At 50.1% G+C, this 57,671-nt stretch carries 44 protein-coding genes, 4 tRNA genes and 4 pseudogenes (2 of these 52 cut by a window edge); 19 read left to right on the top strand and 33 right to left on the bottom strand.

Annotation, left to right across the window (positions count from 1 at the left end; genetic code table 11):
* Positions 1 to 1,680: pseudogene (locus C2M36_RS10665) on the bottom strand (efflux RND transporter permease subunit) (it extends 1,449 nt beyond the left edge of the window).
* 11 nt (positions 1,681 to 1,691) lie between these two features.
* Positions 1,692 to 2,879, bottom strand: a complete 1,188-nt coding sequence (locus C2M36_RS10660; protein ID WP_105254887.1) for an efflux RND transporter periplasmic adaptor subunit — start codon at positions 2,877 to 2,879, stop codon at positions 1,692 to 1,694.
* A gap of 260 nt (positions 2,880 to 3,139) precedes the next feature.
* Here C2M36_RS10660 and C2M36_RS10655 point away from each other — a divergent pair, with 260 nt between their 5' ends.
* The 4 genes from C2M36_RS10655 (at position 3,140) to C2M36_RS10640 (ending at position 6,544) form a co-directional block, all read left to right on the top strand.
* On the top strand, positions 3,140 to 3,931 hold the full coding sequence (locus C2M36_RS10655) for a crotonase/enoyl-CoA hydratase family protein (RefSeq protein WP_105254886.1): 792 nt from the start codon (positions 3,140 to 3,142) through the stop codon (positions 3,929 to 3,931).
* A complete protein-coding gene (locus C2M36_RS10650) occupies positions 3,903 to 4,292 on the top strand; it encodes a CidA/LrgA family protein (RefSeq protein WP_158678925.1) in 390 nt (129 codons plus the stop codon). The genes C2M36_RS10655 and C2M36_RS10650 overlap by 29 nt, the downstream gene beginning before the upstream one ends.
* On the top strand, positions 4,289 to 4,975 hold the full coding sequence (locus tag C2M36_RS10645) for an LrgB family protein (RefSeq protein WP_105254884.1): 687 nt from the start codon (positions 4,289 to 4,291) through the stop codon (positions 4,973 to 4,975). Before C2M36_RS10650 ends, C2M36_RS10645 begins: the two co-directional genes overlap by 4 nt.
* Positions 4,976 to 5,191: 216 nt before the next feature.
* A complete protein-coding gene (locus C2M36_RS10640) occupies positions 5,192 to 6,544 on the top strand; it encodes a M28 family metallopeptidase (RefSeq protein WP_158678924.1) in 1,353 nt (450 codons plus the stop codon).
* A 557-nt stretch (positions 6,545 to 7,101) separates the two neighbouring features.
* On the opposite strand, the gene C2M36_RS10635 is transcribed toward C2M36_RS10640, so the two are convergent.
* From C2M36_RS10635 to mutY, 6 genes are all read right to left on the bottom strand, one after another.
* A tRNA-Phe gene (locus tag C2M36_RS10635) sits at positions 7,102 to 7,177 on the bottom strand.
* 158 nt (positions 7,178 to 7,335) lie between these two features.
* Positions 7,336 to 7,411: transfer RNA gene (locus tag C2M36_RS10630), tRNA-Phe, on the bottom strand.
* 133 nt (positions 7,412 to 7,544) lie between these two features.
* Positions 7,545 to 7,620 (bottom strand) — tRNA-Thr (locus C2M36_RS10625).
* Between the two features lie 45 nt (positions 7,621 to 7,665).
* Positions 7,666 to 7,741 (bottom strand) — tRNA-Phe (locus C2M36_RS10620).
* Positions 7,742 to 7,858: 117 nt separating this feature from the next.
* Positions 7,859 to 8,131 carry an oxidative damage protection protein gene (locus C2M36_RS10615; RefSeq protein ID WP_105190593.1) on the bottom strand — a complete coding sequence of 91 codons (273 nt, stop codon included), beginning with the start codon at positions 8,129 to 8,131 and terminating at the stop codon, positions 7,859 to 7,861.
* Between the two features lie 41 nt (positions 8,132 to 8,172).
* Entirely contained in the window at positions 8,173 to 9,240 is a 1,068-nt protein-coding gene (mutY, locus tag C2M36_RS10610; RefSeq protein WP_105255188.1) for an A/G-specific adenine glycosylase, read from the bottom strand.
* A gap of 150 nt (positions 9,241 to 9,390) precedes the next feature.
* Between mutY and trmB the strand changes: the two genes are divergently transcribed.
* Positions 9,391 to 10,116 carry a tRNA (guanosine(46)-N7)-methyltransferase TrmB gene (gene trmB, locus C2M36_RS10605; RefSeq protein WP_105254882.1) on the top strand — a complete coding sequence of 242 codons (726 nt, stop codon included), beginning with the start codon at positions 9,391 to 9,393 and terminating at the stop codon, positions 10,114 to 10,116.
* A 1-nt stretch (position 10,117) separates the two neighbouring features.
* Positions 10,118 to 11,164, top strand: coding sequence for a methyltransferase (locus tag C2M36_RS10600; RefSeq protein WP_105254881.1), 1,047 nt, complete (start codon positions 10,118 to 10,120; stop codon positions 11,162 to 11,164).
* On the opposite strand, the gene C2M36_RS10595 is transcribed toward C2M36_RS10600, so the two are convergent.
* On the bottom strand, positions 11,161 to 11,622 hold the full coding sequence (locus C2M36_RS10595) for a DUF3293 domain-containing protein (protein ID WP_105254880.1): 462 nt from the start codon (positions 11,620 to 11,622) through the stop codon (positions 11,161 to 11,163). The two genes, C2M36_RS10600 and C2M36_RS10595, sit on opposite strands and share 4 nt — an antisense overlap.
* 538 nt (positions 11,623 to 12,160) lie before the next feature.
* Here C2M36_RS10595 and arcA point away from each other — a divergent pair.
* Positions 12,161 to 12,883: a two-component system response regulator ArcA gene (gene arcA, locus C2M36_RS10590; protein ID WP_105190597.1), complete on the top strand. Its 723-nt coding sequence runs from the start codon at positions 12,161 to 12,163 to the stop codon at positions 12,881 to 12,883.
* Here the strand turns inward: arcA and arcB are convergent.
* Both arcB and C2M36_RS10580 read right to left on the bottom strand, forming a co-directional pair.
* Complete coding sequence (gene arcB / locus C2M36_RS10585; RefSeq protein ID WP_105254879.1) at positions 12,880 to 15,216, bottom strand: aerobic respiration two-component sensor histidine kinase ArcB; 2,337 nt, start codon at positions 15,214 to 15,216, stop codon at positions 12,880 to 12,882. The two genes, arcA and arcB, sit on opposite strands and share 4 nt — an antisense overlap.
* Before the next feature lie 43 nt (positions 15,217 to 15,259).
* On the bottom strand, positions 15,260 to 17,053 hold the full coding sequence (locus C2M36_RS10580; RefSeq protein ID WP_158678923.1) for a hypothetical protein: 1,794 nt from the start codon (positions 17,051 to 17,053) through the stop codon (positions 15,260 to 15,262).
* 220 nt (positions 17,054 to 17,273) lie between these two features.
* Between C2M36_RS10580 and folE2 the strand changes: the two genes are divergently transcribed.
* The 4 genes from folE2 to C2M36_RS10560 all read left to right on the top strand — a co-directional run bounded on the left by folE2 (position 17,274) and on the right by C2M36_RS10560 (position 20,601).
* Entirely contained in the window at positions 17,274 to 18,197 is a 924-nt protein-coding gene (gene folE2, locus C2M36_RS10575) for a GTP cyclohydrolase FolE2 (RefSeq protein ID WP_105254877.1), read from the top strand.
* Positions 18,198 to 18,283: 86 nt separating this feature from the next.
* Positions 18,284 to 18,889 carry a DUF2726 domain-containing protein gene (locus C2M36_RS10570; RefSeq protein ID WP_105254876.1) on the top strand — a complete coding sequence of 202 codons (606 nt, stop codon included), beginning with the start codon at positions 18,284 to 18,286 and terminating at the stop codon, positions 18,887 to 18,889.
* Between the two features lie 62 nt (positions 18,890 to 18,951).
* The gene (mtnN, locus tag C2M36_RS10565; RefSeq protein ID WP_105254875.1) at positions 18,952 to 19,659 is read left to right on the top strand and encodes a 5'-methylthioadenosine/S-adenosylhomocysteine nucleosidase; all 708 of its coding nucleotides are present in this window, start codon (positions 18,952 to 18,954) and stop codon (positions 19,657 to 19,659) included.
* A 15-nt stretch (positions 19,660 to 19,674) separates the two neighbouring features.
* Positions 19,675 to 20,601 (top strand): cobalamin biosynthesis protein CobD/CbiB, encoded by a 927-nt coding sequence (locus C2M36_RS10560; protein WP_158678922.1) that lies wholly within the window; start codon positions 19,675 to 19,677, stop codon positions 20,599 to 20,601.
* 63 nt (positions 20,602 to 20,664) lie between these two features.
* On the opposite strand, the gene tyrS is transcribed toward C2M36_RS10560, so the two are convergent.
* The gene (tyrS, locus tag C2M36_RS10555) at positions 20,665 to 21,867 is read right to left on the bottom strand and encodes a tyrosine--tRNA ligase (protein WP_105254873.1); all 1,203 of its coding nucleotides are present in this window, start codon (positions 21,865 to 21,867) and stop codon (positions 20,665 to 20,667) included.
* A 151-nt stretch (positions 21,868 to 22,018) separates the two neighbouring features.
* On the opposite strand from tyrS, the gene C2M36_RS10550 reads away from it, so the two are divergent.
* Positions 22,019 to 23,338 (top strand): peptidoglycan DD-metalloendopeptidase family protein, encoded by a 1,320-nt coding sequence (locus C2M36_RS10550; protein ID WP_105254872.1) that lies wholly within the window; start codon positions 22,019 to 22,021, stop codon positions 23,336 to 23,338.
* A gap of 54 nt (positions 23,339 to 23,392) precedes the next feature.
* Here C2M36_RS10550 and C2M36_RS10545 read toward each other — a convergent pair whose 3' ends face one another.
* The 4 genes from C2M36_RS10545 to C2M36_RS10530 form a co-directional block, all read right to left on the bottom strand.
* Entirely contained in the window at positions 23,393 to 23,572 is a 180-nt protein-coding gene (locus C2M36_RS10545) for a hypothetical protein (protein ID WP_105254871.1), read from the bottom strand.
* A 145-nt stretch (positions 23,573 to 23,717) separates the two neighbouring features.
* The gene (locus C2M36_RS10540; protein WP_105254870.1) at positions 23,718 to 24,848 is read right to left on the bottom strand and encodes a sodium ion-translocating decarboxylase subunit beta; all 1,131 of its coding nucleotides are present in this window, start codon (positions 24,846 to 24,848) and stop codon (positions 23,718 to 23,720) included.
* Between the two features lie 8 nt (positions 24,849 to 24,856).
* Positions 24,857 to 26,653 carry a sodium-extruding oxaloacetate decarboxylase subunit alpha gene (gene oadA / locus C2M36_RS10535; RefSeq protein WP_105254869.1) on the bottom strand — a complete coding sequence of 599 codons (1,797 nt, stop codon included), beginning with the start codon at positions 26,651 to 26,653 and terminating at the stop codon, positions 24,857 to 24,859.
* A gap of 15 nt (positions 26,654 to 26,668) precedes the next feature.
* A complete protein-coding gene (locus C2M36_RS10530; RefSeq protein ID WP_105254868.1) occupies positions 26,669 to 26,905 on the bottom strand; it encodes an OadG family transporter subunit in 237 nt (78 codons plus the stop codon).
* Positions 26,906 to 27,341: 436 nt separating this feature from the next.
* On the opposite strand from C2M36_RS10530, the gene C2M36_RS10525 reads away from it, so the two are divergent.
* Positions 27,342 to 30,305, top strand: a complete 2,964-nt coding sequence (locus C2M36_RS10525) for a TonB-dependent receptor domain-containing protein (RefSeq protein WP_105254867.1) — start codon at positions 27,342 to 27,344, stop codon at positions 30,303 to 30,305.
* Between the two features lie 48 nt (positions 30,306 to 30,353).
* On the opposite strand, the gene C2M36_RS10520 is transcribed toward C2M36_RS10525, so the two are convergent.
* A complete protein-coding gene (locus C2M36_RS10520; RefSeq protein ID WP_234399157.1) occupies positions 30,354 to 31,289 on the bottom strand; it encodes a hypothetical protein in 936 nt (311 codons plus the stop codon).
* 38 nt (positions 31,290 to 31,327) lie between these two features.
* Between C2M36_RS10520 and C2M36_RS10515 the strand changes: the two genes are divergently transcribed.
* Positions 31,328 to 31,807 (top strand): YcxB family protein, encoded by a 480-nt coding sequence (locus tag C2M36_RS10515; protein WP_105254865.1) that lies wholly within the window; start codon positions 31,328 to 31,330, stop codon positions 31,805 to 31,807.
* Between the two features lie 23 nt (positions 31,808 to 31,830).
* Here C2M36_RS10515 and csrA read toward each other — a convergent pair whose 3' ends face one another.
* The 6 genes from csrA to C2M36_RS10485 all read right to left on the bottom strand — a co-directional run bounded on the left by csrA (position 31,831) and on the right by C2M36_RS10485 (position 37,904).
* Positions 31,831 to 32,025, bottom strand: coding sequence for a carbon storage regulator CsrA (csrA, locus tag C2M36_RS10510; RefSeq protein ID WP_105190613.1), 195 nt, complete (start codon positions 32,023 to 32,025; stop codon positions 31,831 to 31,833).
* A 92-nt stretch (positions 32,026 to 32,117) separates the two neighbouring features.
* A complete protein-coding gene (locus C2M36_RS10505) occupies positions 32,118 to 33,335 on the bottom strand; it encodes an aspartate kinase (protein WP_105254864.1) in 1,218 nt (405 codons plus the stop codon).
* Between the two features lie 21 nt (positions 33,336 to 33,356).
* Positions 33,357 to 35,957 carry an alanine--tRNA ligase gene (alaS, locus tag C2M36_RS10500; protein ID WP_105254863.1) on the bottom strand — a complete coding sequence of 867 codons (2,601 nt, stop codon included), beginning with the start codon at positions 35,955 to 35,957 and terminating at the stop codon, positions 33,357 to 33,359.
* 10 nt (positions 35,958 to 35,967) lie between these two features.
* The gene (locus tag C2M36_RS10495; RefSeq protein ID WP_105254862.1) at positions 35,968 to 36,432 is read right to left on the bottom strand and encodes a regulatory protein RecX; all 465 of its coding nucleotides are present in this window, start codon (positions 36,430 to 36,432) and stop codon (positions 35,968 to 35,970) included.
* Entirely contained in the window at positions 36,432 to 37,253 is an 822-nt protein-coding gene (locus C2M36_RS10490) for a BPSS1780 family membrane protein (RefSeq protein ID WP_105254861.1), read from the bottom strand. Before C2M36_RS10490 ends, C2M36_RS10495 begins: the two co-directional genes overlap by 1 nt.
* 30 nt (positions 37,254 to 37,283) lie before the next feature.
* Positions 37,284 to 37,904, bottom strand: coding sequence for a GTP cyclohydrolase II (locus tag C2M36_RS10485; protein ID WP_105190618.1), 621 nt, complete (start codon positions 37,902 to 37,904; stop codon positions 37,284 to 37,286).
* A gap of 270 nt (positions 37,905 to 38,174) precedes the next feature.
* On the opposite strand from C2M36_RS10485, the gene C2M36_RS10480 reads away from it, so the two are divergent.
* On the top strand, positions 38,175 to 38,570 hold the full coding sequence (locus tag C2M36_RS10480; protein ID WP_105254860.1) for a rhodanese-like domain-containing protein: 396 nt from the start codon (positions 38,175 to 38,177) through the stop codon (positions 38,568 to 38,570).
* Here C2M36_RS10480 and C2M36_RS10475 read toward each other — a convergent pair.
* From C2M36_RS10475 to C2M36_RS10460, 4 genes are all read right to left on the bottom strand, one after another.
* Positions 38,557 to 39,201, bottom strand: a complete 645-nt coding sequence (locus C2M36_RS10475) for a 3'-5' exonuclease (RefSeq protein ID WP_105254859.1) — start codon at positions 39,199 to 39,201, stop codon at positions 38,557 to 38,559. The two genes, C2M36_RS10480 and C2M36_RS10475, sit on opposite strands and share 14 nt — an antisense overlap.
* Before the next feature lie 2 nt (positions 39,202 to 39,203).
* Positions 39,204 to 41,054, bottom strand: coding sequence for a DUF294 nucleotidyltransferase-like domain-containing protein (locus C2M36_RS10470; RefSeq protein WP_105254858.1), 1,851 nt, complete (start codon positions 41,052 to 41,054; stop codon positions 39,204 to 39,206).
* A 116-nt stretch (positions 41,055 to 41,170) separates the two neighbouring features.
* The gene (locus tag C2M36_RS10465) at positions 41,171 to 42,895 is read right to left on the bottom strand and encodes a sodium:solute symporter family protein (RefSeq protein ID WP_105254857.1); all 1,725 of its coding nucleotides are present in this window, start codon (positions 42,893 to 42,895) and stop codon (positions 41,171 to 41,173) included.
* An 11-nt stretch (positions 42,896 to 42,906) separates the two neighbouring features.
* On the bottom strand, positions 42,907 to 43,170 hold the full coding sequence (locus C2M36_RS10460) for a DUF4212 domain-containing protein (protein WP_105190622.1): 264 nt from the start codon (positions 43,168 to 43,170) through the stop codon (positions 42,907 to 42,909).
* A 331-nt stretch (positions 43,171 to 43,501) separates the two neighbouring features.
* Between C2M36_RS10460 and C2M36_RS10455 the strand changes: the two are divergent.
* A pseudogene (locus tag C2M36_RS10455) lies at positions 43,502 to 46,933 on the top strand (PAS domain-containing hybrid sensor histidine kinase/response regulator).
* 73 nt (positions 46,934 to 47,006) lie between these two features.
* Positions 47,007 to 47,840 carry a formyltetrahydrofolate deformylase gene (gene purU, locus C2M36_RS10450; protein WP_105254856.1) on the top strand — a complete coding sequence of 278 codons (834 nt, stop codon included), beginning with the start codon at positions 47,007 to 47,009 and terminating at the stop codon, positions 47,838 to 47,840.
* A 72-nt stretch (positions 47,841 to 47,912) separates the two neighbouring features.
* On the opposite strand, the gene C2M36_RS10445 is transcribed toward purU, so the two are convergent.
* Together C2M36_RS10445 and acs are read right to left on the bottom strand one after the other, a co-directional pair.
* The gene (locus tag C2M36_RS10445) at positions 47,913 to 48,563 is read right to left on the bottom strand and encodes a response regulator transcription factor (protein WP_105190625.1); all 651 of its coding nucleotides are present in this window, start codon (positions 48,561 to 48,563) and stop codon (positions 47,913 to 47,915) included.
* A 91-nt stretch (positions 48,564 to 48,654) separates the two neighbouring features.
* Positions 48,655 to 50,594: pseudogene (gene acs / locus C2M36_RS10440) on the bottom strand (acetate--CoA ligase).
* A gap of 285 nt (positions 50,595 to 50,879) precedes the next feature.
* On the opposite strand from acs, the gene C2M36_RS10435 reads away from it, so the two are divergent.
* Positions 50,880 to 52,037, top strand: a complete 1,158-nt coding sequence (locus C2M36_RS10435; RefSeq protein ID WP_105254855.1) for a DcaP family trimeric outer membrane transporter — start codon at positions 50,880 to 50,882, stop codon at positions 52,035 to 52,037.
* Positions 52,038 to 52,345: 308 nt separating this feature from the next.
* Here C2M36_RS10435 and recA read toward each other — a convergent pair whose 3' ends face one another.
* Positions 52,346 to 53,395, bottom strand: coding sequence for a recombinase RecA (recA, locus tag C2M36_RS10430; protein ID WP_105254854.1), 1,050 nt, complete (start codon positions 53,393 to 53,395; stop codon positions 52,346 to 52,348).
* Between the two features lie 83 nt (positions 53,396 to 53,478).
* Positions 53,479 to 53,985 (bottom strand): CinA family protein, encoded by a 507-nt coding sequence (locus tag C2M36_RS10425; protein ID WP_105254853.1) that lies wholly within the window; start codon positions 53,983 to 53,985, stop codon positions 53,479 to 53,481.
* Positions 53,986 to 54,009: 24 nt separating this feature from the next.
* Here C2M36_RS10425 and mutS point away from each other — a divergent pair, with 24 nt between their 5' ends.
* Positions 54,010 to 56,592, top strand: a complete 2,583-nt coding sequence (gene mutS, locus C2M36_RS10420; RefSeq protein WP_234399156.1) for a DNA mismatch repair protein MutS — start codon at positions 54,010 to 54,012, stop codon at positions 56,590 to 56,592.
* Here mutS and rpoS read toward each other — a convergent pair.
* A pseudogene (gene rpoS, locus C2M36_RS10415) lies at positions 56,517 to 57,419 on the bottom strand (RNA polymerase sigma factor RpoS); the annotation flags it as partial. The gene mutS and the pseudogene rpoS sit on opposite strands and share 76 nt — an antisense overlap.
* A gap of 64 nt (positions 57,420 to 57,483) precedes the next feature.
* Positions 57,484 to 57,671, bottom strand: partial view of a peptidoglycan DD-metalloendopeptidase family protein gene (locus C2M36_RS10410; RefSeq protein ID WP_105254852.1) — the end only. 634 nt of this gene lie beyond the right edge of the window; only the last 188 of its 822 coding nucleotides appear in the window; the start codon falls outside the window, past its right edge — the gene reads right to left on this strand; its stop codon occupies positions 57,484 to 57,486.

Below are 57,671 nucleotides of genomic sequence, written 5' to 3'. Positions count from 1 at the left end.
AAAACCCGTGGGCACATTTTTAGCCAACCAGCCGGTGGCCACAAACAGCACTACAACGATAATGCCGATACGACCGGCACGCTTAAGTAGGAAGCCGACGATACCCGTATAGCCCTTGGTGGAGCTGGTGATCACATTTTCAAACGGGCGTAGCCATTTTATCGGTTTCATCTTTTCGGCACTGAGCAACAAGGTACACAGGGCCGGGCTCAGGGTCAGCGCGTTTACCGATGAAATCAAAACCGCAAAGGAGATGGTTACCGAAAACTGCTTGTACAACTCACCGGTGATCCCCGGCATAAAGCCAACGGGCACAAATACCGCCAGCAGCACCAAGGTGGTAGCGATAATTGGCCCGCCCACCTGAGACATAGCCTTATAAACGGCGTCCTTAATCGGCAGCTTCTCTTCGCGCAATATACGTTCAACGTTTTCGATCACGATAATGGCGTCATCCACCACGATACCTATGGCCAGCACCAGGCCAAACAGGGTGATCAGGTTGATGGAAAAGCCCATGGCCAGCATGGCGGCAAAGGTGCCGATCAATGACACCGGAATGGCCACGGTCGGAACCAGGGTTGCTCGCCAGTTCTGCAAGAACAAGAAAACCACTAAGATTACCAGGCCCACCGCTTGATACAGGGTGATCTTTACTTCTTCAATGGAACGGTTGATAAACTTGGTGGTGTCATAGGGAATCTTATATTCGAGCCCCTCTGGAAACTGCTTTGACAGGTCCTTCATCAGCGCCTTCACCTTTTCTGCCACTTCCGTCGCATTGGCTTCATTCAGCTGATAAATAACGATAAAGCCGGTGTCTTTTTGGTTCAGCTTGGCGCTGCCGGCATAGCTTTGTGCACCGCGCTCTATGCGGGCGATATCATTTAAACGGACAAAATCACCATCCAGGTTGGAGCGAATAATGGTTTCGCCGAACTCCTTCGGCGTCACAAATCGCCCCTGTGCTTGAATGGCATATTCAAACTGTTGATTAGGCAGTGACGGCGAGGCGCCTAACTTACCGGCGGCAACCAGGGTGTTTTGTTCCTGAAGGGCGTTTTGCACCTCCACTACGGTCACCCCTAACGAGGCCATTTTATCTGGCTTTAACCAGATACGCATGGAGTAAGTCATATCCCCCATTACATCGGCCGAGGCTACGCCGGGAATACGGCTCAGAGGCTCGGTCAAATAGTTGGTGGCATAATTACTTAAAAAACTCGAGTCCATATCCGGGTTTTCTGAGTATAAACTCACACCCATCAACATGTTGCTCGACATTTTTTTCACCGATACGCCCTGGCGACGCACTTCCTGCGGCAAGAAGGGCTCGGCTAACGAGACCCGGTTTTGCACATTCACCTGGGCCATGTCGGTATCCGTGCCCACGTTGAAGTACACTGTAATGGTGGCCGAGCCATTGTTACTGGAGGTGGACTCGATATACATCATACCTTCGACGCCATTGATTTTTTCTTCAATGGGGCGAATAACGGTTTCTTCTATGGTTTGAGCACTGGCCCCCGGATAAATGGCGGTAACCTGAACCTGAGGCGGAGTAATTTGCGGGTACATGTTGACCGGCAACTGAGTCATCGCAATTAGCCCCGCGAGGGTGATCACAATGGAGATCACCAAGGCCAATTTCGGTCTATAAATAAACGTCTTACTGATCATTGGAGACTCTCTTATTGTTTGTCGCTAAGGGAGCCGGTTTTTTTATCGATCTGCTTTTCTACCGGCTGCACGGTAATACCTGAACGCACTTTTTGTAAGCCTTCGACTATCACTCGCTCTCCTTGCTCAAGCCCCGAGTCAACAACCCACATGGCATCAATGCGACGGCCTAATTTCACCAAGCGCTGCGCCACCGTGTTGTCGTCTTTTACCACCAGCACAAAATTACCCTGCTGATTTACCTGCACCGCAGCTTGCGGTACCAAGGCTTGCTTTTGCTTCTCTTTACTTTCGACAATCAGGGTCACAAACAACCCTGGCATCACTATGCCGTCCGGGTTATCAAACTTGGCGCGCAGCTCCACCGTACCTGTGCTGCGATCAATTTTGGTGTCGGCAAAGTCGAGCTCACCGTTTTGTGCAAAATCCGTGTTGTTTGGTAAGCGCAGAGCCAAGTCTAATTGCACCTTATTGGGGTCGGCGTTCTTTTGCTGTTGCTGTTGTTGATAGGTAATGTAATCCGCTTCCTCAACCTGGAAGTTGACGTAGATAGGATCGATATCGGTCAACTCGGCCAACGAGCCGGAGTTAGGGCCAACAATATTACCAACATCGTAATTCACCTTACCGATCATGCCGCTAAAAGGTGCATGAATTTCGGTATAGCCAAGGTTTAACTTGGCCTTTTCCAATCCGGCTTCACTGGCTTTAACCGCCGCTAGAGCCTGATTATAGTTGGTTTCTAGCTTGTCTAAGTCGGCAGCGGAGATAAAGCCGTCAGCGGCAATTTCACGACCGCGCTTTAGGTCGCGCTCGGCCCTGTCGGCAATGGCCTTATTGCTGCGCAAGGTGGCCTCAAGTTCGCTGACGCTGGCGCGGTATTCGGAAGGGTCGATCTTTAGCAGCAACTGCCCTTTTTCAACTTGAGAGCCCTCAATGAAGGTGCGTTCAATCAGCTCCCCAGACACCCGAGCCTGAATATTGGCTTCCTGAAATGCCTCGGTGCGAGCCACAAATTCACGGTATTGACCAATTTCTTCTACTTGAACATCATAGACCGATACTGCGGGAGCAGGGGCGTTCTGATTGGCGACGGGTTTTTCTGAGCACCCTTGAGCCATTGTTAACGTAGCGCCCGTAAGCGCCACGGCTAAGATCTTCTTTGTAAATGAACTTTTATTCGAAGGTACGCCGAGCATACTCCCTCTCCTTGATAGCTAATAATGATAAGCGCGCAATTAATCCCCGCGGAGATTACATCAAGTCGACCTCAATAGCGCTTCTCAGTTCTTTGAAAATATAGACTAATTTGTGACTTACTGTATTTATCCTTAGATTATATAAATACCATGTAAACAAACTTATTGTTGAACAAATTACATACTATCAATGGAGTTACATAACAAAATGACAGGGCTAGCCCTTTGCGTTACATTGCTAGTGGTCAGAGGAGATAATAATGATAACGCTCAGCTTTAAAGAACACATAGCCCATGTCACCCTATCGCGTCCGCAAAAGCGTAATGCCCTGAATTATGAAATGTTTAAGCAGCTTGATAAGGTCATCAAGACGATTAAAAAACGCCGGGATATACGCGCCGTGATCCTTGATGCCCAAGGCCAGGATTTTTGCAGCGGCCTGGATGTTAAAGGCGTGATGGCCAAGCCACGTCAGGTACTGTCGTTACTGTTTAAATGGCTGCCGGGCAATCAGAACCTGGCACAGCGCGTGACCTTAGGCTGGCAAGAATTAAATGTGCCTGTAATAGCCCTGACGCAAGGGCGCTGTTGGGGCGGCGGCATGCAAATAGCTCTGGGCGCCGACTTTCGCCTAGCCACCAAAGACGCCAGTTTTGCCATTATGGAGGCGCGCTGGGGCTTATGTCCGGACATGGGCGCCAGCCTGATTATTCCCAGCCTGCTTAAAGCCGACGACTATCAACGTCTGGCACTGACGGCTCAGCCTATTGAAGCCAGTGAAGCACTGGAACTTGGGCTTATCTCAGCCATAGAAGAAAACCCTATGGCAGCGGCGCAGCAACTGATTGCCGATATTAGTGAACGCTCTCCCGATGCCATGGCCGCCATTAAGCGCCTGACCACCAGCGCCTATCGCCAAGGTCATCGTCGCCAATTAGCGAAAGAAACCTGGTCGCAGATCCGCCTACTTATGTGCAAAAATACCCGCATCGCCATTAAAAATGCCAGCAGTGATAAACAATATGACTATCAACATCGCCGCTCTTGGTAAACATGCTAAGTTGGCCCTGCGCCTCCCAGTAAGCTGGGCCATCTTAAGTAGTTTTCTTGTTACAGCACACTTAATAAGCGACTACTTTGCTTTTTCCTTTCCAGCGCCGCTCAGTGCCATGTTAGCGCTGTTTTTAGCCCTGCAGCTTGGGCTATTAAAATTGCATTGGTTGCAGCCTGGCACACAACCCTTGCTCAATTTTATGCCGCTTTTTTTCGTCCCCGCCGCCGCCAAGGTGGTAGAACATAGCCCGCTTATCGCCGAGCACTGGTTGGTACTCTTGCTTTGTTTGTTTTTGGTGCCGGCATTGGGCTTAATCAGCATAGGCTTTTTAATGCAAAGGCTAAGGGGCACGTCATGATGTGGTTGGCGCTACCTTTGACCATTATCGCTTTTCTGTGTTTGCGTCAGCTCCACGCTAAAGTGAACTCACCGCTGTTAAACCCGGTATTGTGGACCATAATTGCGTCCGTTTTATGCCTGGTGCTGTTTGATCTTGATCTGCCCAGCTACAGCCGTGCCACGTCTCCCTTTAATTACCTCTTGGAGCTGGCCGTAGTAGCACTGGCGGTGCCCTTGTATAAACAAATACATCAGCTTAAAAAGCAACTGCTGCTGATCCTTATCGCCGTAGCCGTGGGAGTTATTATGGCCACCAGCAGTGCCTATGTTATTGCCACCGTGCTCGATGTCCCACAGCAGCTAAAGGCATCTTTAGCCAGTCTCTCAGTTACCACTCCCATCACCCTGTTGGTAACCGAACAACTGGGCGGTATTGGTAGCATTGCCGCCTCTATGGTGATCCTTATCGGTGTGGTCGGTGCCATTGTCGGTTTTAGCCTGTTACGCCTGTTTGGCATTAAAGATCGCAGTGCCCAAGGCCTGGCCTTAGGCGGCGCCTGTCATGCCATAGGCACAGCTACCGCCATCGCCGATAACGAATTAAGCGCCGCCTACGCCTCGGCGGCCATGGCATTAAGCGCCATACTCACACCACTGCTGGTTCCGCTTTACTACCCTTGGCTAGTGCACTGGCTGGGATAAGCTACAGCCCCCTTAGCTCTCCTGCTTACCTTGCTTTCTCACTAGCAAGGTAAGTGCTTACTTACACCTGTGGCAAATATGCTTTACTGTGTCTGCTGGCGATATCGACCGCAGAGCTTCTTTCATTGCTGCTTTTTTATTACACTAAAACCCGAGCAAGGAGTGCCTCTGCGTGCTGTGCTTGTTATTTTTTACGTAATTTTATGGGAATCAAAAATGAAAACTAAGCTCCCGCTACTTAGCTTAATAGCCGCGGCAACCCTTAGCGCCTGTAGCTCAACCGATAATGCTCTGTATTTCGAACGCACACAGCTAGAACAAGACATCAGCTATCTTGCCAGTGACGATCTCAAGGGCCGCAAAACCTTCTCTGCGGAAATAGACGTTGCCGCCGATTACATAGCCCAGCGCTTTACCAGCATAGGCCTACAACCTATGCCCGGTGCAGAAGGCTTTAAGCAGCAATTTGATTTGCACTCGGTGACGCCCAAGTCGGTGTCAGTCAGTTTGAATAACCAAGCGGTTAAAACTGAAAGCCTAGCCGTTGTTTCCCAATCTGATGGCTTCGCGTGGCAACAGGCAGATGAACTGGTTATTACCCAGATCTCCGCCGATGCTGATCTTCGCGAACAGCTACGCAAATTAAACCAACAGGGTGGCAATCACCTGGTTCTTGTTAATAAGGCCCACGAAGAGCTTTTCACTCGTTATCAAAACTATTTTAATAATGGCCTGACTAAGCTGGAGCTTAAAGATCAAGGTGCTATGGTCTTGGTGCTGGGTTACGAAGGCGAAGTAAAAGACCTGGACGTTAAAGTCGTCAATGAGGTTAAAACGCAGCAGCTCACCAATGTTATCGGCATTCTTCCCGGCAAGAAAGAAGATGCCGACGTGGTGCTCTTTAGTGCCCACTATGATCACCTGGGTGAAAGCAAAAAAGATCAACATGGTCATCAGCAAGAAGAAGGTGAGGAGCAGGACAGCATTTATAACGGTGCCAATGATAATGCCTCGGGAACCGGTGCCATGTTAAACCTAGCTCAGCATTATGCCCGTCAAGGCGATAACGAACGCACCCTGATGTTTGCTGCCTTCACCGCTGAAGAGATGGGTTTGATCGGCTCTAAGCACTTTGCCACCACGCAAAACCCGGATGCCATCGCCGCCATGATCAACATCGAAATGATCGGCAAACCCTCTCCATTTGGCAGCGGTAACCTGTGGATGACGGGAGCCGATAAGTCTGATTTACAGGCGGTGCTTAACCAGAGTCTGCCGCTGGAGAATCATATTCAGGCCAACCCCTACCCTAAGCTGAATTTATTTTACCGCTCTGACAATGCCTCTTTAGCCGGGATGGGCGTACCCGCACATAGCTTTAGTTCAACAGATATGGCTAATAACGACCACTACCATACCCCGAAAGACGAACTGGCAAACCTGGACTTTGAGTCTATTTATAAGTCGGTAACTCTATTGGCAATGGCGAGCGAGCCACTGGTGAGTGCGAAAGCCACACCTTCACGAGTCGCCCCGTTGAAAGATAATGCCGAAGGTAAAATTTACTGATCTTAAGTAGTGAATTAGTTATAAGGCGGCCTCTGGGTCGCCTTTTTTATATCCATAAAATTATTTCAGGTAATGAAAAGCGTGAGATTGCACCTGAGCCACTAAATTTCAGGCAATAAAAACCCCGACCATTGCTGATCAGGGTTTGTTTATTAGTGGTGCCCAGAGGCGGATAAAATTGTCGGGAACAATTTAGACAGCGACGGCTGGCCGCTTATCCTTGGATAAGCGGTGAACTATAGGGAGGTAGTTCACCATCGAACCACCGACAATAAAGAGCGTGAGATTGCGCCTAAGCCACTAAATTTCAGGCAATAAAAAACCCCGACCATTGCTGATCAGGGTTTGTTTATTAGTGGTGCCCAGAGGCGGATAAAATTGCCGGGAACAATTTTAGCCAGCGACGGCTGGCCGCTTATCCTTGGATAAGCGGTGAACTACAGGGAGGTAGTTCACCATCGAACCACCGACAATAAAGAGCGTGAGATTGCGCCTAAGCCACTAAATTTCAGGCAATAAAAAACCCCGACCATTGCTGATCAGGGTTTTTTTATTAGTGGTGCCCAGAGGCGGAATCGAACCACCGACACGGGGATTTTCAATCCCCTGCTCTACCGACTGAGCTATCTGGGCAAAATACTTTGCTCTGCTTCTAATTCATCCATGAAGCGAGGTCCTGTCGTCATCCTGACTCCACCTCAACGAACTGCGAAGCTGTGCTTCGGTTTCGTCTCGCCCAACTGAGCTATCTGGGCAATAAAAATGGTGCTGTTCAGCACCACATTTAATAATGGTGCCCAGAGGCGGAATCGAACCACCGACACGGGGATTTTCAATCCCCTGCTCTACCGACTGAGCTATCTGGGCAAGAATTTGTTTCTTGTGCTCTAAATTCATCCTTGAAACGAGGTCCTGTCGTCATCCTGACTCCACCTCAACGAACTGCGAAGCCATGCTTCGGTTTCGTTTCGCCCAACTGAGCTATCTGGGCAAATATAAATGGTGCCTGCTGCCGGAGTCGAACTGGCGACCTACTGATTACAAGTCAGTTGCTCTACCAACTGAGCTAAGCAGGCACACAAAAGTGTGCGTATTCCCGATTTAATCAAGAACACCAAAAATGGTGCCCAGAGGCGGAATCGAACCACCGACACGGGGATTTTCAATCCCCTGCTCTACCGACTGAGCTATCTGGGCGTGCGGCGTATTAAACGGTTTTTAGGGTACCAAGTCAACCATTTTTTAAAATAAACAATTCGTTTGCACACAAATCATGCAAACTGGGATTTATTGCCGAAAATCCCAGCAAATCGCTTATTTTTCAGGTGGTCTGTAGCCTTCAATTTCGACTTCTTTACCTTCGAAAAGGAAGCCAACCATCTGCTCTTCTAGGAAAGTACGATGTTCAGGATCCATCATATTAAGATGCTTCTCGTTAATCAGCATGGTCTGCTTTTGTTGCCACTGTGACCAGGCTTCTTTTGAAATGTTATTAAAGATTTTCTCACCCACTTCACCTGGGTATAGCTGATAATCTAGCCCCGGGGCTTCTTTTTGCAATTTTTGGCAAAATACTGTGCGTGCCATATTTATCCTCTACCTACGCAGCTGTTTATATTGAACCTAGTTTACCCTAATGCAGAAGTGCTCGCATCTGCCAAGTGACGCTTTAGTTGTTTCAATAACTTCTTCGTCGGGGCTGCGAGACCAACCGGAGGCTCGTTAATTAGGTCATACTCCAGTAATCCACCTTCTGCCAAGCCTGCCGGAGCCTTATCCAGTAGCACTATCATGGGGCTAATACTAAGCTGGAAATGGGAGAAAATATGGGTAAACGGCTCAAGCTCATGTACCTTACCCTGCCACCCCTGCTGGGCCACATGCTGTTGCGCCTGCTCCTGGTCGGCAAACTCTAAAAAACAATGCAAGCCACCCCAGATCCCGCTACTGGGTCTCTTCTCCATATAGGTGTGTCCGTCAATAACGGGGATCAACATGGTGCAGCTTTTTTTCGGCACCTGTTTTTTTGGCTTAGAATGTGGAAATTCACCCACCTTATTGTGTTTAAAAGCCAAACAGCGGCTGTTTAACGGACAGGGGTCACAATCAAACTTGCTGCGTGAACATAGACTTGACCCCAAGTCCATCATGGCCTGATTAAACTGGGTCACGCCGTTTTTAGGGGTAAGCTGTTCACTAAGCTGCCATAGCTGATTTTCAACCTTTTTAACCCCATACCAGCCTTCAACCATAAAACAACGGGCCAGCACACGTTTAACGTTGCCGTCCAAAATGGGATGATGCTCCCCGCGCGATAAGCTTAAAATGGCTCCGGCGGTGGAACGGCCAATACCCGGTAGCGCCATTACCTGCTCCAAGGTTTGTGGAAACTCACCCTGATGCTCGGCGCATATAAGCTTTGCGGTTTTATGTAGGTTTCTTGCCCGCGCGTAATAGCCCAGACCGGTCCAATAATGCAGTACCTCATCCTCATCGGCCTCGGCCAAGTCTTCTATGGTGGCGAAGCGCGCCATAAAACGATTAAAGTAGGGGATCACCGTCGCTACCTGGGTTTGTTGTAGCATAATCTCCGAAACCCAAACCTTATAAGGCGTTTTTGCTAATTGCCAAGGCAAGGTTTTACGCCCACATAAGTCGTACCAATCGACAATCTGCTCGGCGAACCAGGTTCGCATTTCTTGAGATAATTCCACTACATTACTCTTTGCTTTTTTAAATTGCGCCCAGTCTATAATTGTGTCGATAAATATCAATAGCCACCGACTTGTACTTAAGCACGCAAGTGGGGATAATACGCACCCATTTTCATTAGGACAGCCACTATCATGAGTGAATCAACACAACAGGCTCTTGCGCAAGCCGAGCGCGAAGGCAAATATATTCGCAAGGTGCGTAGCTTTGTAAAACGTGAAGGCCGCTTAACCAAAGGTCAGGCAGCGTCATTAGAAAAGTGTTGGCCAAGCATGGGCCTGGAACATAAAGACGGTCTGCTTGATTTCACCAAGGTATTTGGCAACGACAACGATGTGGTGCTGGAAATCGGTTTTGGCATGGGTAAGTCACTGGTCGAAATGGCCAAGAACGACCCAAACAGTAACTTTATTGGCATTGAAGTACACCGCCCGGGTGTGGGTGCCTGCTTAATGGATGCCGATGCCGAGGGTGTGACTAATCTACGCGTATTTGAACACGATGCCGTTGAAGTATTGGCAGACTGTATTGCCGACGGCTCACTGGCCAAGGTACAGCTATTCTTCCCCGATCCATGGCATAAAAAGCGCCATCACAAGCGCCGCATTGTTCAGCCGGAGTTTGTCGAGAGCCTGCGCAGTAAATTAAAAATCGGCGGTGTTTTCCATATGGCCACCGACTGGGAAAACTATGCCGAGCATATGCTTGAAGTTATGCAGGCAAGCGAGAACTATGCTAATCAGTCGCCAACCAATGACTATGTGCCACGTCCCGATTCTCGTCCGCTTACCAAGTTTGAGCAGCGCGGTCACCGTCTGGGTCACGGCGTATGGGACCTTATGTTCGAGCGCGTGAAATAAGATGCAGTTGAGTAATCCATCGCAGCTGTTGCTGCGCAGTGATGAGCTATTGAGTGCCGACTCAATTTTAGTGGTTAACTTTAACTGCGATGGTTTCGCTCACCAATTGCGGGCCCTTAACCCGCAAGGGAATATTTACCTATTCAGTTACAATTTTGCCGACGGCCAGTTTGCAAAAAATCAACTGAGCGGCGCCAATATCACTACCTTGGTCTCCCACCAGTTACCAGAGCAAAAATTTGATCTGGTGATCTACTACTACCCTAAGGCCAAGGCCGAAGCCCTGATGACCTTGGATAATATTCGCGCCAGCATCAACGCCGATGCGCGGCTACTGGTCGTAGGTGAGAAAAAGGGCGGCGTTAAGTCAATTGAAAAACAGCTTAAAGGCCTTGCTCAGGGTCATAAGGTCGACTCGGCGAAACATTGCCAGTTGTATCAGTACACGGATATCGAACTGTTAGCCGAGTTTGACATTAGCCGCTACCACAAAACCTTTACGCTAACGCACGATATCGCCGGGCAAAACATAGAGTGTGACATCGTTAGCCTGCCTGGGGTCTTTAACCATGGTCAACTGGATGATGGCACCGCCTTGCTGTTAGACAGTCTGCCCGCCTACCCTAAAGCGAAAAGCCTACTGGACTTTGGCTGTGGCGCCGGCATTATTGCCAGCTTCTGCGCCAAGCGAAACCCCAAGGTGAAAGTTACCGGATTAGACGTTAGCGCCCTGGCGGGATATGCCACGGCACAAACCTTTGCCGCCAATAATATTGATGGCTCGGTCCTACTCAGCGATGGTTTAAGCGAAGTAGATCAACGCTTTGACTTAATCATCAGTAATCCGCCGTTTCATACCGGCTTAAAAACCGATTATAAAATTACCGAGCGCTTCTTTGCTTGTGCCAAGGATCACTTAAACCGAGGTGGCGAGCTAACCCTGGTGGCCAATAGCTTCTTGGCCTACCCGGAGCAACTACAAGCGCACTTTAAGCATCATGGTACCTTGGCCAAAACCAAGCGTTTTGCCGTATATCAAAACCGCTAAAGCGCTTGCGCCCTGCTTAGCCTAGGCAAATCAGGGCGTTTTCGTATTCGCCTCCCTAGAGTGCAGCCCAGCTTCAATTCCCGGCCATCGGCCAGCAATAAATGCAGCTCTCCTCGGCGCACCAGATACACACCATTTTGTTGAAAGCGCCGTAGATAACTCCACGCCAATTTTGGATGACAGTATACAAACACACTGGCCTCCCGGTATTGCATTTGTTTATTGCCACCAAAACCCTTGGTATAACGAAAGTGCCTAATCGCATCAATCAGCAAGCCGTGTCGACAGCGGTTTTTACGTATTCCTACTTTCCGCCCGTAAGGGTTAAAGGCGGTAATGACGCAGCCGCTCGCCGCTTTAGGCAGCGGCTGCGCAAACACAAAGCGGGCTCCTTTATAATCATCTAGATAGACATCAAGCAACGACGGGGCGATACGCTTTCTCTCTGGCGTTAACATCTGGCTCTTCCTACCTCGCTTCGTTTGTCGCTTACAATTTAACCATAGTATTGATAATGCTCACACGGCGGCAGCATCGATGTTTTTTTGTTTAACTAAATGCAACAAAAGCCGAATAATTCGTAAAAAAACGTTATCAAGCGTAAAAAACACAGTAAAAGTATAAAAATAAAGGAACTTTTTTACAGAACAGTCATCCCATGCTTTGAAGGGTAAAAAAGAGAATGATATACTATCTCCTTGGCTCAAAATTCGCCCTTGAATTTATTATTTATTAAAGGTCGAATTTGAGCATCTTACCCTAAACCAAGCAAAGACTTGGTGAACAAAGGGTGAGCAAATTCGATTGTATGTCAACAAAGAACGCCGGCTGCAAAATTAGTGTAAATAGGCAGCAAGGCAGTTGGGTACGTCTAAATTTTATCCAAATTGATTTTACTTGTTAACATTTAGATATACTCCTATAATCGCAAGTATTCGGAGAGTTCCTATTTTCCGGCTTTATGTAAATAATTTATTCCGAAAAGGTTAATAAACAATGCAAACGCCAGTCATTCTGATCGTTGAGGATGAAGATGTTACCCGTCTAAACCTCGTTAGCTTATTCGAAGCTGAAGGCTACAAAGTGATTGAAGCCATTGATGGTGATGATATGCATGACAAACTCACCACCAATGATGATATTAACCTGGTTGTTATGGACATCAACTTACCAGGTAAAAACGGCCTGATCCTCGCGCGCGAGTTACGCCAGAAGCGTAATGTTGGCCTTATTTTCTTGACCGGTCGTGACAACGATGTCGACCGTATTCTTGGCCTAGAAATTGGCGCTGATGACTACATTACCAAGCCATTTAATCCTCGCGAGTTAACCATTCGCGCCCGCAACCTTATTTCTCGCACAGCAGCGAGCAAGGACGATCCGGCGCTAGATTCAGATGGCGTTGTAAACTTTAACGGTTGGGAGCTGGACGAAAATAGTCGCTGCCTAACTTCACCAGCGGGCGAATCCAAGCGCCTACCTAAGGGTGAATACCGTGCACTGCGTCTGATGCTTGACTCACCGGGCCGCATTTTTAGCCGTGAGCAGTTAATTAAGCATATGACTGGCCGTGAATTGCGTGCCAACGACCGTACTGTGGATGTAACCATTCGCCGTATTCGTAAGCACTTCGAAAGCGACAACAGCACACCGGAGCTAATCAGCACCATCCATGGTGAAGGCTATCGCTTCATTGGCAAGATTGATAATAACTCTTAATCATCTGCCAAATTAGATAAGAATGACTGAAGGGCCTCGAGCCCTTCTTTTATTTGCTCGTCTAACTCATCCAGCCAACTCTGACGCTGCTCTGGTGCCACTTCAAGACACTGATTTTCCATCTTCTTAGCCTGTAACTGCACCGCTTTTAGACCCACCGAACCGGCGGCCCCTTTCAGCTTATGGGCCACAGACTTATACTCCTCAACGTCATCTTCGACACTGGCAACCAGTTCTTGTTGATAACCCGGGGCAAGCTTGGCAAACAGTGCCACACTGCGTGAAAACGCCGTTACGCCCATGGAGTCGAGGAATTCACCGATAATTTCCTGATCGAGCAAGCGCTCATCAAGATCAAGGGTGGGGGCTACAGTTTGTTGATGCACCAAGCGCTCTGCCGCCACCTGCTGCATACATCCCTGACCTATGCCAAACAGCTTGGAGAGCATATTATCAAGCTTGGCCGTATTAATAGGCTTGGCAAGCGCCCCTTGAATATTAATGCCTTCCAGCTCTTCTTCGGCGCTGCGTACATTCGCGGTGAGCACCACTATGGGAAGATGGTCAAACTCTCTTTGTTCGCGGATTTCTCTGGCCACCACATCACCGTTGATGTCCGGTAACTGCATATCCAATAACACCAGATCAAGGTCATCCTCGGTTTCCACAAAGGCCAGCGCATCTTCACCGGTTTCCGCCCAGATCACTTCATGGCCGCGCTGCTCCAGTAAATTGGTGGCGATTTCCGCATTCAAAGGCACGTCTTCAACCAGCAAAATATTGAGACTCTTGCACTCATAGCTCTCGATTACCGGAGCACTGGTCAGTTGCAGTGGAATAGAGACGGTAAAAATACTGCCCTCGCCTTTTTGCGAGGTGACCTGAATATCCCCACCCATTGCCGTAACCAGGGCCTTGGTCACCGCCAAGCCGATGCCTGAACCAATGGCATTGGCACCGCTGGCATCAGGGGCTTTATAATACATGTCAAAAATATGGCTAAGCTGATCGTCCGGGATACCAATACCCGAATCGCGCACCGTCAGAATTAAACTGTGTTCCTCACCAAGTTGCTGGTGCTCACAAAGCAGGGACACCCCACCTTCAGTGGTAAACTTAACGGCGTTATTAATCAGGTTCCACAGCACCTGACGCAGACGCGTTGGATCGATTTGCGCATATACATTGAGCTCCCCAAAGCGCTCGATGTTGAATGACAACTCTTTTTGCGCGGCGATTAAGCTGCCAAAGTTGACCACGTCATTAATGAAATCGGCGACACTGACCGGCTCGGTCACTATATCCAGCTGCTCACGGTCAATTTTATCCAGGTCGATAATATCGTTGAATATATTGCCCAGGGTTTCGGCACTGGAAAACACCGTATTACACCAGCTACGTTGTTGCTTGCTAAGCTCGGTATCGAGCAGCATACGTGTTAAACCGACGATGCCATTAAGCGGCGTACGCAGCTCATGAGACAAGGTGGCAATAAACTTACCCTTGTCTTTATAGGCGGTTTCCAGCGCTTGTTCCGCTTCTTTACGACTGGTGATATCCCGGCCAAACGCCAACAAACCTATATACTCACCTTTATCATTAATAAACGGCAGCTTGCGCATCTCAAACCAATACTGTTCGCCATCCACCGGATATTGCACATCGACGGTAACCGCTTCATGTGTAGACTCGACCTGGCGATCGGTTTTTAACACCGCCGGTAATAGTTGTGCCGGATAGATGTCTTCGGCTTTCTTGCCGATAAGCTGGTCCGAACTGCGATTCATCACCTTTTCAAACATCTTGTTGCAGCCCGCGAACACCCCTTGACGGTCACGGTAATAGAAAAGGTCGGGGGAAGAGTCGACGATGGAGCGCAGTAACATGCCCTGCTCCGCCAATTCAACCTGGGTTTTCTTACGTTCGGCAATTTCCCGGCGCAGCTCGTCAATGGCACGGTATTTGGCATTCAGAGCCATTTTCCGCTCATCGATCTCTGTATTTAACAGGCGGATATTGTCTTTTAATGATTGGTTGAGCAGCTTCTCTTGCTTGGTCGCCGTCTCTAGGTATTTTTGTGAGTCTTGTAGTTGCGCCACGGATTGCAGCACCACCATGATCACCATGGGCGCTGCCACGGCGGTAAAAAATACCACCGCCAATACGTCCAAGAGCATGATTTCGCCGGTGGCCACATAATAATACATGGCACTGAAAATCAGCGCCGCAACTATGAACACGCCATAGACGATGGCGCCGGCATACCAAGTCCCGAAGCGTATTAGGAGATTTGTTAAAACACGAACCCAAGGGCTCAGGGAAGAGTCAATCATAAAAAAAGGGGTTTTGCTACAAAACCCCTATATTGTAATCAACTTAGAGTGCCTTTGGCAGTATCTGCGTTGAGATTCTTGCGAATGAGCATACGCCTATGCGTTTACCACCTTTGACCAACACCCCTTTTCGCATATTGCTGGCGCCGCTGGCGCTAAGGGTTAGCTCAAAGCTTTGGCTGTCAATATCACTGGTACCACCGGCGGTTGCCGCCCCGGTATTACATTGCATTTGCCCTAGCTTGTGGTAGTTGGCGCGACTGAATGGTGTCGATGAGTTCACTAACGGACCGGCACTGGTGGTGTTCACCGCTTGCTTCCAAACCGCCAGCTCAACATTAACCACGCCGCCACGCATGCTGATCTTATCTTCATGAGTCAGGAAATAACTATCGAAGGGACCAAATTGCGTCGCTCCCGACATGGAATCCTGGCTTTGGCGCATATCGCCTAACCATAGGCCGCCTTCACCAAATACCTGAATTTCAATGTCGTCCTTATCGCCATCGGCAATACGGTCGATACGCGCATAACTGTTACTATCAAGACCAAAGATCATCGAGCTTGCACTCTGAACACCGGCCTTGATTAAGCGAGGCTGTTTACCGTGACGCGCCACTTGCGTATCTAAGGTGCCCCATGGGAAAAGGCCCAACACTCCAGACTGCAGATAGCTCAGTTCACGACTATTGGTGACCGAAATACAGTCAACCCCCAGGCGACAAGCCTCAAAGCCGTTGCCATAAACAATCGGGTCTTCTGTTAAAACCTGTACACCGTCGCCGGACAAGATTGTGGCATTACGGCCACCACCCACCAAGGCATTCACAGCTTCGCCCTGAGCCGCTACCAGCAGTTGACCTTTTGCACTCATTTCTTTGATTTTATTAAGCAGCTCACTGGGCTGGTTGGCATTTTGATAAAACGCATGGTACAGCAGTAATGGGCTGGAATCGGCTATAAACAGTGCATCCGAGCGGCGCAGCAGATCATATAGCTGTTCCGGGTCACGACATAGCTTTTGCTGTTTTTGATATAGCTGCGGATAAAGCGCATCGCGACGGAAGCTCGCCAAACGCGAAACCTGATAGTCGGCCAGGTCAGCACAGAGTGCCGCATCATTGGCATTGATCACGGTTTGCATTGCCCCATCGATGGCTAACCAATGCGCCTCAAAACCCAGTTGTTCAAACAAGGTTTGATAATAATCGACATCGCGGTAAGGGTCGCGACTGCCACCGGTTACAAAGGCGATGCGAGGCTTACGTTTTGCGTCGGCAATGCCCTGTGCGGCCGTGAACAGCTCGGCGAATGCGTCTTTTGTGACCCAATCACGGGTGCCCTCAAGATCAACTTGTGGCTTTAAGCTGCGCTTTTTAAGCTCTTGTTTTTGTTCAAGCAGGTCAAAAAAGTTTTGCTGCTCAAAACCAAATAAATTAAACCAAAACTCCCGTGCAGTTTCCTCGCTGTTGCTCAACTTAAAGTCGCTGCGACGCAGGTAACGCTCGAATTCTTGTTGGCTAAAGGCATCATCGGCAAAATGTTGCCGTGCCTTAGTTAGAATTTCCACAGCCTGTTTACGGATTTCCGGCTGTTCGGTCCAGGCCATATCAACAATGCGCTCTAGGCCTTCATCGGTGATCTTGAAAACCGGCTGTTGTTTATAGCTGTTCTTATTCAAGCGCTCGCGAGATTCGCTGTTACAGTAGCGTAATCGCTCACTGGAACACACTTGTAGATCATCGGCCATTAGCAATAACTGGGGGGCAGCCTGAGCACTAACGCTACAGCTACCTAGCATTGCCAGTGAGGCAACTCTTAATAGAAATGATTTCATGGGACTGGTCATATTATTATTTTGCAAGTTACGGGTTAAAAGCAGGTTTAAAGCAACACAGAATATTAACAATGTTTGCAGTGTATGGGAATAGTTACACCTTTAATATTAACAAGGCGCTGCTTTTACATGCTGTATTAGTTATAGCACGAGTAAACTCCACATTTGCTAATTTTCAGGTAGAATACCGGGCTTTTCAGTATTACCTATGAGGAAGGCCATGCAAAACGCCATGCCAGATATTGCTAACACGAGCTCTGCTCCCGTTCAAGAAACACTAGAATGGGTGGGGATGAGTGATATTGAGCTGCCGCTGCTGGTCGAATCCGACGGCCTGGCGCCCGTGGTCGTTAACGCTAAAGCTCAGGCTTTCGTAAACCTGATCGACAAAAATGCCAAAGGCATTCATATGTCGCGACTGTTTTTGGCCCTTGATGAACTCTCTAAAGCCCCTGCGGTAACGCCACTTAATATTAAGGCTACCTTGGATAAGTTTATCAGCTCACACAGTGATATCAGCTCACAGGCCCGCATAAGTCTGACCTTTGACTTACCACTTCGTCGCCCGGCCTTGTTAAGCGATAACAGTGGTTGGAAGTTTTACCCTATCGCCATCGATGCGCGTATTGGCGACGGAAAACTGGACTTCGAAGTTGGCCTAAAGGTGACCTATTCGTCAACTTGCCCCTGCTCAGCTGCCTTGGCGCGACAGCTAATTCAAGCTAATTTTGCCCGCGACTTTGATGCCAAAGAATTAAACTTTGCCGATGTCCACGCCTGGCTTGGCAGCAGTGAAGGTATCAGTGCCACACCGCACTCACAACGTTCTGTGGCCGAGGTGAAGGTACGCTTGGGTAGCCAGGTATCGACATTCAACTTCCTGGCACTGATTGACGCCATAGAGAACACCTTGAAGACGCCTGTACAAACCGCGGTTAAGCGTGAAGATGAGCAGGAGTTTGCTCGCCTCAACGGTGAAAACCTGATGTTCTGTGAGGATGCGGCACGCAAAATCAAATCGACCCTGAATCAAGATAACGACGTGCATGACTTTTGGTTACGTATTAACCACTATGAGTCTCTGCATGCCCATGATGCCGTAGCCATTGCAACCAAAGGGATCGTCGGCGGCTATCAGCCCTAGCCAGCTAAAAGGCCCAAGAAGCTAAAATTTCAGGCACGCTTATTGCTTCAGAACGAAGGTGTCAAATATTCGTTCTGGAGTAACTCATGGAATTCGCGCTGTTATCAATACTCGTCTTAGTGGTTATCGCCTCGGTGATGGCCTCTAAGTTCACCGATAATAACGAAAACCCCTACCCCTTCGTCCGTAAAAAAGAAATATACACTCAGGTCGAAAGCGCCTTTCTCACTTTGTTAGAACGTGCCGTGGGCGATAACTATCGTATCGTCAGCCGGGTAAAACTGGCCGATATTATCGACTGCAAATCAGGGCTCACCAACAAGTCCAAACGCATTGCCCTCACTAAGCTTAAGAACAAGCAACTGGATTATGTGCTGCTCGATAAAACTAAGCTCACCATAGTTGCTGCCGTTGACCTGGTAAATAACGCCAATAAAGGAGGCCATAAAGCCCAGCGCGATTGGTTTGTCAGTGGAGCCTTGGAAACGGCCGGTATCCCCCATATTCGCATGAAGGTTAAAAGCGGTTATCGCCCCGAGGATGTACGTAACGCTATCTTATTTAAGATAGGCAAGAATGAAACCAGCAACACGCGCAAATCGGCTAACCCGCCGGTGTTGTCACCGTCACAAGCCAAGCTGCAAATGCAAACTCCAGCTATAAATACCTCTACTCAGCTGGCGGAGATTTAATGCCATATCGAGACAGCCTTTGGTATACTAAGGGCTGTTTTTGCCAATAAGTTAGAGATGCTATGAAAGTAGGTATTATCGGCGCTATGGAGCCGGAAATTGCAATTTTACGTGAGCAGATGAGTGACGTTGAGGTACTCGAGCAAGGCGGATTCACCTTTTATCACGGGCAATTAAACGGCCAAGAAGTGACCTTGGTGCAATCCGGTATCGGTAAGGTTGCCTCCGCCGTTGCCACCACTATTTTAGTCGAACAATTCCACCCTGACTGTGTTATCAACACGGGCTCTGCCGGTGGCTTTGATCAACGCCTGGCCGTAGGCGATGTCGCCATTGCCAATGAATTGCGCCATCACGACGTCGATGTCACCGCTTTTGGCTATGAATTCGGCCAAGTGCCACAAATGCCTGCCGCTTACACTTCTCACCCAGAATTAGTAAAGGTGGCTGAGCAGTCGATTGCCGAATTGGCTCAGTGTCAATCATTGGTTGGTTTAGTTTGTACCGGTGATTCCTTTATGTGTGATCCGGCCCGTATCGAACAAACGCGAACGCAATTCCCAAGCATGTTGGCGGTAGAAATGGAAGGCGCAGCCATTGCCCAAGCCTGTCACCTGCTCAATACCCCTTTCGTGGTGATCCGCTCACTGTCGGATATTGCCGGTAAAGAGTCGCCCGATTCATTTGAAGCTTACCTAGAGGTAGCATCAAAGAACTCATCGGCCATGGTGATGGCGATGCTTACTAAGCTATCTAACGTTAGCCTATAGATGCTGCCGGAGGCATTGAGCAATCACCTTGAGTTGTTGCTGTTATTGGCAGCCGTCGCCTTAGCGCGATGGCTGCCGATGCCCTCCTGGTACCACCCCTTTACCCTGCTACGGCTGGCCTACGGCGATCTCGTGGCCCGCACCTATACACCACATCATAGCAGTGCTTACCTAGGCCTAGCGGCTGTATTAAGCATTGTTCTGTGCGTATTGTTACCAATGTTGGCACTGACACTTTTTGCCCAACTGGTTTTCTACCCGGAACTGCTCTCGGCATTGGTGCTGTATTTATGCCTTGGTGATGCGCCGCTGCGCCAAACCAGTCAACGTATTGCTCAGGCCTTGCAACAAAAGCGCAAATCCTTGGCCCGGGCACTTTTAAGTAAACTCAGTAATCGTGATGTCGAGCGGCTAACAGAGCAGGGTATAGCCAAAGCCAATATTGAAATCTTAGTGCTGCGCCTGCTGCACGAATACTTCACCCCCTTGCTACTATATTGTCTGGCGGGCTACCAGGCCTGCTTTGCCTATGCGCTATTATGGCAACTCCATCAGGCCATGCGTATGCATGCCCCGCCAAATAGTCATTATCTTTTCGCAAGTAAGTGGTTACTTTCACTGTGCCAATTACCTGCACTTGTATTTTATTTATTACCTCTTGTGATCAGCAAGCATGGCAAGGTGGCCTGGCGTTATATAAAAAAATACGGCCAACATTTTTATCATCGCCCTAGCGGTTGGCTGCTGAGTGTGTTCAGTGCGGCGCTGCAGATACAACTTGGCGGCCCGGCCTATTATCATGGTGAGCGCTTCGAGCGCATGCGCATTGGCCTTTACCGCCAGCCCGAAGCGGACGATATCAAGGCTGCATTAAAGACGACTGAGATGATAAATGGCATGTGGCTGCTGGTTATCATGGCCACGTTTTTACTACTGCCCTAAAAAATGACATAAAAAAGCCACCTGGACGGTGGCTTAGTATGTATTTAGCACTGCCGCTTTTTACTAGCCCAGGGTTACCTTGGCGAAGCGACGCTTGCCGACCTGGTAAACCGCGGTAGTGCCTTTGGCTATCATCAGCTTACTGTCACTGACCTTGGTTTCACCGTCGATCTTCACCGCACCTTGCTTGATCATGCGAATAGCCTCAGACGTACTGGCTACCAGCTTGGCATCTTTTAATAGCGCCGTAATCATCATCTCGGCATCGGCACAGGCTAATGTTTGCTCTTCGATATCATCGGGCAAAGCATTTTTAGAGAAACGCTGGGTGAAATCATCATGGGCCTGCTGCGCCGCCTGCTCATCATGGAAACGAGTGATAATTTCCTTCGCCAGGGCAATTTTGATATCACGCGGGTTGGTGCCATTGGCCACGTCTGCCTTTAACGCCTCGACTTGCTCTAGGCTCAAGGCACTTAATAACTCGTAATAACGCCACATTAAATCATCGGAGATAGACATCATCTTGCCGAACATATCCTCTGGCGAGTCGGTAATACCGATATAGTTACCCAGGGATTTCGACATTTTTTGGACGCCATCTGTACCTTCGAGCAATGGCATCATTAGCACGGTTTGCGGCTTTTGACCTTCGTCTTTTTGCAGTTCGCGACCCATTAGCAGGTTAAAGCGCTGATCGGTACCACCGAGCTCAACATCGGCTTCTAGCGCTACCGAATCCCATCCCTGTACTAAAGGATATAAAAACTCATGAATAGCAATTGACTGACCATTAGCATAACGTTTTTTAAAGTCATCACGCTCAAGCATACGTGCTACGGTCTGTTTGGCCGCTAGTCTGATCATTCCAGCAGTGCCTAACTTTTCCATCCACTCGGAGTTAAAGGCAATGGTGGTTTTCTCGGGATCAAGGATTTTAAAGACTTGCTCTTTATAAGTTTCGGCGTTAGCTAACACATCTTCACGGGTTAAAGGCTTACGGGTTACATTTTTACCCGTTGGGTCACCTATCATGCCGGTAAAGTCACCGATCAAAAAGATGACTTCATGGCCTAAATCCTGGAAGGTTTTAAGCTTATTGATAAGCACGGTGTGGCCTAAGTGAAGGTCCGGTGCCGTTGGATCAAAACCAGCTTTAATTCTTAGTTTTTTCCCTGACTTAAGTCGTTCCGCCAACTCGTCTTCGAGTAAAATTTCCTCAGCGCCGCGTTTAATTTCTGCCAGCGCCGTCTGCAAGTCTGTCATTTATTTCTCCGATAAAATATGTGCTAACCGCGCGATTCTAGCGCACTTTGGCGCCGGTTTAAATGCACAAAACACTGGTATTTTGCCATTATTAGATATATGCTCAGCCTTTGGCTAAGTTTGTTTTCCTAAACGGCGAAAAAGGTAGGTTATGGTTAGCGTGGTACACAAGCTCCCCAAAAAACACAAATTGCTCATTGTGGGCTTCTTGGTGACTATTGTTACCTTGATGCTTATACCGACAGAGCGCGCCACAGCCTCAAAGGATAACGATGCCAAACCACTCGAGGTAGGCAAACGCTACGAGTTACAAATAAAGCTCGAAGATGAAGAAAAAATAGCCGACTTAAACTCAGCCGAAGAAGCACTTTCCTTACCTAGCTATGACCATAGCGATTTTGAAGTTAAAAACGGCGATAGCCTGGCCGTCATCTTTAAACGCGCCGGCTTTTCAGCACAAACTCTGCACAAACTCGTAAATACCAACGAAGAAACCAAAAAACTAACCAAGATTCATCCAGGTGAAGTACTGAGCTTTGCAAAAAACGAGCAAGGTGAGCTATTGCAGTTAAAGTATGTGCTTAGCAAAACAGACACCCTATTTGTTACTTTGAACGATGAAGGCAGTTACGATACCGCCATCGACTCCAAGGAAATTGAAACCTTAACCAAGTCGGCCTCAGGCTCGATCAACGGCAGCTTCTGGACCGCTGGTATCAGCGCCGGCCTGAGCGAAAAACAAATTATGAACTTTGCCACCATTTTTGGTTGGGATGTGGATTTCGCCAACGACCTGCGTAAAGGCGATCAGTTTAGTTTGATTTATGAAACTCACCATGTGGATGGCGAGTATATTGGCACGGGCAAGATTCTTGCCGCCGAGTTTATTAACCAAGGCGAGCGCTATGCCGCGGTAATGCACAGCGACGGTAACTTCTATACACCGCAAGGTCGCAGCATGAAAAAGGCCTTCCTCCGTGCTCCGGTTAACTTTAAATATATCAGCTCAAGCTTTAACCCGCGCCGCCTGCACCCGGTCACGAAAACGGTTAAGCCGCACCGTGGTATTGATTATGCCGCAAAAACCGGCACTCCCGTGGTTGCGGCAGGTAATGGACGTGTGATCAAGGCAGGTTATAACCGCTTTAATGGTAACTACGTCTTTATCCAGCACGGCAATACCTATGTCACCAAGTACCTGCACCTGCATAAGCGCAAGGTAAAACAAGGCGCAAAGGTTAAACAGGGTCAGTTAATTGGTACTGTGGGTGCCACGGGTCGCGTCACCGGCGCACACCTGCACTATGAGTTCTTGGTTAACGGCGTTCATCGTAACCCTAGAACTGTTAAGCTGCCGAAGTCAGAGCCGCTACCGGCCAGCGAGTTAGCCAAGTTTAAACCGATTGCCGATACCTTGTTGGCGCAATTGGAGCGTGAGCGCGAAATTCAACTGGCCATGAACAGCAAATAACAATTGTGATACGAATAAAAAAGCACCTCAGGGTGCTTTTTTTATGTCTAGTGCCTAGCGATTAAACGCTAAGTACAGTAATTGTAAGATCAGGCTAACTGCCACCAGGGGAATGATGTATTTACGAAACCGTACCATTTTATGAAGCCCCATTTGCCGCTGATAACGTTCCAATAAAGGCACGACAACGGCCAAGGCAACGAACAGGGCAAGAATAATCATAATCGCATTCATGCTTATCTTCTCCTTAATAATATACCTCCCTTATAACAGCTCGGCACGCAAATGCCTACCTTGGGATAGGCAGGCATAAAAAAGCGCACCTTAGTGAGTTCACGACCAAGGTGCGCAATGGCTAGGAAGAGCCAATTAACCGACGTTAGCCAACGAGGGCCAGTAAGATACCCGCAGCCACCGCGCTGCCAAGAACCCCGGCTACATTCGGGCCCATGGCATGCATAAGTAGGAAGTTATGTGGGTTGTTTTCCAGCCCCACCTTGTTTACCACCCGCGCCGCCATGGGCACGGCAGACACTCCCGCGGCGCCAACCAAAGGATTGATTGGTGTTTTCGAAAAGCGATTTAAAGCCTTGGCCATAAACACCCCTGAAGCGGTGCCGATAGAAAATGCCAGCGCCCCCAGTGCCAATATGCCCAGAGTTTCCACGGTTAAAAACTTATCCGCCGCCAACTTGGAGCCCACGGCCAAACCCAAAAAGATGGTGGTGATGTTGATCAACTCGTTTTGCGCCGTGCCGCTGAGACGATCCACCACCCCGCTTTCTCGCATCAGGTTGCCCAAACAAAACATCCCAACCAGCGGCGCCGCCGCCGGCAGAAACATGGCTGTCAGTGCCAATACCATCAGTGGGAAGATGATTTTCTCTTTCTTTGAGACCACTCGCAGTTGCGGCATTTCTATTTTGCGTTCCTGCTCCGATGTCAGTGCGCGCATAATAGGCGGCTGGATTATAGGCACCAAGGCCATATAAGAGTAAGCGGCTACGGCAATGGCGCCGAGTAAATCAGGGGCCAGCTTCGAAGCCAGAAATATAGCCGTGGGACCATCTGCACCACCGATAATGGCAATGGCCGAAGCATCCTTCATGGTGAACTCAAAACCGGGCACATAGTTTAGGGCGATGGCACCAAACAAGGTGGCAAAGATACCAAATTGGGCCGCCGCTCCCAGCAGCAACATACGCGGGTTAGCTATCAGGGCACTAAAATCGGTCAGCGCCCCAACACCCATAAAGATCAACAGGGGAAATACCCCGGTATCTATCCCCACATGGTAAACGTAATAGAGAATACCGTTGGGGTCGGCCATACCGGCCACTGGGATGTTAGTCAATAACGCACCAAAACCTATGGGTACCAAGAGCAAAGGCTCGAAGTTACGGGCTATGGCCAAATACAGCAACAAACAGCCCACCGCTATCATGATCAACTGGCCGGCGGAAAAGTTAGCTATGCCCGTGGCCTGCCAAAGATTAACTACTGCTTCCATAGCTCCTCCTAGGCCAACGCTATCAGCGCATCAGAGGCGCTTACCGAATCGCCTTCGCGCACCAGCACCTCGGCCACTTCACCCCCATGTAAAGCGCGCACCTCGGTCTCCATCTTCATCGCTTCCATGATGATCACCACATCCCCTTCGTTAACCTGTTGCCCCGGTTTAACTAAGACCTTGAAGATATTGCCGGTGAGCGGCGCATTAAGGGTCTCGCCACTGCTTAACACGGCGCTTTGCGGCGGGTTTTCACCCTCCCCCTCGATGGCACGAACGCTTTCCAATTCACCACCTGGGGCCACAACCACATCATATGCTTTACCATCGACACTAATGCTGTAGCGCTTAGGTCCACCCTGTGCAGAGACTTTAGCTGTGGATGAGGCTGCGGGAGCAACTGCGCCTTGGCTTGCCTCTGAGGTAGGCACAGGCTCAAAGGCATCCGGGTTATTACGGTTGGCCAAAAACTTCAAACCTATTTGTGGGAACAAGGCATAGGTCAGCACATCGTCAATGACTTCGTCGGCAAGCTGCAACTGCTGCGTTTTCGCATGTTCGTCCAGCTCGGCGGTCAGTTTATCCAGCTCAGCATCGATTAAGTCGGCGGGACGGCAGCTAATGGGCTCACCACCTTCAAGCACTTGCTGTTGCAATAGGCTATCCACTGGCGCCGGCGTAGCACCATATTCGCCCTTTAACACCCCGGCTGTTTCCTTGGTGATGGACTTATAGCGCTCGCCCGTCAAGACATTAAGCACTGCCTGGGTACCCACTATTTGCGAAGTTGGCGTTACCAAAGGCAGGTAACCAAGATCCTTGCGCACCTGAGGGATCTCTTTGAGTACCTCGTCGAGGCGGTCCGCCGCACCTTGCTCTTTAAGCTGATTTTCCATATTGGTCAGCATGCCTCCGGGCACCTGAGCTAATAGAATTCGACCATCCACGCCCTTTAGACTGCCCTCAAACTGGGCGTATTTCTTCCGCACTTCGCGAAAATACGCGGCAATCTCTTCTAACAGCCCCAAGTCTAACCCCGTGTCTCTTGGCGTGTCCTCCACTATCGCCACCATGGTTTCGGTGGCACTGTGGCCATAGGTTTGGCTCATACTGGAGACGGCGGTATCGAGCATATCAATACCGGCATCGATGGCCTTTTGATAGGTGGCCGTGCTCAAGCCCGTGGTCGCATGGCACTGCATGGCGATGGGCAAGGACACGGTTTGTTTTAATCCGGTGATTAACTCATGGGCCTCATAAGGCTTTAACAGCCCGGCCATATCTTTAATACATATTGAATGGCAGCCCATGTCTTCTAATTGCCTGGCCTGGGTTAACCACATATCCAAATTATGTACCGGCGATACCGTATAGGAAATTGTGCCTTGGGCATGAGCGCCCACATTGACAGCCGCCTTAATCGCGGTTTCCAAGTTGCGCACATCGTTCATGGCGTCAAAAATTCGAAACACATCAACGCCATTGGCGTGCGCACGCTCTACAAATTTAGTTACCACATCATCGCCATAGTGGCGATAACCTAATAGGTTTTGTCCACGCAGCAGCATTTGTTGCTTGGTGTTTGGCATGGCCTTTTTAAGCTCGCGAATGCGCTGCCAAGGATCCTCTCCTAAGTAGCGAATACAGGCATCGAAGGTCGCACCACCCCAGGACTCAACGGACCAATAGCCTACCTGATCCAGCTTGGCGGCGATGGGAAGCATATCGTCCAAGCGCATACGTGTTGCCAATAAAGACTGGTGCGCATCGCGTAATACCAGCTCTGTTAACTGTAGTTTTGACATTCTGTGCCCCTATTCTTATTGTTTTCTATACTGATGAACCGCAGCGGCAATGGCTGCAATATGGGCCTTGGGTATGCCCACCCTGGGTAACTGAGTGGCCGTCGGCAACTCAGCCTTGGTCGACTCATCCTCTCGAAGAAAGTGCGACATCAGTTTTAAAGCGCCAATCAGCAGCAGCAAAAACATAAAGACCACCAGCATCCCAGTGGCCATTAACCCCGCCGCTTCAAGCATCAGTGCTGCAATGTTCATCCTCACTCCCAGTGCTTTTTGTTAAATTTCGTAAACCTAGAGTCAACACCATACCAAATAAACGTTAATTGTCTACACCTTGTAAATTGGTATTACCAATATTTAATTTATCCAACTCTCTACTAATAACCTTAAAAACTAGCAAGTTAGAAGGAGAAATTAGGTTAAAGTCGAATATATGCGATTAAAATATCGAATATAACCCTGAGTAATAGTAGGCAAGGGGAAGCGCCAAATTGGCCGATAGCACAGATAGCGTCCAAGTTAAATTGGTAAGACCACAATAATTTGAAACAAGTATTTTTAGCCAATACCGCTAAAGGCCTTGGCACTATTGACTTTGAGGGTCTACGCTTAGAATCGCTAATAGGAACAACCGCAGTTTGATTGTCCCTGATGTATTAGAAAAATACTCTAATAACTAGGGAGAAAGACAATGTTAAAATCCAGACTTACGCTGGCGCTCCAACTCGCGCTCGGCGTTAGCATTTCCTCAATGGCCTTTATTGCCCCGCAAGCACAAGCGGCGGGAGAAGAAGAGGCCGATAAAGACATCGAAGTGATTGCCGTCACCGGTAGTCGTATTCGTCAACCCGGCGCCGTATCAGCCAGTCCCATTACGTCCATCGGTGAGCAAGAGCTGGCCTTTCAACAAGAACCTGAAGTAGAGCAAATTCTACGTACCTTGCCTGCAACCATCCCAGGTGATGGCAGTAACGTGAACAACGGCTCCGGTGGTGCCGCAACGGTTAACTTGCGTGGCCTTGGTTCGCAACGTTCACTTATCCTGGTCAACGGCCGTCGTATGATCCCATACAACTATAATGGCTCGGTAGATACTTCCGTGATCCCTGCTGCCTTGGTTGAACGTATCGACGTAATCACAGGTGGTGCATCTGCGGTATACGGTTCTGACGCCATTGCCGGTGCCGTTAACTTTATTCTCAAAGACAACTTTGAGGGCATCGCTTTAAATACCTCGCACCAGGAAACCGATGAAAATGACGGCGACAAAGACAATATTTCTTTAACCATAGGTTCAAACCTGGCCGACGACCGCGGTAACGTGGTGCTGTCATTAGACTGGACCAAGCGTGATCAGGTATTACTCGGAGAGCGCCCCCTTGGTTTGCTAGGTATAGACACAGACGATGGTTCTAACTTAGCGCAGTTCCGCAATGGCGAGCCGCCCATTCCGGCTCCGCCAGGCTGTGAAGCCCCCAATTCGGTTGAAAGCGGCGGTTCGACAACGGCTATGCCAACACGCTTTGCTATAGTGGGTGGCGGTGCCAGCGCTTCGGGCCAGTTTAGAAACGACGGCTCCCTATCTGCAGATACCTGTAGTGTATTTAACTTTAACCCGTATAACTTCTATCAAACACCTTCAGAGCGTTACTCGGGCACCGCGCTTGCGCGCTACAGCCTGACGGAAGAGCATGAAATATACTCTTCATTGACCTACAGCTCTATCTCGGTAGATACCCAGGTGGCGCCATCGGGCACCTTCGGCTCGGCCTTCGACCTGCCCCTGTTCAACCCACTGATTGGCGACCAAGCCCGTCAATTTATGATTGATGCAGGTAATAACGCGCTGGCCAATGACTTACTGGGCGAAAACAACTGGAATGACGTTAACGCTAACGGCGTGGTCGACGAAGAAGATTACCTTACCGTGCAGCTTCGCCGTCGTACCCTAGAGCTAGGTCCTCGTACTGAGCGCTACGATACGTCACTGTTCCAATTCGTCACCGGTGTGAACGGTTACGTCTTTGACGATTGGCAATATGACGTAAGCTTCCAATACGGTGAGTCAAACCGTACCACTGTACGTGCCGGTTATACCAACCTGACCAACATCCAAAACGCCCTGGAAACGGCGGACGGTGTGACCTGTTTGAACGGCGATCCTACCTGTGTGCCTATCAACCTGTTTGGTGGCTTCGGCACCATTACCGATGAAATGGCCGGTTATGCAACCGCTATTGCTCTGCAGCAACAGAAATATAGTCAACGCATCGCTACCGCTACCTTAAACGGTCCGGTGGAATTTATTGAAATTCCTAGCGCCGGTGCACCGCTGTCCATGAGCTTCGGTTATGAATACCGTAAAGAAAAAGGCCTCTTTGAGCCTGATGAGTGTTTGAAACTTGCTCCGGCAAGCTGTCAAGGTGGTGCCGGTGGTAACCAGTTGCCCATCGAAGGTGGCTTTAGCGTTGACGAGCTATTCCTTGAAGGTTATCTACCCGTTATCGATGGCATGGCCTTTGCCGAGACTCTGGATATTGAATTCGGTTTCCGTTGGGCCGATTACGATACCGTGGGCTCAAACGAAACCTGGAAACTGGGTTTCAACTGGCGCCCGGTCAGCTCTGTGCTGGTTCGCGTAATGCAGCAAGAAGCGACCCGTGCTCCTAACGTGGGTGAGATTGCTTCGCCCGTGGTTACCGGTCTAGATAACGCAGGTAGCGATCCATGTTCGGTTGCTAACGCTGGCAATATAGATGCAACCTTGCAGGCATTGTGTGAATCTACCGGCATGTCTGCCGCTCAAGTTGGTAACGTCCAAGACGTCATCTCTGGTCAGGTACAGGTTATCTCCGGTAGTGATCCGCTTAATCCGCCCGATGCGGAAGAAGCAAGTACCTTCACTGCGGGTCTGGTATGGACACCCGAGTTCGACACCCTGCAAAACTTCACCATCAGCCTAGACTATTATGACATCGATATCGATGACATTATCGGTGAGTTCTCGGCTCAAGAAATTCTTGATGCCTGTTACCAGCTAGGTGATGCTGAGCAATGTGCCAAGATCCAACGTGTTGGCGGTGACTTAACCGTGGCCGGTGCGGGTATTGAGCAATTTACTACTAACCTTAAAAACCTGCGTGCCGAGGGTGTGGAGCTTGGCTTCAACTTCGCCTGGCCTATGGATAATTGGGGTGAGTTACAGTTCTCCGGAACCATCAATAAATACCTGACTCAGGAGTCACAAAGCTCGGATACGGCGCGTATTATCGACTGTAAGGGCTACTACAGCACCAGCTGTGATCCTCTCGCAGAGCTGCGTGCGGTGCAGCGTACTACCTGGGCTATGGATGACTTTACGGTATCGCTACAATGGCGTTACACGGATGGTATAGACGTTGAGCCTGTAGTGATCGATGACTACTATGAGGAATTCCGCAGTATCGGTTCCTATAGCTACTTTGATCTGTATGCTAATTACCATATCACAGACAATATTACCGCCAGTCTCGGTATAGATAACCTGTTCGAGAAAGATCCACCGGTAGTAGGTAACGAGGCAGGTGATACCAGCTCTAACTCGGGTAACACCTTCCCAAGTAACTATGATGTACTGGGCCGTAAGTTTAAATTGGGCGTTCGCTTCCAGTTCTAAACAGCCCGTATAAGCCACTTAAGGCCGCGCTTAAGCGCGGCCTTTTTATTAATTACACTTGGGGATAGCCTCACCAGGCTTGGTCAGTGTACTCACAACAAAAGGTTCCGTCTGCGCGTCCTGTACCCGAACCTTAGCAATATCCAATACCCTAAAATCCCCCGGCGCATTGAGGTGCCACAGCCCCGATTCACGCTGCGAGAAACAAAATGCTGAGGTGTCGCCATGCACCAATAAAATAGGAAACGCCACTTGCTCGGCCAGCGCATCCAGGTGCTGACGATAAGGTGCTAACGCATCACAGTTTTGCTGTAACTCTTGTGTGCAAGGCTCACCATAATTATTGGCTTCATAAATATCGGCCTGCATAAAGATCACCGCTGCGCTCACCTGTGCTTCCAATTGCGAAGCCAACCACTGCATATTGTTGTTATCCCGCTTCTGGGCGGCGGCAAGGGCCGCTTGCGGCTCGCTTTTTAGCACTTGCGCTCGGCCATTGTTAGTGCCCACCACATGCAAGGTCAGATACTGAACATCGTCAATGCGCCATGCCTGATTTTCAACCTGCTCTTTTTGTCTGTGATAATCGGGCAGAGTCAGCTCGGATTGAGCAAAATGGGTACGAATATAGGCAAGACGCTCTAATTCATCAAAACGTGGCTCTAGGGCCGCTCTGTCACAGTCTGTCCAATCGTTGTCGCCCGGGGTATACACCAGGGGGGAACTGGTCAAGTGACTTAACAGGCTATAATTTTTTTGTAGCAAGTCATCGGTACAAGGCAATGACCCGGATTTTAAATCCCCAACATGAGCCACAAATAGATGTGGGGTTTGCTGCACCGCTTGGTATAATCGTCCATTAGGCACACTGAGCAGAGCCTCGTCGATGGGTGTATAAGGCATATCGCCAAATACCAAGAATTGCTGAGGTACGGCATTCGTCGAGCTTATAAATAGCGCCGCCATAAAAAATAAAATACGCATAATCATCCCTTACTTTAAAGTGGCTTAAGCGAGTAATCATGAACTACACCACCACTTACATCTTAAACAAAGACTACTTTAGCGAAAGCTACGAACAGTCTTTGCCCTTGAGCAACCGTAAACAACCCAAATATGGTTTGATCTTATTGTTAGTTGCACTCGCCCTGTTTAGCATACTAAAACTGCAAAACAACTACTTAGGGTACTTTTTATTTGCCTTGGCATTGCTTGAGATGGTGGCCTATAGGTATCAAAAGGCCTGGTGGATAGCGCGTCAACGCCTCTCGCGCGCCGCCGGTCACGAGGTTGAGCTGAAAATCGATGAGCAGGGAATTGGTACCACGGCCAACGGCAAAACCCGCCTGTTATCTTGGACAGACATCAGCGAAGCTGTGGCCACAGACAAGGGAGTGGTTTTGGTAACCGCTAAGGGGCATAGCCATTATCTCAGTAACGCCGTACTTAATGACGAAGTAAGAGAATTTATACTGGCCCAGAAAAAACAAAAGCCACTTTAAAAGTGGCTTCGCAACAAGCGGTATTATTCGTTACCCGGGTTTGATGAGCCCGACTTTTCTGCTTGTATTCGCATATAAATTTCTTCACGGTGTACAGATACGTCTTTAGGTGCATTCACACCGATGCGTACCTGATTACCCTTAACGCCTAATACGGTAACCGTGACTTCGTCACCTATCATCAGGGTTTCGCCAACTCGACGAGTAAGAATTAGCATTCTCTTGCTCCCATTATTCCAAATTAGTCAAAAATTCCGTCAGTGGCATTTTAATGAATAATTACTATAAAAGTAAGTAAAACTTTGCTTAATTATTCATCTGCCATGCCAAATGTTGCATGTAGTGCCCTTACTGCAAGCTCCAAATATCGCCGTTCGATCAGCACCGAAAGCTTTATTTCTCCTGAGCTGGCAATAAATACATCGATATTCTCGTCAGCAAATACACGAAAGAACTGACTGCTTATCGATGCATTTGTTTTTATACCCACACCAACCAAAGAAAGCATGGCTAAATCGTCCCTACTGGCGATATTTACGCCGGCTAATTGGTCGGTATTTGATAACGCAGTAAGCGCTTCTCGCAACTCTAAGCTGGGTATACTTATAGCATAGTCTACTTTGCCAACTTTTTGATTAACTTGATTAATAACATCGACTTCAATGCCTTTATGGGCCAACAACTCAAGTATATTCGCCAAGGTCGCAGGGCTAGCGTCACAATTATTTAGGAAAATAAGTGCTTGTTCCCTTTTAAAAGCTATACCCGACACATTTTGCTGTGGCATGGGCTCGTCCTCATCGCTTAAAACTAAAGTGCCCTGATCAGGCTCAAAACTGGATAACACCCGCAACGGCACCCGATACTGGGCCGCCGCCTCAACGGCACGAATATGCAGTACCTTGGCCCCCAGGCTGGCCATCTCCAGCATCGCTGGTACGCCAATGCTGGTAAGGCGTCGCGCCTTGGGTTCAACACGGGGGTCGGTACTGTAAACACCATTAACATCCGTATAGATTTGGCATTCTTCGGCGTTCAGTGCCCCGGCAATCGCCACCGCCGAGGTATCGCTGCCACCGCGCCCCAAGGTGGTAATATTGCCTTCGCCGTCGCGGCCTTGAAAGCCGGCGGCGATAACAATACGACCATGTTGCAGCTCCTGGCGCAAACGACGAGTATCAATATCGAGTATACGCGCCTTGGTGAAAAGGTTGTCGGTATTCATCCCCAGTTGATCGCCAAGCAGACTCACCGCCGGATAACCGCGCCGGATCAGCGCCATAGACAGGAGCGATGCCGTTACCTGTTCGCCGGTACTGACCAACACATCGAGCTCGCGAGTGCTGGGCCTGTCATCCACTTCGGCGGCCAAGGCCAACAAGCGGTTGGTTTCCCCGGACATGGCCGAGACCACGGCCACCACCTGATGGCCGAGTTGACGTTGGCGTATAATAATATCGGCGACCGCCTCAATTCGCTCTATGGAGCCAACCGAGGTGCCGCCGAATTTTTGGACTAATAGGGCCACAGTATCTAATGCAGCCTAGTATTAACTGCGTTCGCTCACCCAAGCCTCTACACTGGCTAGGGCGGCGTCAAGGTTATCTGGTTGCGTACCGCCGGCCTGAGCCATATCGGGACGACCACCACCTTTACCACCAACCTGAGCAGCCATATGGTTAACCAGTTCTCCAGCCTTAAACTGACCGGTCAGATCCTTGGTCACACCGGCGATCAGGCTAACCTTATCGCCATCGGCAACACCCAAGGCAATAATGCCCGAGCCCATTTTGTTTTTCAGATCATCAACCATGCCACGCAGGGCTTTGCTCTCGGTGCCTGCAACATTAGCAATCAATACCTTCACGCCATTGATGTCTTTAGCACCATCCAGCAGCGAGGCACCGGCGGCACTGGCCAGCTTATCGTTAAGCTGACTCACCTGCTTTTCCAAGCCCTTAGAGCGCTCTAACAAGCCTTGTACCTTGTCCAGTACATTGGCGCTGTCCGCTTTCAATAGCGCCGCGATTTGCGCTAGTTTCTCTTCTTGCGCCGCAATATGGTTTAGGGCGTCGGCACCGGTCACCGCTTCAATACGACGCACGCCCGCGGCAATACCCGCCTCGGAAACGATCTTGAATAAACCGATATCACCGGTACGCTCCACGTGAGTACCGCCACACAGCTCGATTGAGTAGTCGCCGATACTGACAACACGCACTTCGTCGTCATACTTTTCGCCAAACAGCGCCATCGCGCCTTTTTTCTTGGCGGCATCTATGGCCATCAGCTCGGTTTGCAGCGCAAAGTTACGACGAATTTCGTCATTCACTTGCTTTTCAATGCGCTGTAATTGCTCTGGTGTCACACCTTCAAAGTGGGAGAAGTCAAAGCGCAGACGATCCGGTTGCACCAATGAACCTTTCTGGTTTACGTGCTCGCCCAGCTCCTGACGCAGAGCTTCGTGGATCAGGTGAGTCGCGGTGTGATTTTTCTTAATGCGATCGCGACGCTCGGCATCGATGCGGGCATCCACCTTGTCATTCACACCGATTTGCCCTACTACCTTACCGTGATGAGCAAAGGCATTACCCAGTTTTTGTGTATCGGTAACGATAAACTCGCCGTTGGCAGTGGCCAGTACACCGGTGTCGCCCACCTGACCGCCGGACTCGGCATAGAAAGGGGTGCGGTTAAGGATCACTATCCCTTCCTGGCCATCGTTAAGCACGCTGACCTTGTCACCCTCGGCAAACATTTCCACCACGGTGGCACTATGCTGCTGAGCGTCATAGCCTTTAAATTCGGTCGACTTATCCGAGCGCAATTGGGTGTTGTAGTCGGCGCCAAACTTGCCTGCTTGTTGGGCTTTTTTGCGCTGCACATCCATACATTCCTGGAAGCCCTTTTCGTCTATAGTCAAAAAGCGCTCACGGGCCACATCCGCGGTTAAGTCCGCCGGGAAGCCATAGGTATCATATAGTTTAAAGACTACATCGCCCGGGATCACATCCCCTTCTAAAGTGCTTAGGTGCTCTTCAAGAATAGCCAGACCACGCTCAAGCGTCTTACCGAATTGCTCTTCTTCGATACGTAGAACTTTCTCGATAATGGCTTGCTTCTTGGCAAGTTCAGGATAGGCATCGCCCATCTGCGCCACCAGCTCGGCAACAAGCTTATGGAAGAAGGTGCCCTTGGCGCCAAGCTTATTACCATGGCGCACGGCGCGACGAATAATACGACGCAAGACATAACCGCGACCTTCATTTGAAGGCATAACGCCGTCAAGTACCAAGAAGGCACATGAGCGAATATGGTCGGCAATTACACGCAGTGACTTGTCTTCCATATCCTGAGCATTGGTAACCTCGGCAGCGGCCTTGATCAGTGCTTGGAATAAATCGATTTCATAGTTTGAGTGTACGCCCTGCAAGATAGCGGCAATGCGCTCCAGGCCCATACCTGTGTCGATAGATGGGTTCGGCAATGGCTCCATGGTGCCGTCGGCATGACGGTTAAATTGCATAAATACCAGGTTCCAGATCTCGATATAGCGATCGCCATCTTCTTCTGGTGTGCCCGGAGGACCCCCCCACACTTCTTCACCGTGATCATAGAAGATTTCCGAACACGGACCACAAGGGCCGGTATCGCCCATGGACCAGAAGTTATCTTTTGCACCAATGCGAGAAACGCGCTCTTTAGGCACGCCAATTTGATTGATCCAAATATCCGCAGCTTCGTCGTCTTCGGTGAACACGGTCACCCACAGCTTTTCTTTTGACAGCTGTAACTCTTCGGTCAAAAACTTCCAGGCAAAGGCAATGGCCTGCTCTTTGAAGTAATCACCAAAACTGAAGTTACCTAGCATTTCGAAAAAGGTATGGTGACGGGCGGTGTAACCTACATTCTCAAGGTCATTGTGCTTACCACCGGCACGAACACAACGTTGAGCACTGGCGGCACGGGTATATGGGCGCTTTTCGGCACCTAGGAACACGTCTTTAAACGGCACCATACCGGCGTTGTTAAATAGCAAGGTGGGGTCATTGCCCGGCACCAAAGAAGCCGAAGGCACCACCTGATGCTGGTGCTTGGCGAAATAATCTAAGAACTTCTGTCTTAGCTGTGCGGTCGTCAAATGCTGCATTGCGTTTTTCTCACTCGTCTGTCGCTTCACTTGCAAGTGCAAATTCTATTTGTTGGTAGTCAAAACCACGCGCCGTTAAGTAACGAATACGCTTGGCTTTTTCCTTATAATCTTTGTTTTTCCCCAGCGCCTTAAATTTACGCTGGTAGGCCTCTAGGGCCAGCTCGAACCAATCGACGTCCATTTCTGCCATGGCCACAGCCACCTGTTCTTTGTCCAGGCCCTTTTGCTGGGCATCGGCACTGATACGGCGCGGTCCGTGACGCTTGTCTATTGCCCGGCGAATAAAGCTGGCGCAATAGCGTTGTTCGTCCAAAAACCCTTGTTGCTCACACCAATCTAAGAGCTCGGTGGCAAAGTCCTCTGGTACCTGGCGTTGCTGCAATTTGCGCTGCACATCCTTGCGGCTGTATTCCTGCCGCCCCAGTAACCAGAGCACATAGTTCTTTTGTTTTTGCTGTTCGCGCTCATCCATTAAGCGTCAAACCGACCGTCTGAAGAAACCGATTCCTGCTCTTTAGCCGGCTCGTTTTGGCTCTTATCGACGGTGCCATTACCGCCCTCATGGTGCTGTAATTTAGGCATAAATATCGCTTGAAAGGCGATGAATAAGCTAATGTAGCAAATCGGCATAACAACAAGAAGGGGAATAAAGGACAAAATCGCACAAACCAGCATCAAGCCGGCACCGATAAGGCCATACACCGTCATCGCTGCCATATTATGATAAAACGCCATCAGACTGGCCTTCATCACCGCCCACATGGACGTGTGACCGCCAAAATAAACCAAAGGCACGGCGAAGGCAAAGGCACATAAATAAACACTAAATAGCACCAAAAACAGCGCCACCGCAGGGAAAGAGAAGCTTTGTGCCAATTGCTGCAGGGCCAGCTGCGGGTCCAGATCGGGCTGATTAAAAACCGCCACCGCGTCGGCAAACAACAGGCTGCTCACCATGCCAAGTAACAGGGCCGCGCCCATTTGATACAGACCGACGCGAAACAGGGACATGCGTCGCCCCTGCTGTGAAAACACATTAAGGATATCGGCAAACGCCACCTTGTGTCCCTGCTGACGGCGCAATGCGGCTTGATAAAAGCCAGCCAGTAAAAAAGGTGTTGCCAGCACCGCCGGGATTTTTAGCAACGGCAGAATAAAACCCAGCATGCCCACGGCGGCGATAAACAAGTACATAAACATAAAAATAAACGGCTGGTGTTGGAAGATATCCAAACCGGCTTTAAACCAGCGCGCTCCCGAGCCGGCCTTGTACACGCGTATTTCTATCGACATGATGACTGATCTTCCTTTTGCGTATTGCGCTTATGATTTCTTAATTTTTTTAATATCCAGCATGTGCGCACCATGGGCTATTTTGGTTTCCAGGTACGCCTGATTGCCGGTTTGCCCCACCTTGATATGCGCATGGGTACCAACCACGGCCTTCACGTCGATGCCGTTGTCACGCAGTGCATCAAGCTTCTTCGGGTTATTGGTCATCAGCTTAACCTGGGTGATACCCAGCGCCTTAAGCATTAAAACAGCATCGGAGAAATCCCGCAGATCATCGGCAAAACCCAGGTGGTTATTGGCTTCATAGGTGTTCATGCCCTGCGACTGCAACACATAAGCATCAAGCTTATTGTATAAACCAATGCCACGCCCTTCCTGGCGTAGGTAGAGCAGCACCCCACCCTGTTCGTGCATGAGCTCGATGCTTTCATTAAGTTGCTCGCCGCAATCACAGCGGCTGGAGTGAAAAACGTCGCCGGTCAGGCACTCGGAGTGCATGCGGATCAAGGGAGTTTGCTGTTCATCCGCTTGGTTAAAAATTAAGGCAACATGCTCCTGACCATCTTTTAAACCGCTAAAAGACACGATTTCCGCAGGAATATCACTTTTTTTGCCCACATTTAAATGGACCCTAGCTCTGACTTCGGCCACGACGACTCACTCTGTACAATAAACAATTGTGATAATATAACAAAGCCAACCCCAAAGATCAGCCCGTACTACTTAGTAAATGGGGTCAATGATAGCATGAAACAAGTGCGCCCCGCGACGCCCAAACACACAATTCAGGGAGGCAATAAGTTATGCTATGGTTAATGACATACATAAGTTTAGGACAACAAACTGGCTGACAAAGCAGTTGCTAAGGAAAATGCAGCAAGCGGCCTAGGGCCTTGCTACCGAGTAACAACAGGAAGATACATGATGAAAACCACCAGCGCGGCGCTTGTTGCCGCAATCGCACTTTTCTGCGCCCCCATGAGCATGGCTCAGGCCGAGACCACAGATATTGCCGCTCAACAGCTTTTAGTCGACCGCTTTAACGCCGAGCCGATGCAGTTATTGGATGTGCGAACCAGCGAAGAATACCAGCAAGGCCATATAAAAGGGGCCATTAATATCAGTCATAACGTCTTGGCTGAGCATCTTGGTGAGCTCGACAAGGAACGTCCGATAGTCGTTTATTGCCGCAGTGGTCGCCGCGCCGCCATGGCTATCGAGATCTTACAGGAACAGGGCTTTAAACAGGTGTATCACCTTGATGGAGACTGGCTTGGTTGGCAAAAACAGCAATTACCAGAAATCACCCAGCCGTGATCAAGGCGCTTAAGGGCACGGGCTCACGCTTGCTGACCTGATTGGCCTGCGCCAAAAACAGCTCGGCGGTGGCTAAGGCATCGCTGAGCGCATCATGAGATGTATGCGCCATCAAACCATAGCGCTGACGACAGGCATCCAAAGACAAGGCATCAAAAGCAATATCGGACCCCTGCCGCGCCAATCGTCTTTGTTCGATTTTTAAGGTATCCAAGGAAATACGCGGGAGCTGAACCTGGTGCTCTTTACACACACGCTGTAAGAATCGGGTATCAAGCAGGCTGTTATGGAACACCAAAATGCTGTCGGCACACACCGCACTGAAGCGCTCTAGTATTTGTGCCATAGGCAGGCCTTCGGTTTGCAAGCGCTCGGCGGTAATCCCATGGTAAATGGGTGATTGCGCCAGCTCCAGCACGCCATGATGAAGCAGGTGACCGCTTTGGCTGAGCTTAATTCGCTGCTGCTCTATCACCACCCAGGCCAGTGACACCACCTCATGCTCCTTGGGATTTAAACCGGTTAACTCCAAATCAACCACCACATACCTATGGGTAGTCCAGGGCTGCGACAATCCATGGGGATCAAAGCCCAACTTAGACTTTACTTGCTGCCACCAGGAATAGGTCATGGCTACAGACTCCCGCGCGCAAACTTAAAGCTCGCCGCCTGCTGTGCCTGACGAATAAGGTAAAACGCCTCTTTCAGCTGATGTCGCTCCAGCGACGTCAGCCCATCCGGATTGATACAATTACTAGGCAAGGGTTCGTTATCGAGCTGAGCGCGCAAGCGCAACTGGGTGAGATAACGCCAACAGTCCTTAAGATCAAAAATATCCTTTTTTGACAGCCACTGAGTTTTGGTCAGTGCATCGAGGCGCTCCAAGGTGCTGGCATGGCGAATATTGTCCTGCAAGGCATAAAGGCGAACGATATCATTGATGATCACGATACCGCGACGCTTTAAATCTATGTACTTGTGGCGCTCGGCATCAGCCTCTGTCTTTAACTGATTGAAAAGCCCGATGGGCACTGAGTTAAGGTTTAACTCGCTGGCCAGGGCGCGATAAAAGAGCTGGTCGGGCTTAAGCGCCGACAGGGCTTCGCTAAAGGTAGCGAATAAATCGCTCGAACCGCTAATAAAGCGAATATCGAAGAAAATCTTACAATTGAGCATGGCCTCGGGCGTGGGACTAGCAAGCCAGCGCTCGAACTTATGCAACCAGCCATGAAGGCTCAGGCGGCAATCTTCATTGCTGGCCATGATATTGCCCGGGCAGCGCCTGATGCCGCACACATCCAGCTGTTGGCAGACAAACTCGCCCATGGCTTTAAAGTATTCAAGTTGCGATTCGTCGAGATCGTTGGGCAACAACAGGCCATTATCTTGGTCCGAATGCAGGGTTTGCTCTTCACGGGCCTGAGAGCCAAAGCAAATCCAGCTAAAGCGCGTCGGAGCATCGCCATGACGCTGCTGAAACAGCTGAATTAAACGCGTGGTAAGCGCATCACTGATGCCGCTCAGCAGTTTGCCAATCAGGCTGATGTCATCGATATGATAGGCGAAGCCTTCTAACAGCTCAGGCACCTCCTGGGCGTAGCGTTTTAAATCGGCAACCCCGCTGGCCTTGTAGATACGGCCAATCAATTGCACTGGATCGCTTTTTTGCTGGCGCAACAAGTCGGTGGAGGTGACCATGCCAAGGGGCTGGTGCTGCTCGTTTAATACCGGTAAATGGTGGATGTTATGTTTGAGCATCAGGTGCATGGCCGAAAACACCCGGTTATTTTCAAAAATAAACTTAGGTTCCACACTCATGATCTTCTCAATACCCAGCCCGGGGTCTACCCCCTCGGCCAACACCCGAGAGCGCAAATCACGGTCGGTCACCACACCAATCAATCGGGCCTCCTGGCCCTCTCCCTGAGTTACCATAATGGAAGACACTCTATGCGCACTCATGGTTTGCGCGCATTCACGAATACTGGCCTCGGGAGTGAGGGTGATGGCTTGGCGGGTCATCAGCTGTGAAATTTTACGCTCCGACCAGCTGTCGCCATGGTGTTGATATTTAGAGGATAAGAGCCGGTTCGAGTGAGCACGGACAAAATACTGCTCGAAGGCTTTATATTCATGGCGCAGATAATCAAAGTCCGCTTGCGAGAGCATATAGACCAAAGCTTCACGCTTGACCTCGATACGGTTTTTTATGGTTTCGCCGCTGAGCAAGGAAGGGTAACCGAAATAATCGCCGCTGGTTAAGCGAGCAATGGGCTCACCGTCGGCGGCCACCAGCTCAATTACACCGCTACGCAACAGGAATAACTTGGGATGCGCCGAGTCCAGCCACTGATGCTGATTTTCCCGCGTAACATAAATCACCTCGAGGTGATGGGTAAAATAATCACAGGCGGAGTCCGGCAAAGCATTAAACGGCGCTTGCTGGGTAACAAAGTCTAAAATATCCTGATGCAGGGCACTCATAGTCCACGTCCTAAACATGTGGTAACAAGACTAAATTTAGGACCTATTTAGCGACAAAAAAAGCCCGACCTTGGTCTAAGGTCGGGCTGGTGATCTGTGAGTTTGGTTAATGCACCTTAGTGCGCATGGGCCGTTGCAGAACCTTTAGGATTACGAATGCCCTCAACCATTTCTTTGATCTCATCCGGGGTTTCTGCGGTCATGCGTTGCACCACGGCAGCCACAAAGAAGTTAACCATCATACCAACTAGGCCGATACCCTCAGGCGAGATACCGAATAGCCAATGCTCGGCACTGTTTAACTCCGGACTAACGAACTTGAAGAAGATGATGTATGCGGCGGTAAAACCGATACCCGTTACCATGCCGGCAATGGCGCCTTCTTTGTTCATGCGTTTTGAGAAAATACCCATGATAATTGCAGGGAAGAAACTCGCCGCCGCCAAGCCGAAGGCGAAGGCCACCACCGAGGCTACAAAGCCTGGCGGGTTAATACCAAAGTAGGCAGAGATACCTATGGCTACCATGGCCGCCAAACGCGCCGCCAACAGCTCTTGCTTATCATTGATATCCGGTTTCAAGGTACGTTTCAATAAATCATGAGACACCGAGGTCGAAATAACCAGTAGCAGACCTGCGGTGGTCGATAGCGCTGCTGCAATGCCACCGGCGGCCACCAAGGCAATTACCCAGGCCGGTAGGTCGGCAATCTCAGGGTTAGCTAGTACCATGATATCGCGGTCTACACTCACTTCATTGGCGCTGGCTGGATCACCAACCTTACCCGCAGAATAATGCATGCGACCATCACCATTCTTATCGTTGAAGGTGATAAGGCCGGTTCTTTCCCAGTTTTTAATCCACTGTGGCGCTTCTTCATACAAGGTGCCGCTGCCGTCTTTACCATTGATGGTATCGATCATGTTCACGCGAGCGAATGAGGCAACCGCCGGAGCCGTGGTATATACGATGGCAATAAAGACCAGAGTCCAAGCCGCCGAGATACGGGTATCGCGAACGCGAGGCACGGTGAAGAAGCGTACGATGACATGAGGAAGACCCGCGGTACCCACCATGAGCGCACCGGTGATCGCAAAGACGTCAACCATACTCTTGGAACCTTCGGTATATTGGGCAAACCCGAGCTCGGTACTGAGGCCGTCAAGCTTGTCGAGCAAATAGAGTCCGGAGCCGTCAGACAAGGTTCCGCCGAAGCCGGTTTGTGGCAACAGGTGACCCGTCATCATCAAAGAGATAAAAATGGCCGGTACCAGGTAGGCAAAAACCAGCACGCAGTACTGTGCCACCTGAGTATAGGTAATGCCCTTCATGCCGCCGAGTACGGCGTAGAAGAAAACGATCACCATGCCGATATAGACACCGGTTTCAATGTCAACTTCCAGGAAGCGCGAGAACACCACGCCCACACCACGCATCTGACCGGCGATGTAAGTAAAGCAAATAAAAATGGCACAGAAAATGGCGACCACACGGGCTGCCTGTGAATAGTAACGGTCGCCGATAAAGTCCGGCACCGTAAATTTACCGAATTTACGCAGGTAAGGGGCCAGGCACAGCGCCAGTAGCACATAACCACCGGTCCAACCCATCAGGTATACGCCACCGTCATAACCGGCAAAGGAGATGATCCCCGCCATGGAAATAAACGACGCCGCACTCATCCAGTCTGCGGCTGTAGCCATACCATTGGCTAAGGGTGGTACACCACCACCGGCAACATAGAATTCATTGGTTGAGCCGGCACGCGCCCAAATGGCGATACCTATATACATCGCAAAGCTCAGACCAACAATTAAAAAGGTAAGTCCTTGAACATCCATCATCTTGCTCCTTATTCGTCTACGCCGTATTTCTTATCTAACGCATTCATTTTGTATGCGTAGACAAAAATAAGAGCTACAAAGGTGTAAATTGCGCCTTGCTGTGAAAACCAAAAGCCCAATTTAAACCCAAAGAATCGTACTTCGTTGAGTACGTCTACTAACAAAATGCCAAAACCAAAAGAAACGACAAACCACACCACCAGTAATTTAAATACCAGGCTGAGGTTTTCACTCCAATAGGCCTTCGCATGTTCTGCATCTTTAAAAGCCATTTTGTATCCCCTTTACATCACACCCAAAGGCATGAACGGTTGTTATCGTCACTTTAGAATCTAGCAATGCTTTGCCGAGAGGAAATTCAGACCTTAGTCGTAACAAAAAGTTAACCTTTAGAGAGGGTGAGCCAAAAAAATAAAAAATAACGAATGAAAACATATATATAGCAAAATTCTTTATTACATAAAAAGAGACTGGGAGGGCGTTTATTGGCTTTAATACATTAGTCTAATAACCCTTAGTCGCATGCCTGGCTGCGACAAAAGCACTGCTATTTAATCTGCGCTTTTGCTATGGTGAGATGACTTATAAAAATAGCCCAGTACCATGACCTTAGCTTTAATTTTTGTTTCCTTGGCCTATATCTCGGTGTTGTTCTGGTTAGCCAACTGGGGCGACAAAACCACGCCCTGGGCCAAATACATCAGCCACCACCCCTTTGTGTATGCATTGGCGCTGGGGATCTACTGTACCTCCTGGACCTATTACGGCTCGGTGGGCACCGCCGCCAGCGATGGCTGGAACTACCTGCCTATTTTACTCGGGCCCATTTTATTATTTGTCTTCTTTCAAGGCTTCTTGCGCAAAATGGTGCTGGTCAGTAAAAAGTAAAATATCACCACCATCGCCGACTTTATCTCGGCGCGTTATGGCAAGCGGCAACTGACGGCGATTTTTGTCACCTTTATCGCCCTGATGGCGACCATTCCCTATATCGCCTTGCAGCTTAAGGCCCTTTCCAGCAGCTTTTTGTTATTGCCTGGCGGCTCCGAGGTATCCGGACCCGTGCTTGCCCTCGGTGGCGCCTTGATCATGGCGGTGTTTGCCATCTTCTTCGGAACCCGTAAGGTGGATGTAACCGAGTACCGCTCTGGACTGATGCTGGCGGTGGCTTTTGAGTCCTTAGTGAAACTGATTGCCCTGGTCTTTGTTGCTGGCTTGGCCTTATATACTTTGTACTCCCTGCCGGATTCGGTGTCTCTGGAGACGGTGTGGCAACATTGGCAAGACTCTCAGATACTGAATTTTGGTTTTATCGGCCAAACCCTGATGGCGGCGGCGGCCATCATCTGCCTGCCGCGCCAATTTCATGTTACCGTAGTCGATAACCAAGACATCCGCCACCTGCGCACCGCCCGCTGGGCCTTCCCTCTGTACTTGCTGCTGATTGCGCTGATGATCATTCCCATCGCCAGTGCCGCCATCATGCCGGAAATAGGCCATGGCCACAGTGCCGACAGCTTTGTATTGGCCCTGCCGCTAAGCAGCGGCCACAGTATTTTAACCACCTTTGTCTTTATCGGCGGCCTGTCGGCGGCCACCGCCATGATAGTGGTCGCCACCCTGACCCTGAGTACCATGATCTCCAATGACGTGGTCTTGCCGCTGTTGCTCAAGCGCAAGTTTCGCCGCAGTCATATCAACAGCAGCTACCGCTCGCGCATTTTATTGGTACGGCGCTTTACCATAGGCGCCATCCTGCTGCTCTCTTATCTCTATCAGCAGTTCTTTGGTCATGGCGAAACACTGGCTTCCATGGGTCTGGTGGCATTTTCTCTGGTCACTCAGTTACTGCCGGCCATAGTGGGCGGTCTTTATTGGCGTAAGGGTCATGCCTATGGCGTGTACGCGGGCCTGACCGCAGGTGTAGTCTGCTGGACCCTGTTTCTGCTTATCCCCATTACCAGCGCCACCACGGTATTGGACAGTGGCGCCCAACAAAACCTGATCACCCAGGGCACCTTAATCGCCCTGTTTGCCAATATTTGTTGTTATATCAGCTTCTCATTAGGGGCTCAGGAGCGCCTTATTGACCGCATCCAAGCCGCCGCCTTTGTGAACCCCATGGAGCAGTTGAATTTTGCCAAGCGCCTGAATAAAAACGTCGATGCCACCGTGTATGACTTTAAGGTGTTGTTGCAAACCTTCCTTGGTGCTCAACGCAGTACTCAGGTGTTGGCTCATTACAGCTTGAGCGAAGACATAGACGATAATAACGCCCAGCCTTCCAATGAATTTATCGCCTATTGTGAGCGCGCCCTGACCGGGGTGCTCGGCGCCTCTTCGGCCCAGGCACTGATCCAAACCGTGGCCAGCGGCAAACAACTGGCCTTTGAAGAGGTAGTCAACTTTTTCGATGAGACCACACAGGCCCTGCGTTTTAACCAAAACCTCCTATTTACCTCGTTGGAAAATTTGAGTCATGGTATTTCCGTGGTCGATAAGGACCTGAACCTGGTGGCCTGGAACAAGCGCTACGCGCAAATGTTTGACTACCCGGATGGCTTTTTACAACAGGGCCAACCCATAGAAGAAGTGATCCGCTATAACGCCATGCGCGGTGAATGCGGCCCAGGTGAAATCGAACACCATGTGGAAAAGCGGGTCCGCCATCTGCGTAACGGCAGCCCCCATCACTTTATTCGCCATCGCCGCAATGCCCAGGTCTTTGAAATGATTGGTAACCCGCTGCCGGATGGCGGCTTTGTAACCAGTTTTTCCGATATCACCGCGCACATGGAAACCCAGAACGCCCTGGAAGAGATCAACATGGACCTGGAGAATCGCATCGAAGCGCGTACCCAGGAAGTGAGGGCCATGAACCAGGACCTCAAAGCACAAATTGCCAGCCGAGAGCAAACCGAGCAGGCGCTGAAGGCGGCGAAACTGGAGGCGGAGCGTGCCAATGACAGTAAAACCCGCTTCCTGGCCCTGGCCAGTCACGATATTCTCCAGCCGCTCAATGCCGCGCGCCTCTATCTGGCCTCCATGGATGAGCGGGAGCTCAGCGCCCATAACGCCAATAGTCTGGCGAAATTAGGCGATAGCCTGGACAGTACGGTGCACCTGATGTCGGCTCTGCTCGATATTGCCAAGCTCGACCAAGGCGCCATGTCGCCGACGCCGCGGCACTTTTATATCGACGATATTCTTACGCCCCTGGTTAATGAATACGCTATTTTATGCGCCGATAAGGGCCTAAAACTTTCGCTGCGCTCCAGCAATGAGGTGGTGCACAGCGACACCACCTACCTAAGGCGGATCATTCAAAACCTGGTGTCCAATGCGGTGAAGTATACCCCCAGCGGTAAGGTCTTGGTTGCCTGTCGCCGCCGTAAGCATCACCTCAGCATAGAAGTATGGGATACGGGGTTAGGCATTACCGAGCACGAACAACAAAAGATTTTCGATGATTTCTACCGAGTAGAGTCCGGCGATAACAAGGGCGTGGGCCTGGGGCTTGGGGTGGTTAAGCGCATGGCCGAACTTCTGTCGCATCGCCTCAGCATGCGCTCGCAATACGGTAAGGGCAGCTGTTTTAAGGTGGAAGTGCCGTACGGCTCACGGGCACGTATTCAGAGCTCAAGCCTGCCTGCGGCCAAGACGGCGACACAATCCCACTACGATGTGCTGGTAGTCGATGATGAAGCCGCCAATATCGAAGCGATGCGCCACCTGCTCACCAAATGGGGCGCCCGTTGTCATGGCTGTCAGGGGGCCGAGCAGGCGCTAGCAATGGCTCAGAGCGACGCCAATATCGACATTATCTTCATGGATTATCAGCTTGGTGAGGGCGATGATGGCCTGACCCTGATAGCGAAGATCCGCGCCCTAAGAGGCAAGGAAATACCGGCTATTTTGATCACCGCGGTGCGTGATGATCAGTTAAAACTGGCGGCAAAAAAGGCCGGCGTACATTATTTATCTAAGCCGGTTAAACCCGCCAAGTTAAAGGCCTTACTTAACCATTCCTTATAACGCATGCATGATTGCCATTGTCAGGAAACCCTGAGCATAATGGCAAGGCGTGTAACACGAATAGGAATGAGGAATGAAAAAGGTTTTACTGACACAGTGCCCGGATGAACAGGGGCTGATAGCCAAGATCACCGGCCTGTGCTTTGAGCATGGTCTCAATATTACCCGCAACAATGAGTTTGTGGATAAGGCCCATGGCCGTTTTTTTATGCGTACCGAGCTCGATGGCGACTTTAGCGACATCGACCTGGTCGCCCAATTGCAAAATATTCTACCAAGCGACTCAAGGCTGTCACTCCATGGCAGCGAGCCCACCAAGGTGGTGCTGCTGGCCACCAAGGAAGCCCATTGCCTCGGCGGGGTCTTACTAAAATGTTTCGAGCAGGCTTTGAATATTCAGGTACAGGCGGTGATCGCCAATTACCCGAACCTGCAACCCCTGGCTCAAGGCTTTAATGTGCCCTTCCATTGCATTAGCCATGAGGGCTTAAGTCGCAGCGAGCATGACCGCCTGGTGGCCGATAAAATCGCCGAGTACAATCCGGACCTGATTGGCCTGGCCAAATATATGCGCATTTTAAGTCCGGAGTTTGTTGCTCGCTTCAGCGGACGCATCATCAATATTCACCACTCTTTCCTGCCCGCCTTTATTGGTGCCAAGCCCTACCATCAGGCCTTTGACCGCGGCGTTAAGATCATTGGTGCCACCGCGCACTTCGTTAATGATGAACTCGATGAGGGGCCGATTATTTTGCAGCAGGTCACCAATGTGACCCATGCGGATAGCGCCGACAGCATGGCGAAAAAAGGGCGGGATGTGGAAAAGCTGGTATTTTGTAAGGCGTTGGAGCTGGCCGCCGAGCATAAGCTCTTTGTTAATGACAACCGCACCGTGGTATTTGATTAAGCTAGCGTAAGTTAACGTTTGCTGGCAAGGCTGTGTTTCAGCCTTGCCTGTCAGCCCTATTTTTTCTAATTATTATTGGCTTTCCATGGCCTCAAGCTGCAACTTGGAGGCAATAAGTACCGCCTGGGTGCGGTTATACACCCCGAGCTTACGGAAGATGGCGGTAATATGCGCCTTTACCGTGGCCTCGGAAATATTCAATTCATAGGCGATCTGCTTATTCAGCAAACCTTCGTGCAGATAACTTAAAACCCGGTATTGTTGTGGTGTTAACGATGCAACCTGGGCCGCAAGCTGCTTATCTTCGCCACTGATGGCTTCCACCTTATCTTTAATATCCGCCGGTAACCAGACCTCACCTTCGAGGATCTCATTGATGGCGTCGGCAATTTCCTGAGCCGATGACGACTTGGGAATAAAGCCCATGGCACCGTAGCCCATGACCTTAGACACCACCTGCAAATCCTCACTGCCGGACACCACGGCGATGGGTAAATCCGGGTAATCTTCGCGGATACGGATCAAACCGTACAAATCGCCATTGCCCGGCATATGCAGGTCCAGCAGCAAAATATCCAGGTCTTCATGCTTATCAAGCACCGCTAAGGTGGTGTCGAAGGTATCCGACTCCAGCACTTCCAAAGGCTCAAATTGCTTGGTCAGCGCGCCCTTCAGGGCTTCTCTGAATAATGGGTGGTCATCCGCTATTAAAAACTGACTCATGCTGCGCTCCTAAAAAAATCGGCCATTACCTAAGGTAACAGCCGATAGTCTACGTTTAGAATCATTCGTTAATCAAGTTCTTAACGATCAATTAACGATTCAAGCGGTTTTCAATAAGCTCATCAACCACACTCGGATCCGCCAAAGTTGAGGTATCTCCCAGCTGTTGATGCTCATTGGCGGCGATCTTACGCAAAATACGACGCATAATCTTGCCTGAACGGGTTTTCGGCAGACCCGGCGACCATTGGATCATATCCGGTGAGGCGATAGGGCTAAGCTCTTTACGTACCCAGTTGCGAACCTCTTTAGTGAGCTCGTCGCTCACCACCACACCGTCATTGGGCGTGATGTACACATAAATGCCCTGACCCTTGATATCGTGCGGATAACCCACTACCGCAGCTTCGGCTACGGCCTCGTGGGCAACCAGGGCACTCTCAATTTCCGCGGTGCCTAAACGGTGACCAGACACATTCAGTACATCGTCCACACGACCGGTGATCCAGTAATAACCGTCTTCGTCGCGGCGACAGCCGTCACCGGTAAAATACACGCCCGGATAGGCGGAAAAATACGTTTGTTCAAAGCGCTCATGGTCGCCGTACACGGTACGTGCCTGAGATGGCCAACTATCAAGAATAACCAGATTACCATCCACCGCCCCTTCCAGGGTGTTGCCTTCGGCATCAAACAAGGCCGGAGCAATGCCAAAGAAAGGTCTGGTTGCCGAGCCCGGTTTCATATCGGTCGCGCCCGGAAGAGGCGTGATCATGATGCCGCCGGTTTCCGTTTGCCACCAGGTATCCACTATGGGGCACTGGCTGTTACCTATATGCTCATAATACCAGGCCCAGGCTTCGGGGTTGATTGGCTCACCCACGGAGCCCAATACGCGTAAACTGGTACGCGTTGAGCTTGCGGTAGGCTCGTCGCCCTTGGCCATCAAGGCACGAATAGCGGTCGGCGCGGTATATAAAATAGTGACCTGATGCTTATCGACGATTTCACCCATGCGTCCGGCGCTTGGGTAGGTCGGCACGCCTTCAAAAATAACCTGAGTGCAACCATTAACCATGGGGCCATAGGCAATATAGCTGTGACCCGTGATCCAACCCACATCGGCACTACACCAGTAGACATCGTCTTCATGCAGGTCGAATACATATTCGTGGGTCATAGAACTGTAAACCAGGTAACCCCCCGTGGTGTGTACCACCCCTTTGGGCTGCCCGGTCGAGCCCGAGGTATAAAGAATAAAAGCGGGTCTTCCGCGTCCATCACTTCCGGCTCGCATGTGCTTGGCAGATCAGCAACCAGCTCATGCCACCAGACATCAACGTCGTTCCACTGCACTTCGCCACCGGTCAATTGATGTACTACTACATGCTCGACCGTGGTTACCCCGGCTTGGCTCACCGCTTCATCTACATTGGCTTTAAGCGGGACACAATTGCCGCCGCGACGACCTTCATCAGAGGTGATCACCACCTTGGCGCCGCTGTCTTTAATACGATCGGCAATGGCCGACGGCGAGAAGCCGCCAAAGACCACGGAATGCACCGCGCCAATGCGGGCACAAGCCTGCATGGCATAGACCGCCTGTGGTGTCATCGGCATATAGATGGCAACGCGGTCGCCTTTTTGTACACCCAGTTTACGCAGGCCATTGGCCAGCTTACATACCTCATCATGAACCTGCTGATAGCTGATATGCTCACTTTGACTTGGGTCATCGCCTTCCCAAATTAGTGCTGTTTTATCGGCTTTGTCCTTGAGGTGGCGGTCAATACAGTTATAGGAGGCGTTAAGTTGACCATCTTCAAACCATTTAATACTGATATGGCCTTTATCGAAGGAGGTATTTTTAACCTTGGTATAGGGGGTAATCCAATCTAGACGCTGGCCGTGCTCGGCCCAAAATGCTTCTGGGTCGTCGATGGATTGCTGATACATAGCTTGGTATTGTTCGTTATCGACTAATGCGTTGTTTTTGATGTTTTCAAAAACCGGATAAATGCTCTGTGACATAACCGTCTCCATATGTTTTGTTGCCATTAGGCCTGCCCACAGCATTACTCAGGGCCACGTCTCGCAGTATTAGACCTTAGTATAGAATCACCGCAAGTGGCGCTCTTTTCATCAAGATTATGAGTAAACAATTTGCCGAAATGAGTCCGCTAGAGTCGGGGCAATCCTCTAGATAATCCTTCGCGTTTCTCACTCGCTATACCTTAGTCGTACGACCAATAGATAATTGCCTAAAAAGCCAGCAACGACCATGTTTTCTGAGCTAGCTTGCAACAGGATAAGATTATGACAACACAAAAATTAATGATGAAGACGCTGACTGCACTTGCGGTATGTTCGGCCATTGGCAGCGCCCAAGCCGCCACGATAGGCGACACCGAGGTCAGCTACGGCGGTTATGTGAAGGTTGACGCCATGTGGAGCGACTTCTCCGCAGGAACCATTTCAGGCGACAGCATTGGTCGCGACTTTTATGTCCCCAGCACCACGCCGGTTGGTGAGGATGATGACAGCAATGCAGTGTTTGATATGCACGCGCGCCAATCGCGCTTTAACTTTGGCACCAGCACCAAGTTAGACAACGGCAAGACGATCAACACCAAGATTGAACTGGACTTTATTGCCTCAATAGGCGGTAACGAGCGCGTTACCAACTCTTACTCTCCGCGTATCCGCCAAGCGTATATCACCTATGACGGCTGGCTCTTTGGCCAGGCCTGGTCAAACTTCCAAAACGTCTCCGCCTTGCCGGAAACTCTGGATTTCGTTGGCCCGACAGAAGGTACAGTGTTTGCCCGTCAAGCACAGGCACGTTACAGCGTAGGTAATTGGGCTTTCTCGATTGAAAACCCGGAAAGCACCATCACGGTGAACGGCGCCCGTGTCGAGACCGACGATGCCAGCATGCCGGATTTCACCGCTCGTTATAACCACAATGCCGATTGGGGGCAAATCGTGGTGACCGGCTTGGCCCGCCAGCTCACTTATAAGCAAGGCGGCGCAGACGAAGACGAGACCTCTTTTGGTGTCAGTGTGTCCGGGCGCTACAATCTGGGTGAAGACAATATCAAGTTTATGCTCACCCATGGTAAGGGCTTAGGTCGCTACATAGGTCTTAACGTGGCTCATGGCGCGGTCTACGATGGCGATGATCTGGATGCCATCGACTCCACCTCAGGCTTTATCGGCTATCAACACCACTGGAACGAGCAACTGCGCTCTACCTTCCTGTATTCCTTCTTTAGCGCCGATAACAATACCGATCTGCTTGCCTTTAGCGGCGATCCCACGGAAAGCAGTGTCAGCTACAGCGCCAACCTGCTGTACTCACCGGTGAAAAAGCTCACCTTCGGGGTCGAGTTTAAACATGCCGAGCGCGAAACCGAAAGCGGTGCCGATGGCGATCTGGACCGTCTGCAGTTCTCAGCCAAGTACGCGTTTTAACCGCATTCAGCATGTATACCAATTCACTTAAATAGCTAATCATTCTAGCGGGCTAAATATCGTGCTAACTGTGTTGGAATTTTTCTATGTAGAATACTACCTATGAAAAATTCCGCCTTGCTATCACATCATTTATCCAGCGCTATATCTGATCACATACTTAACAGAATTGGTATTAAAAAGCCGCCGCCCCATTACTGAGGCGGCGGCTTTTTATTTGTCTTTCTTTTATGTTTGTATAGTGCCATCAAACTGGCATAAAAAAACCAGCCCTAGGGCTGGTTTTACTTACTCTTATTCTTTACGCCTTATTCGGCATCCATCTCTTCGGCAAGCGGGTTGACTTCACCCTCTTCCGGTTTAATGGTGGCCTTTAGCAACAGCATTTCACGCAGCTTGCCTTCGATCTCATTGGCAATTTCAACATTCTCTTTTAAGAACTTGATTGAGTTCGACTTACCCTGGCCTACTTTCGAACCATTGTAGCTATACCAGGCACCTGACTTTTCAATCAGCTTGTGCTTCACGCCCAGGTCGATAAGCTCGCCCTCTTTCGAGATACCTTCACCATACATGATGATAAATTCGGCTTGCTTAAACGGCGGTGCTACCTTGTTCTTCACTACCTTAACGCGGGTTTCGTTACCCACTACTTCATCGCCGTCTTTTACCGAGCCAATGCGACGAATATCAAGGCGAACCGATGAATAGAACTTCAGCGCGTTACCACCTGTGGTCGTTTCCGGGTTACCGAACATCACACCAATCTTCATACGGATTTGGTTGATGAAGATACACAGGGTGTTTGAACGCTTGATATTACCTGTTAGCTTACGCAGCGCCTGTGACATCAAACGGGCCTGCAAACCAACATGGCTGTCACCCATTTCACCTTCAATTTCCGCTTTTGGTGTTAGTGCGGCCACCGAGTCGACGATAACCACGTCAACGGCGCCCGAACGCACCAGCATGTCACAGATCTCTAACGCTTGCTCACCGGTGTCCGGCTGAGAAACCAGTAATTCTTCAACATTTACGCCTAATTTCTCAGCGTAAACTGGGTCAAGGGCGTGCTCGGCATCAACGAAGGCACAGGTTTTACCCTGGCGCTGGGCTTGAGCGACAACCTGCAAGGTCAATGTGGTTTTACCCGATGATTCCGGACCATAAATTTCCACTACACGGCCGGTAGGTAGACCACCAATGCCCAAGGCAATATCAATACCCAGTGAACCGGTAGAAATGGCTTCAACGTCCAAAGCCTGGCTGTCGCCTAGCTTCATGATTGAGCCCTTACCAAATTGGCGCTCAATTTGTGAAAGCGCAGCGCTTAAGGCTTTTTGCTTGTTATCGTTCATTGTTTTCTCCAAAATCATTGACCGCCAAGCTCATAATGCTTGGTGACTTAATGAAGCTTAGTATACTGTATGAAATTACAGTATCAAGCAGATTCTAAAATTTTTACTACCATGTCCAAGGCGTGACTGATGGCCTGCTCACGCACATAGGCGCGATCCCCATTAAATTGGCACTCTTCGGTATAGACCTGCTGATCAAAGTACACAGCAAACCATACCAATCCCACCGGCTTATCATCACTGCCGCCATCCGGACCGGCAATGCCCGAGGTAACCACGGCCACATCCGCTTGCGCCGCATGGGCCGCGCCGCGTGCCATTTCTGCGACGGTTTGTTCGCTGACGGCACCAAATTGGGCCAGGGTTTGCGCTGATACGCCAAGGCGTTCCTGCTTGGCCTCATTGCTGTATGTCACCGCTGCTTCGGCAAAATAACGTGAGCTTCCTGGGGTGTCGGTAATGGCATAGGCAATACCACCGCCGGTGCATGACTCAGCGGTAGTGATCATCATCTGCTTATCCGTTAAAATAACGCCCAGTTGCGCGGCAAGGGTTTGTGTATTGGCAGTAAACCTTTGTTGTAAGTTCATAACCATCCTTATTCGAGTGAGTGCATGTCGGCAAATCTCTATAGTGAAGATAATATAAAACAACAAACCCCAATGATGCAGCAATACTTGCGCATTAAGGCACAACATCCCGATATTTTACTCTTCTATCGGATGGGGGACTTCTATGAGCTGTTTTTCGATGATGCCATCCGCGCGGCAGAGTTATTAGATATTTCGCAGACTTACCGCGGCAAAGCCGGCGGCGCTCCGATCCCTATGGCGGGTGTGCCCTATCACGCGGTAGAAAATTATTTGGCACGCCTGGTTCAGCTTGGTGAATCGGTGGCCATTGGTGAACAGGTTGGCGATCCGGCTACCAGCAAGGGCCCGGTTGAGCGCAAGGTAGTACGTATCGTTACCCCGGGAACGGTAACCGACGAAGCCCTGCTTAACGAACGTCAAGACAATCTGCTGGTTAGTGTGTGCCAAGGCAGCAGCGACTATTTTGGTGTTGCCTACCTGGATATCAATTCCGGACGCTTTAATATCGTCGAGTGTGCCGACGCCGACGCCTTTAAATCGACCCTACAACGCCTTAACCCCGCCGAGCTGCTGTATTCGGAAAGCTTCAGCGATATGGGCCTTATCGAGCATATCAAAGGCATGCGTCGTCGCCCGGAATGGGAGTTCGACCTGGACACCGCCATCACTTCTCTGTGCCAGCAGTTTGGCACTCAAGACTTAATTGGTTTTGGCGTCAATGATGCCAAGCTCGGATTGGTAGCCGCGGGTTGCTTGCTGCAATACGTTAAAGACACCCAGCGCACCGCTCTGCCGCACATCAACGCCATCAGCCTGGAGCAAGACAGTCAGGCGGTGGTACTCGACAGCGCTACCCGAAAAAATCTCGAGCTGACCCAAAACCTGGGCGGTGGGATAGAAAACACCCTGGCGGCCGTTTTGGATAAAACCGCCACGCCCATGGGCTCACGCCTGCTTAAGCGCCGTATTCATAACCCGATACGCTGCCGCGATGAACTGACTCTGCGCCTCGATGCCATCGAATCCCTGATCGAGCAGGGCTGGTACCTTGAGCTGCATCCCTTACTGCGCACTGTCGGCGATATCGAGCGTATCGTTGCCCGCTTAGCACTGGGCAATGCCAGACCCAGGGATCTGTCCCGTTTGCGCTCGGCGCTACAACAGCTGCCCGAATTAAAGGGCATGCTCGGCACCGCTACGCAACGACGCCTGGCACAAATCGCCAATGCCTGTGAGCCCAATGAAGAGCTATTGGAGTTACTTGAGCGCGCCATTATTGACAATCCACCCGTGCTTATTCGCGACGGCGGCGTGATTGCCGAGGGCTATAACCAGGAGCTCGACCATTGGCGCAACCTCTCGCAGGGTGCCACCGATGTGCTCGAAGCCATGGAGGAGCGCGAACGCCAAGCCACGGGGATCAGCACCCTAAAAATCGGTTACAACAAGGTGCATGGTTTTTATATCGATATTAGCCGCGCTAACTCGCACCTGGTGCCGGATCACTATATTCGTCGCCAAACCCTAAAAAACAACGAGCGTTATATTATTCCCGAGCTTAAAGAGCACGAGGACAAGGTATTAGGCAGCCAGTCACAGGCCCTGGCACTGGAAAAACAGCTTTATGAAGAGTTATTCACGCTAATCGCCCCGCACTTGGAGCGCTTACAGCGTTTAGCGGCCTCGCTAAGCGAGCTCGATGTACTCAATAACTTTGCCGAGCGCGCGCTGACCCTGAACTATTGCAAGCCGGCGCTTGATGAAGGCGATGCCATCAGCATTAGCGAAGGCCGCCACCCTGTGGTCGAACAGGTGATGCGCGACCCCTTTATCGCCAACCCCATAGAGCTTAATAGTCAGCGTCGCATGTTGATGATCACCGGTCCCAATATGGGCGGTAAATCTACCTATATGCGTCAAACCGCGCTGATCGTACTAATGGCCCACATCGGCTGTTATGTGCCTGCAGCAAGCGCTAATATCGGCCTAGTCGACCGCATATTTACCCGTATCGGTGCCAGTGACGACCTGGCCTCCGGGCGCTCAACCTTTATGGTTGAGATGACGGAAACCGCCACCATTTTGAATAATGCCAGCCAGCATTCCCTGGTATTAATGGATGAAATTGGTCGCGGCACCAGTACCTATGACGGTCTCTCCCTGGCCTATGCCACGGCAGATTATCTGGCGCATAAGATCAATGCCAAGACCTTGTTTGCAACCCATTACTTTGAGCTCACCGAACTGGCGGAGCAGGAGTCGGGACTGGTCAATGTGCACCTTGATGCCATAGAGCACAATGACACCATTGCCTTTATGCATAAGGTATTAGAAGGGCCGGCAAGCAAGAGTTTCGGTCTGCAGGTCGCGGCTCTCGCCGGCGTGCCCAAGGCGGTGATCAGCAATGCCAAACGCAAGCTTAAACAGCTCGAGCAACAGCCGGCCATTAACGGCAATGGCGCTGCCGACAAGCTCTCGGTGTTGAGCCCTTCGTGCTGCAGCATATCTTTAAGACGACGCAGCGCTTCCACCTGTATTTGTCGAACTCGCTCTCGAGTCAGGCCAATTTCGCGACCTACATCTTCCAGGGTTGAAGGTTCATAACCCAATAGACCGAAACGGCGTGCCAATACTTCCCTTTGCTTCGGGTTTAATTCATCAAGCCAATGGACAATGTGGCTGTTGATGTCGTTATTCTGCACTTCCCCTTCGGGACCTCGGCCCTTCTCATCGGCTATGATATCGAGTAACGCCTTATCATTGTCTCCCCCGATTGGGGTGTCGACAGAGGAAATTTTTTCGTTCAAACGCAACATCTTAGATACGTCTTCCACCGGTTTATCTAAACGCTCGGCGATTTCTTCGGCGGTCGGTTCATGGTCAAGTTGCTGCGTTAACTCGCGGGCGGTACGTAAATAAACATTGAGCTCTTTAACTACGTGGATAGGTAGGCGAATGGTGCGGGTTTGGTTCATGATCGCCCGCTCTATGGTTTGGCGTATCCACCAGGTGGCATAGGTTGAAAAGCGAAAACCCCGTTCTGGATCAAACTTTTCTACCGCACGGATAAGACCCAGGTTACCCTCTTCGATGAGATCCAGTAGGGCGAGACCACGATTGTTGTATCTTCGGGCGATTTTTACCACCAGCCTCAGGTTACTTTCGATCATGCGTTTGCGTGATGCTTCACAACCGCGCAGCGCCTTACGTGCAAAATAGACTTCTTCTTCGGCGCTTAGCAGCGGCGAGAAGCCAATCTCACCTAAATATAGTTGCGTGGCATCGAGGTTTTTAACGTTGTCGTCTTTGGCAAACAACTCATCGTCATTATCGTCTTCAACCTGCTCAAGGAGTTCTTCCTTTGGCTCATCGAGGACGTCCGAATCATTACTGTTGTCGTTCGTGCTTTCAATTTTTGCGGTTTGACCCATCAGAGTACCCTCCCGTGTAATTTAGACTTGTCCCTACACTAAATTACTTTTATTGCCCGTCGCGCTAAGGTAAAAAATTAACTGGGTTTACCGCCTTGCCTCTATACCGTATTTCAAACCGAAGTGCAGTGATAGAAGACTCGGAGCTACCCATTTCCGCTATTTTTTGCCCTGCTTTGACATCCTGTTTTTCTTTCACTAGTAAACGCGAGTTGTGCGCATAGGCACTAAGATAATCATCGTTATGTTTCA

Origin of the sequence: Pseudoalteromonas sp. T1lg75, from assembly GCF_002964705.1 — a bacterium.
Classification (GTDB): Bacteria; Pseudomonadota; Gammaproteobacteria; order Enterobacterales; family Alteromonadaceae; genus Pseudoalteromonas.
This window is presented reverse-complemented; position numbering and strand designations above follow the sequence as displayed.

Coding starts and splice junctions, on each gene's coding strand:
- C2M36_RS10495 (WP_105254862.1), bottom strand. CDS start 36,432: ATGGATGAGCGCGAACAGCAAAAACAAAAGAACTATGTGCTCTGGTTA.
- trmB (WP_105254882.1), top strand. CDS start 9,391: ATGAGTGAATCAACACAACAGGCTCTTGCGCAAGCCGAGCGCGAAGGC.
- C2M36_RS10580 (WP_158678923.1), bottom strand. CDS start 17,053: ATGAAATCATTTCTATTAAGAGTTGCCTCACTGGCAATGCTAGGTAGC.
- C2M36_RS10600 (WP_105254881.1), top strand. CDS start 10,118: ATGCAGTTGAGTAATCCATCGCAGCTGTTGCTGCGCAGTGATGAGCTA.
- C2M36_RS10525 (WP_105254867.1), top strand. CDS start 27,342: ATGTTAAAATCCAGACTTACGCTGGCGCTCCAACTCGCGCTCGGCGTT.
- recA (WP_105254854.1), bottom strand. CDS start 53,395: ATGAACGATAACAAGCAAAAAGCCTTAAGCGCTGCGCTTTCACAAATT.
- C2M36_RS10645 (WP_105254884.1), top strand. CDS start 4,289: ATGATGTGGTTGGCGCTACCTTTGACCATTATCGCTTTTCTGTGTTTG.
- C2M36_RS10490 (WP_105254861.1), bottom strand. CDS start 37,253: ATGTCGATAGAAATACGCGTGTACAAGGCCGGCTCGGGAGCGCGCTGG.
- C2M36_RS10595 (WP_105254880.1), bottom strand. CDS start 11,622: ATGTTAACGCCAGAGAGAAAGCGTATCGCCCCGTCGTTGCTTGATGTC.
- oadA (WP_105254869.1), bottom strand. CDS start 26,653: ATGTCAAAACTACAGTTAACAGAGCTGGTATTACGCGATGCGCACCAG.
- C2M36_RS10660 (WP_105254887.1), bottom strand. CDS start 2,879: ATGCTCGGCGTACCTTCGAATAAAAGTTCATTTACAAAGAAGATCTTA.
- C2M36_RS10425 (WP_105254853.1), bottom strand. CDS start 53,985: ATGAACTTACAACAAAGGTTTACTGCCAATACACAAACCCTTGCCGCG.
- C2M36_RS10520 (WP_234399157.1), bottom strand. CDS start 31,289: ATGCGTATTTTATTTTTTATGGCGGCGCTATTTATAAGCTCGACGAAT.
- C2M36_RS10470 (WP_105254858.1), bottom strand. CDS start 41,054: ATGAGTGCCCTGCATCAGGATATTTTAGACTTTGTTACCCAGCAAGCG.
- C2M36_RS10545 (WP_105254871.1), bottom strand. CDS start 23,572: ATGAATGCGATTATGATTATTCTTGCCCTGTTCGTTGCCTTGGCCGTT.
- mtnN (WP_105254875.1), top strand. CDS start 18,952: ATGAAAGTAGGTATTATCGGCGCTATGGAGCCGGAAATTGCAATTTTA.
- C2M36_RS10650 (WP_158678925.1), top strand. CDS start 3,903: ATGACTATCAACATCGCCGCTCTTGGTAAACATGCTAAGTTGGCCCTG.
- arcA (WP_105190597.1), top strand. CDS start 12,161: ATGCAAACGCCAGTCATTCTGATCGTTGAGGATGAAGATGTTACCCGT.
- C2M36_RS10480 (WP_105254860.1), top strand. CDS start 38,175: ATGATGAAAACCACCAGCGCGGCGCTTGTTGCCGCAATCGCACTTTTC.
- arcB (WP_105254879.1), bottom strand. CDS start 15,216: ATGATTGACTCTTCCCTGAGCCCTTGGGTTCGTGTTTTAACAAATCTC.
- C2M36_RS10540 (WP_105254870.1), bottom strand. CDS start 24,848: ATGGAAGCAGTAGTTAATCTTTGGCAGGCCACGGGCATAGCTAACTTT.
- C2M36_RS10615 (WP_105190593.1), bottom strand. CDS start 8,131: ATGGCACGCACAGTATTTTGCCAAAAATTGCAAAAAGAAGCCCCGGGG.
- C2M36_RS10465 (WP_105254857.1), bottom strand. CDS start 42,895: ATGGATGTTCAAGGACTTACCTTTTTAATTGTTGGTCTGAGCTTTGCG.
- C2M36_RS10655 (WP_105254886.1), top strand. CDS start 3,140: ATGATAACGCTCAGCTTTAAAGAACACATAGCCCATGTCACCCTATCG.
- alaS (WP_105254863.1), bottom strand. CDS start 35,957: ATGCAGCATTTGACGACCGCACAGCTAAGACAGAAGTTCTTAGATTAT.
- C2M36_RS10475 (WP_105254859.1), bottom strand. CDS start 39,201: ATGACCTATTCCTGGTGGCAGCAAGTAAAGTCTAAGTTGGGCTTTGAT.
- folE2 (WP_105254877.1), top strand. CDS start 17,274: ATGCAAAACGCCATGCCAGATATTGCTAACACGAGCTCTGCTCCCGTT.
- C2M36_RS10550 (WP_105254872.1), top strand. CDS start 22,019: ATGGTTAGCGTGGTACACAAGCTCCCCAAAAAACACAAATTGCTCATT.
- C2M36_RS10435 (WP_105254855.1), top strand. CDS start 50,880: ATGACAACACAAAAATTAATGATGAAGACGCTGACTGCACTTGCGGTA.
- purU (WP_105254856.1), top strand. CDS start 47,007: ATGAAAAAGGTTTTACTGACACAGTGCCCGGATGAACAGGGGCTGATA.
- C2M36_RS10515 (WP_105254865.1), top strand. CDS start 31,328: ATGAACTACACCACCACTTACATCTTAAACAAAGACTACTTTAGCGAA.
- mutS (WP_234399156.1), top strand. CDS start 54,010: ATGTCGGCAAATCTCTATAGTGAAGATAATATAAAACAACAAACCCCA.
- C2M36_RS10530 (WP_105254868.1), bottom strand. CDS start 26,905: ATGAACATTGCAGCACTGATGCTTGAAGCGGCGGGGTTAATGGCCACT.
- csrA (WP_105190613.1), bottom strand. CDS start 32,025: ATGCTAATTCTTACTCGTCGAGTTGGCGAAACCCTGATGATAGGTGAC.
- C2M36_RS10460 (WP_105190622.1), bottom strand. CDS start 43,170: ATGGCTTTTAAAGATGCAGAACATGCGAAGGCCTATTGGAGTGAAAAC.
- tyrS (WP_105254873.1), bottom strand. CDS start 21,867: ATGACAGACTTGCAGACGGCGCTGGCAGAAATTAAACGCGGCGCTGAG.
- C2M36_RS10445 (WP_105190625.1), bottom strand. CDS start 48,563: ATGAGTCAGTTTTTAATAGCGGATGACCACCCATTATTCAGAGAAGCC.
- C2M36_RS10640 (WP_158678924.1), top strand. CDS start 5,192: ATGAAAACTAAGCTCCCGCTACTTAGCTTAATAGCCGCGGCAACCCTT.
- C2M36_RS10570 (WP_105254876.1), top strand. CDS start 18,284: ATGGAATTCGCGCTGTTATCAATACTCGTCTTAGTGGTTATCGCCTCG.
- mutY (WP_105255188.1), bottom strand. CDS start 9,240: ATGCGAACCTGGTTCGCCGAGCAGATTGTCGATTGGTACGACTTATGT.